We start from the raw sequence: 55,668 nt of genomic DNA, 5'->3' as shown, positions 1-55,668 counted from the left end.
CGGCCGAGACCGTTCTGCCGACGGAGAGTGCCGGCGCCCGCGTGACGGCCGCTCCGGTCGCGCCGAAGCGTGCCTACACCTCCGGCGGCACCGTCGAGCCCGTTCCCGCCGAAGCGAGCCGGACACTCAACGTCTGGGGCGCCCGATTCGACGCCCCCGCGCGCTGACCGACCCGACGCCCGGCTCGGCCACCCCTCATCAACATTGATTCAGTCGATATCGGCTATTGAAAGCATCTGTTTGAATGATGGTGCAGTGCGAATACATTGCGATCACCGAACGGCTCACGCGCCCCCGGAACACCAAGGACCTTCATCATGACCCTCCGTACCCTCATCCTCGCGACGCTCACGACGGCCAGCCTGGCCAACACCGCCCTGGCGGACGATCGCACCTTCCTCACTCCGCCGCTGTATCGGGAGCAGGCCCGCGTCACGGCCGCCGTGCGTCCCGCTTCCGAACTGACGACGACGCCCTCCCTGACCCCGCGCGCCCCCGCCACCCGGCGGAGCGTCGCCGAGACCGCCGACGCCTCCGTCCGCTGAGACGGGCCGCCCCGTGCATCACGGCAGGCGTCCTCCGACCCGCGCTCCAATGGGAGGTCTCCCATTGGAGCGTTCTCGTCTCGAAAGGACCATCCGAATCATTCGAACCGCCGAGCGTTGAGTGGAACCGGTGCGCTCGCCGCTGGCGCCGCTCTCGTCGACGGGCATGCCGGGCAGCCACAGCCCGCGGGCGATCCCGGATAGGGGTCCGCGCCTGCTCTATGGCCTGAGGACGGCCGTTCGATCCGAAACCACCCTATCGAAAAGACACTTCGGTTGCGCCGCGCGACGCTTGCGGGTATAGGCCGCGCCAGCGCCCGCCAGACACCCTTGGAGGCACGGGCGCTTCGGGGATCGGGGCATGGCCGTCCGTTTCGGGCGGCCTTTCGCGTTTCCCCGGGATTTTCATTTTCAAAAGGATCACGCCATGAGCGCAGTCAAGACGCTTGAGGCCGTGGCACGCGACCGGGTCGGCAAGGGGGCCGCCCGGGCCGTTCGTCGCCAGGGTCAAGTTCCCGCCGTCATCTACGGAGGCGGTCAGGCCCCGCAATCCATCGCCATCGACCTCGTCCGCGTCCGCACGCTGATCTACGCCGGTGGCTTCAAGACCACCCTGTTCGAGATCAATGCCGGCGGCAAGAAGACCCGCGCGATCCCGCGCGACTTCCACCTCGATCCGGTGTCGGGCGTGCCGATCCACGTCGATTTCCTGCGCGTCGTCGCCGGCCAGTCGATCACGGTCGAGGTTCCGGTGCACTTCCTGCACGAGGACGCGGCGCCCGGCATCAAGCAGAAGGGCGGCACGCTCAACGTCGTGCTCCACACCCTCGCCCTCGAGGTCGCGCCCGACGCGATCCCGGATGCCATCGAGGTCGACCTCACGGGTCGCGAGATCGGCGATGCCATCCACATCACCAACGTGAAGCTGCCCTCCGGCGCCACCTTCACGGGTGAGCCCGACGCCACCATCGCCAACATCGTGCCGCCGACCGTTCTCGGCGCCGAGGTCGAGGCCGAGGAGGCCGCGATCGCCGAGGCGCAGTCCGCCGAGGCCGCCGAGGAGAAGGCCGAGGAAGAGGCGTCCGAGGAAGCCGCCGAGGACGAGAAGAAGGAGGATTGAGACCGGGGCGCAAGCCCTGTCTCATCCCATCCCTGCGGGTGCCCCGGCCATCAGGCTGGGGCATCTCCGTTTCCGGGGCCGCGCTCCGCGGTCCCTCGAAAACACCTGTCTGGATCGATTCGCGCCATGCGCCTGATCGTCGGCCTCGGCAATCCCGGCTCCCGCTACGCCAAGAACCGCCACAACATCGGCTTCCTCGCCGTGGACGAGATCGCGCGCGTGCACCGCGCCGGGCCGTGGCGCCGCAAGTTCCAGGGTGAGATCGCCGAGGTCGCCCTCGGCACCGAGCGGGCGATCCTGCTCAAGCCGCAAACCTTCATGAACGAATCCGGGCGCGCGGTGCAGGAAGCGCAGCGCTTCTACAAGATCGCCCTCGCCGACGTGATCGTGCTGCACGACGAACTCGACCTCGCTCCGGCGAAGTTGCGGGTGAAGACGGGCGGCGGCAATGCCGGCCATAACGGGCTGCGCTCGATCACGGCGCAATGCGGCAACGATTATCGCCGGGTCCGCCTCGGCATCGGCCATCCCGGGGACAAGGCCCTGGTGCACGCTTACGTGCTGAATGATTTCGGCAAGGGCGAGGAGGCCTGGGTCGACGACCTCTGCCGGGCGATCGCCGACCACGCGCCCCTGCTGGCGGGCGGCGAGGATGCGAGCTTCCAGAACAAGGTCCACCTCGCCCTGGCGGGGCGCGGCTGGGACGACGTCAAGCAGGTCAACGCGCGCGATTGACCGCGGCGGCCACATCGGATTTCACGCGGGCAGGCTTCCATCAGACCCGCGAACGGACAGGTGACCCATGGGCTTCAAATGCGGCATCGTCGGCCTGCCGAACGTCGGCAAGTCGACCCTCTTCAACGCGCTGACGCAGACGGCGGCCGCACAGGCGGCGAATTACCCGTTCTGCACCATCGAGCCGAATGTCGGTGAGGTGGCGGTGCCGGACCCGCGCCTCGACGATCTCGCGAAGATCGCCGCGTCGAAGGAGATCATCCCGACCCGGCTCACCTTCGTGGACATCGCCGGCCTCGTGCGCGGCGCCTCGAAGGGGGAGGGCCTGGGCAACCAGTTCCTCGCCAACATCCGCGAGGTCGACGCCATCGCGCACGTGGTCCGCTGCTTCACCGACGGTGACGTGACCCACGTCGAGGGCAAGGTCGATCCGGCGGCCGACATCGAGACCATCGAGACCGAGTTGATGCTCGCGGACCTCGACAGCCTCGAGAAGCGCGTCATCGCCCTGGAGAAGAAGGCCAAGGGTGCCGACAAGGAAGCCAAGGAAACCCTCGACCTCGTCCAGCGCGCCCTGCCGCTGCTGCGCGAGGGCAAGCCCGCCCGCCTCGTGCAGCGCAAGCCCGAGGAGGAGCGCCTGTTCCAGAGCCTCGGCCTGATGACGGCGAAACCGGTCCTCTACGTCTGCAACGTCGACGAGGGCGATGCCGACAAGGGCAACGCCTATTCGGAGGCGGTGATGGCCCGCGCCAAGGCGGAGGGTGCCAAGGCCGTGGTGGTCTCCGCCAAGATCGAGAGCGAGATCGCCGTGATGCCCCTGGCCGACCAGGGCGACTTCCTGGAGGCCGTCGGCCTCGCCGAGCCCGGCCTGAACCGCGTCATCCGGGCCGGCTACGAACTCCTCGGCCTCATCACCTACTTCACGGTCGGCCCGAAGGAAGCGCGCGCCTGGACCATCGAGAAGGGCACCCGGGCCCCGGCCGCCGCCGGCGTGATCCACACGGATTTCGAGAAGGGCTTCATCCGCGCCGAGACCATCGCCTTCAACGACTACACGAGCCTGAAGGGCGAGGCCGGCGCCAAGGAAGCCGGCAAGTTCCGTCTCGAGGGCAAGGAGTACGTGGTGCAGGACGGCGACGTGCTGCATTTCCGCTTCGCCAACTGATCCGACGCAAGCGGAGGCGGCCTCGCTCCCGCATCGCCGGGCCGTCCCGCGGCCCGTTGATCCCCAGCGCCTGAAAGGACCCGCATGACCGGCATCGCCTTCGAGGACTTCACGCCCGGTACGGTGATCGAGGGTGGTCCGGTGACGGTGACGGAAGCCGAGATCATCGCCTTCGCCCGGGAATTCGACCCGCAGCCGTTCCACCTCGATCGGGAGGCCGCCAAGGCAACCTTCGTCGGCCGGCTGATCGGCTCCGGCTGGCAGACCGCCGGGTTCGGGATGCGGCTGCTGCAGGAGCACGTCTTCCGCGGCGCGACCTCGATGGGCTCGCCCGGGATCAACGAGCTGCGCTGGCTCAGGCCGGTGCTGCCGGGCGATCGCCTCGGCATCTCGGTCCGGGTCGAGACCTGCCGGGTCTCGAACACCAAGCCTGACCGCGGCTTCGTCGGCTTCGCCATGACCGTCCTCAACGGCGACGGCGAGCGCGTGATGACGCAGATCTTCACGGTGATGTTCCCCCGCCGCGGCGCGGCGCCGCTGCCGCCGCGGGCGGTGTCCCGGCAGGAGGTCGTGCCGCCCGAGGAGTCCGACGACGTCGAGTTGCTCCCCTTCCTCGAAGCGGCTTCCATCGGCGCCGTGCGGGACCTCGGCGCGCACCATTTCACGCCGGACGCCGTGACGGCCTTCGCGCGGGCCTACGATCCGCAGGCCTTCCACCTCGATCCCGAGGCCGCCCGCCACACCCATTTCGGCGCGCTCTGTGCCTCCGGCTGGCACACGGCCGCCGCCTGGATGAAGCGGCTCCACATCACCCGCGGCCGCGACGTCGCCCATACGGCGATGTCCGGTCCCGTCCCGCAACTCGGCCCCTCGCCGGGCTTTCGCGACCTGCGCTGGCTCGCGCCGGTCTATGCCGGCGACACCATCCGCTACGGCTGCGCCCTGATCGACAAGCGCGAGACCGCGTCGCGCCCCGGCTGGGGCCTCGCGACCCACCAGAACACCGGCGTGAACCAGCGCGGCGAAAAGGTCTTCGCCTTCACCGGCTCGGTGTTCTGGCAGTGGGCTCCCGAGGCCTGAGGCGTCAGGCGGCCCTGCGCCGCTCCGGATAGAGGCTCAGCAGCCCCTCGGCATCGGCCGGGGCGACGCCGCGCTCGGTGATGATGCCGGTGACGAGCCGGGCCGGCGTCACGTCGAAGGCCGGGTTCGCCACGGGGCTTCCCGGCGAAACCACCTCGACCGTGGCGAAGCCGCCGTCGGCCAGGCGTCCGGTGAGATGGGTGACCTCGCGGCCGTCGCGTTCCTCGATCGGAATCTCGCGTACGCCGTCGTGCAGCGTCCAATCGATCGTCGAGAAGGGCAGGGCGGCGTAGAACGGCACCCGGTTGTCGCTGGCGGCCAGCGCCTTCAGGTAGGTGCCGATCTTGTTGCAGACGTCGCCCGAGGCCGTGGTGCGGTCCGAGCCGACGATGCAGACGTCGATGGCGCCGTGCTGCATGAGGTGCCCGCCGGCATTGTCGGCGATGACGGTGTGCGGGATGCCGTGGGCATTGAGCTCGAAGGCCGTCAGGGCCGCCCCCTGGTTGCGCGGGCGCGTCTCGTCCACGAAGACGTGGACCGGCACTCCGGCCTCGTGCGCCACGTAGATCGGAGCGAGGGCCGTGCCCCAATCCACGGTGGCGAGCCAGCCGGCGTTGCAGTGGGTCAGCACGTTGATCGCCCGGCCCTTCTGGCGATGAAGCTCGCCGAGGATCTGCGCGCCATGGACGCCGATGGCGTGGCAGTTCTCCACGTCCTCCTCCGCGATGCGCCCGGCTTCCGCGTAGGCGAAGGCGGGCCGCTCGGATTCCGGCACCGTGCGGAGCTTGGCGGCGACGCGGTCGAGGGCCCAGCGCAGGTTGATCGCGGTCGGGCGCGTGGCGGCCAGCGTCGCGACGGCCCGGTCGACCCCGGCCTCGGAGGCATCCGCGCGCAGGCCGAGGGCGAGCCCGTAGGCGGCGGTGACGCCGATGAGCGGGGCGCCGCGCACCACCATGGTGCGGATCGCCACGGCGGCCTCGTCCAGGGTCGAGAGCGTCTTCAGCTCGAAGGCGAAGGGCAAGCGGGTCTGGTCGATCACCGCCACGGTGGCGCCGTCCTCGGCGGGGAAGATGGTTCGGTAGGGCTTGCCGTCGATCTTCATGGGGCGGATCCGGATGCTGGCGGGGCCGAGGCCCGAGGCCTCTTCGTCGGACCGCGTTTACGTCAGAATGCGCTTCGGAGGCCAGCTTGCAGCCCGGCGTTTCCGGAATCCGGCCCGCTCAGAATCGCAGGGGCCGCACGCGCTTCACCTGCGGGATCGCGGCGATCCGGGCCAGGACCGCGTCGCTCACCGGCGCGTCGACGGCGCAGAAGCAGATCGCGTTGCCGCCCTTGGCGTCGCGCCCGAGGCTGAAGGTCGCCACGTTGACGCCGGCCTCGCCCAGGACGCTGCCGAAGCGCCCGATGAAGCCCGGCTGGTCGCGGTTGCGCACGTAGAGCATGTGCTCGGCGAAGGCGGCGTCGATCGGGATCGAGCGGATCTCGATCATGCGCGGCTTGCCGTCGTGGAAGACCGTGCCGGCCGCATCGCGCGGCATGTCCTCCGCCTCGACGGTGATGCGGATCACCGATCCGAAATCGGGTGCCGCGCCGGCGCGGGTGACCTCCTCGACCATGATGCCGCGCTCGCGCGCCACCGCCGGAGCGGAGACCATGTTGATGCCCGACAGGACGGGGCGAAGCACCCCGGTGACGGCGGCCGCGGTGAGGGCGCGGATGTTCATCTCCGCCACCACGCCCTCGTAGGTCACCCGGATTCTGCGGATCGGTGCGTCGGTGAGCTGGCCCAGGAACGAGCCGAGATTCTCGGCCAGTTCCACGAAAGGCCTCAGGCGCGGCGCCTCGTCGGCCGAGATCGACGGCATGTTGACCGCGTTGGCGACGGCGCCGCTGAGCAGGTAATCGGCCATCTGGTCGGCGATCTGCAGGGCCACGTTCTCCTGCGCCTCGTTCGTCGAGGCGCCGAGATGCGGGGTGCAGACCACGTTCGGATGCCCGAAGAGCGGGTTCTCGTAGGCCGGCTCGGTCGCGAAGACGTCGAAGGCGGCGCCGCCGACCCGACCGGATTCGAGGGCGGCACGCAGCGCGACCTCGTCGACGAGGCCGCCGCGGGCGCAGTTGACGATGCGGACGCCCGGCTTCACCCGAGCCAGGGCATCGGCCGAGAGGATATTGCGGGTCCGCTCGGTCAGGGGGACGTGCAGGCTGATCAGGTCGGCCCGGGCCAGGAGCGCGTCGAGGTCGAGCTTCTCGACGCCGATCTCGGCGGCGCGCTCCGGCGTCAGGTAGGGATCGTAGGCGATCACCTTGAGCTTCAGGCCGATGGCGCGGTCGGCGACGACGGCGCCGATGTTGCCACAGCCGACGATGCCCAGAACCTTGCCCGTCAGCTCGGTGCCCATGAACCGGGCCTTCTCCCAGCGGCCGGCCTGGGTCGAGGCATCGGCCTGCGGGATCTGCCGGGCGAGGGCGAACATCATCGCGATGGCGTGCTCGGCGGCGGTGATCGCGTTGCTGAAGGGCGTGTTCATCACGATGACGCCGCGGGCGGTGGCCGCCGCCACGTCGACGTTGTCGACGCCGATGCCGGCGCGCCCGACGACCTTCAGCCGCTGGGCGCGGGCCAGCAGCTTGGCGGTGACCTTGGTGGTGGAGCGGATCGCGAGGCCGTCATAGGCCCCGATCAGCGCCGCGCAGGCGTCGCGGTCCCGGCCGAGGTCGGGGCGGAAATCGACGTCGAGGCCGCGGTCGCGCAGGCGCTGCACGGCCGATTCGGAGAGGGGGTCGGAGATGAGCACCTTGGGCGCTGGCATGTCGGCGTCCGGCTCCGTCGCGCGTGGCGAACGACGCTCGGGTTTCAGGCCGCCCGAGCGAGCTTCGCCTTCTCGGCCGCGAAGGCCCAGTCGAGCCAGGGGGTCAGGGCCTCAAGGTCGGAGGCCTCGACGGTCCCGCCGCACCAGATCCGGATACCGGCCGGGGCGTCCCGGTAGGCACCGATGTCGTAGGCGACGCCCTCGCGGTCCAGGGTGTCGGCGATGCCCTTCGCCACGGCGCTCACCACGGCGTCACCCAGCGCGAGGATGTCCGGATCGGTGACGACGAGGCAGACACCGGTGTTGCTGTAGGTGCCGGCATCGGCGGCCAGGTGGCCGATCCAGGGGGTGCGCGCCACCCAGTCGTGGATGATCCGGGCATTGGCGTCGGCCCGGGCGTGGAGCGCCGGGAGGCCGCCGATGCGCTCGGCCCATTTCAGGGTGTCGAGGTAATCCTCGACCGCGAGCATCGAGGGCGTGTTGATGGTGTCGCCCTTGAAGATGCCCTCGATCAGCTTGCCGTCCTTGGCGAGCCGGAAGACCTTCGGCACCGGCCAGGCCGGGACGTTGGATTCGATGCGGGCGACGGCGCGGGGGGAGAGCACGATCATGCCGTGCGCGGCCTCGCCGCCCATGACCTTTTGCCAGGAGAAGGTGACGACATCGAGCTTGGACCAGTCCAGCGGCATCGCGAAGGCGGCCGAGGTGGCGTCGCAGATGGTGATGCCCTCGCGGTCGGCGGCGATCCAGTCGCCGTTCGGCACGCGCACGCCGGCGGCGGTGCCGTTCCAGGTGAAGATGACGTCGTTGTGCCGGGTATCGACGGCCGAGAGGTCGGGCAGGATGCCGTACGCGCCGACATGCACGCGCGGCGCGATCTTGAGTTCCTTCAGGGCGTCGGTGACCCATTCGAGGCCAAAGGCCTCCCAGGCGACGACCTCGACCGTCCTCGGCCCCAGCATCGACCACATCGCCATCTCGACGGCGCCGGTGTCGGAGGCCGGCACGATGCCGATCCGGTAATCGGCCGGCACCTGCAGCACCGTGCGGGTGAGGTCGATCGCTTCCTTGAGCTTGGCCTTGCCGACGGCGGAGCGGTGCGAGCGTCCGAGCGGCGCGCCGGCCAGGGCCTCCAGGCTCCAGCCCGGGCGCTTGGCGCAGGGGCCGGACGAGAAATTCGGCACGCGGGGGCGCGTGGCGGGTCGGTTGGTCACGTGCGTCATCCTTCCAGATGAGAGCTCCTCGTTGGGGAGGAGTGGCCCGGAGACGCCAATGGACCCGCGCCGTTCCGGACGCAAGCGCCCGGCATCGCGGCGGGGATCAATCCGCACCCGCACGGGCGGTCGAACCTCCGTGGGCGGACGGGCCGATCCGCGCCCGGCGGCACGAGACCATGCGCGTTCGGGCCGGATCGCCGACTCGCTCGGCGAAAACTACGACATCCGGAAAGTTGATCGGGCACGCAGCGGCCGAACAGCCCCATCCGGCTTGATCGAGGTCGGTGCCCATGTACATCTGCGCGTTCAGGGACTTGAACCAATTGACCGGGTGTCGACGACCGTGATCTTCGCCCAGCGTCAGACGACCCGAGACGTCGAACCCGGTCGTAGCTTCGATTACTGGCGCAGCACGGCGCTGGCACGGGTCGATGCCTCCAACACGGAAGATGTCCGGAGCTTCGCGGCCGAGAGACTGCTCGCCGTCTCGTCCCACGGCACGCTGATGCACACCCGGAGCAGCGGCGTGCTGGTCGAGCGGAACGACCGGCATGTCCGGTCGGACAACGTCGACGACGTCTGCGTCAGCCTGCTGATGGCCGGCCGGGCGCATCACGAGCAGGGCGCCTTCGGTGGCGTTCTCAAGGCCGGAGACATGGGTTTCACGGCCCTCGACCGTCCCTTCGTGTCGGGTCTTCCGGGCGCCTACGAGGAGATCCGCCTGCACTTTCCGCGCACGGTCTTCACCTCCCACATCGGAAGCGTCGGGAGCATCGCCGGCCGGACGATCCGGGGCGGCGGTCCCCTGTCCGACCTGCTCGCCGGCTACCTGACGTCGTTCGCCGGTTCGATCGAGCGCATGTCCGAGGCCGAGACGGCCCATGGTTTCGGCGCCGTGCTGCATCTCCTCAGGGGGGTCGTGGATCCCGAGACCGGATTGCCGGACGACGCAGCCTCGACCGTCGGCCTTCGCTCCCTGGCCGGCGCGTATATCGAACGCCGGCTCCACGATCCGGGCCTGACGCCGGACGAGGTCCGGGTGACGCTGAAGGTCTCCCGGACCCGCCTGTACGAGGCGTTCCTCGTCGATGGCGGCATCGCGGCGGCGATCCGGGACGCGCGGCTCGATCGGGCTCGGCGCCGCCTGTCCGCTCCGGGCGGCCACGGCAGGACCATCACGGACATCATGCTGTCCTGCGGCTATCGCGATCCTTCGCTCTTCAGCCGCGCCTTCAAGAGCCGGTTCGGCCTGCCGCCGCGGGACTACCGCGAGACGGCGCGTCTCTGAACGGCCCGCTTCGAGCCATCCGGGTCCGTTCCGAGCGCGAGATCCCTGCCCGCGCGAACCGGTTCAGCCCTCGGGCGGGCGCAGCAGGTCGGGCCGGCGCTCCCGGGTGAGGCGCAGAGCCTCCGCCCGGCGCCATCGTGCGATGGCGCCGTGGTTGCCGCCGGTGAGCACGTCGGGGATCGCGCGGCCTTCCCAGTCCCGGGGCCGGGTGTAGTGCGGGTATTCGAGCTGGCCAGTCTCGAAGCTCTCCTCCTCGCCGGAGGCGACCTTGCCCATGACGCCGGGCAGGAGGCGCACGCAGGCGTCGAGCACCACCAGCGCGGCGACCTCGCCCCCGGAGAGGATGTAATCGCCGATCGACACCTCCTCGAGGCCGCGCCCGGCGATCACCCGCTCGTCGACGCCCTCGAAGCGGCCGCAGACGATGAGCGCGCCGGGTCCCTCGCTCAGGGCCCGCACGCGGCCCTGCGTCAGGGGGCGGCCGCGCGGGCTCATGAGGAGCCGGGGCCGGGGATCGTCCGGCGCGGCGGCCGCGTCGATGGCGGCGGCGAGGACGTCGCAGCGCAGCACCATGCCGGCGCCGCCGCCGGCGGGGGTGTCGTCCACCGCGCGGTGGCGTCCGAGACCATGTTCGCGGATATCGCGGGCCTCCAGATTCCAGGTGCCCCGCGCCAGCGCCTCTCCGGACAGGGACACCCCGAGGGGTCCCGGGAACATCGCGGGGTAGAGGGTGAGGACGGTGGCGTTCCAGGGGCTGAGGGTCATGGCGCTTGATGGCGCGGGGAGGCGCGCGCGGTCAACGTGGCACCGAAGCGGCGGCGACGGGTTGTCCTGGCATGGCCGCTTCCCGCTTCCTCCGTAACCGTGCCGTCGTTCCGCTCCTGCGGACCGTCACCCTCTCTCTCGCGCTGACGGGTTTCGCGCTGGTCCAGCCGGTCCGCGCGGCCGAACCCCTGGCCCCGGCGGGCACGCCCGCCTCCGCCTTTCCCAGGCCCGACCGGCCGGTGGCGGAGATCGTCGCGCCCCTCTGGGCCTCGGAGAAGCAGCGTGATTCGGTCGACGAGGTCGGGCAGGTGGTTCGCCTGATGGGCATCGCGGCCGGCCAGAGCGTCGCCGATATCGGGGCCGGCAGCGGCTACTACACGGTTCGGCTGGCCGAGCGCGTCGGCCCGCAGGGCCACGTCTACGCCGAGGACGTGACGCCCCGCTACCTGGCGGGGCTGGAAGCGCGCATCGCCAAGAGCGCCCTCACCAACGTCACGGTGGTGCGGGGCGAGCCGCACGACCCGCGCCTGCCGGCCGCCTCGCTCGACGCGGCCGTGCTGGTCCACATGTACCACGAGATCGCCCAGCCCTTCGGACTGCTCCACAACCTGGCGCCGATGATGAAGCCGGGGGGCAAGGTGGGCATCGTCGACGCGGACGACGTGCCCTCGCGCCACGGAACGCCGCCCGCGCTCCTCGCCTGCGAGCTCTCCGCTGCCGGATATCGGCAGACCGGCGTCACGGTGCTCGACGGCGGCGTCGGCTACCTCGCGATCTTCGAAGCGCCCGTGGCGGCGGACCGGCCGGACCCGCGCACGATCCGTCCCTGCCGGGACGACGCCACCCGGCGCGCGAAGGACGGACCGGGCAGCCCGCCGCGATGACGGGCGCGGCTCACTCCTCCGCCTCGATCCCGCGCAGCGGCGCCGTGAGTTCGCAGACGACACCCACGGGCGCGTAGGTCGTGCGGACGCTGCCCCCGACGGCACCCGCGAGGCCGCGCTCGATCAGCCGGCTCCCGAACCCGCGGCGCGTGGGAGGGACGACCGCGGGTCCTCCGCGTTCCCGCCAGGACAGGGTCAGCATCGACTCGGGGCCGTCGGCCTCCACGGTCCAGGTGACCGCGACGGTCCCCTCCGGGCAGGAGAGGGCGCCGTACTTGGCCGCATTCGTCGCGAGTTCGTGGACCATCAGGGCGAGGGACAGGGCGGCCTTCGAGCCGACCTGGACGAAGGGTCCGGCGAGCCGCAGGCGTCCCGACCCGGCATCGTCGTGGATCTCGAGCGCCCCGCGGATCACCGCCTCGATGCTCGCGCTCTCGCGCGTCCCGTTGAGGAGCAGGTCGTGGGCCTTGCTCATCGCGAACAGCCGGTCGGCCAGGACGTCCCGGGCCGTGTCCAGGTCGGGAGCGTTGCGGAGCGTCTGGGTGGCGATGGCCTGGACCATGGCCAGCATGTTCTTCATGCGATGGCTGAGTTCGCGGTTCAGGACCGCCTGCTGTTCCTCGGCCCGCAGGCGCGCGATGCCGACCTGGACGCGATCCGCGACGTTGCGGACGAAGGCGACCTCCTCGGGGTGCCAGGCGCGCGGTGCCGTGCTGTGGACGAAGAACAGCCCGACGCTTCGGCCGCGCTCGCGCACCGGCACGTTGAGCAGGGCGCCGACATCGATCCGGGCGAGGCGGGCGGCCGTCTCCGCGGTCCGTGGATCGTCCGCCACGGCGTCGACGACGAGGGTTTCCCCGCGCGCGAGGCCGGGACCGAGGGTGTCCTGATTCACGAAGGGGTGCCGCCCGACCAGGCTGGCCGTGCCGGCGGTCGTCCAGTCGCGGTGGACGGTGATGTGCTCGCCGGCCGCATCGAGTTCGCCGTAGCCGGTCCGATCGGCGTCGAGGGTCCGGCCGACGATCTCGGCCGCCCGCTGGGTCATGGCGGGAACGGAGGCCTCGTTGCGCAGGAAGTCCCCGAGCTCGATCAGCGCGGCGCGCAGGAGCGAGGCCGCCCGGGCGTAGATCTCCTCGGCCTTGACCAGGGCGATCTGCCGGCTCTCATGGATGAGGGTCGTCACCTGGCGCGCGAGGCGCCGCAGGCCGTCGGCCTGATCGTCCGTCAGCCCGTCCGGGCGCGGCTGATGATCGAGTACGCACAGGCTGCCGAGCACCTGGCCGCTCTGCATCCGCAGGGGCGCGCCGGCATAGAAGCGGATGTGCGGTTCACCGGTGACGAGCGGATTCCGCCCGGTGCGCGGATCGTCCGCCAGGTCCGGAATCACCAGGAGGTCGGCCTCGCTCAGGGCATAGACGCAGACCGAGGCGTTGAGATCGGTCTCGCAGGGCGGGAACCCGGCGCGGGCCTTGAACCACTGGCGGTTCTCGTCCACGAGGCTGATCAGGGCGACCGGGGACCCGCACAGAAGACGACACAGTTGCACGACGTCGTCGAAGGCCTGTTCAGGCGCGGTATCGAGGATGTCGAGGGCCCTGAGCTCAGCAAGACGCGCGGGATCGGCTGTATCTGGCCTGATACCCTGCTCGAGGTGGTAGCTCATGGGGGAACTTTCCCGGCGGCCAGTCGTTGTAATGGCTATTTCTGTTCATGTCACTTAGTTCGAACGGGTCTACCTGCACGCGTGGAGCACGCCGCGCTGCCCCACGGACCGCGTCCCCACCCTCCCGAACCGCTGACCCTCAGGAGCGCGGGCGCATGACGATGCGGAGCCGGCGTCGGGTTCCGTGGCGCCGCGACCGCACCTGCGACCTCGGATCATGCAACCTCCGATTAGGACTTGCCGTGGCATGTGGGGCAAAGCTCACGAACGGAGGTGGGATGGTCGTCGATGCAGATGCTGGTTGATCTCGTGCACCGGCTGCGCTCGTCGCAGACCTGGATCGGGCTGGGCATCCTGGCACCACTCGGGTTGCTCGCGATCTCGGGGCTGATGCTGCTCGACCTGCGCGCGGATGCCTGGGAGAAGGCGACCCAAACCTCGCGCAATCTGCTCCAGGTGATCGAGCGCGACATCGCCCGCAACATCGAGATCATCGACCTGTCGCTGCGTGGGGTCGCCGACAACCTGACGGCACCGGGATTCGCGGAGGCCAGCCCCGCGCTGCAGCAACTCATCCTCTTCGACCGGGCCGTGATGGCGCGGGACATGGGCGTCATCCTCGTGGTGGACGAGACCGGCAGGACCGTCTTCGACGCCAAGGGGATCCCGGCCCGTCCCCTGAACAACGCGGACCGGAGCTACTTCCGGGTCCACCGCGATCGGTCCGATGTCGGGCTCTTCATCAGCGAGCCCGTGGTGTCGCGCCTCCTCGGCGTGCCGGTCATCGTCCTCAGCCGCCGGATCAACGGGCCCGACGGCCGCTTCGGCGGCGTCGTCCAAGCGTCCCTGAAGCTCACCTATTTCAGCCGGCTCTTCGCCAACATCGCCCTCGGGACCAAGGGGGCGATCAACCTCTACCTCGCGGACGGATGGCGCCTGATGCGCCACCCCGCCATCGATGAGGAGATCGGCGTCGGCGTCGCGGCCGCGCCGACCTTCCAGCGCTTCGTGCGGGAGGGCGCCGGCACCTTCGTCGGCGCCTCGGTCCGCGGCGACGAGAACCGGCACCACACCTTCACGCGGATCGGCGACCTGCCGCTGATCCTGGACGTCGCCCTGGCCGCCGAGGAGATCGAGGCGGAATGGCGCGCCAAGGCGCTGGTGATCGGCAGCGCCGTGCTCAGCCTGTGCGGCCTGTGCGCCGGCCTCTCGCTGCTGTTCGGGCGCGAGCTCCGGCACCGGAGCCGGATCGAGGCGGAACTGGCGCGCCTGTCGCTGACCGATGCGCTGACGGGCCTGCCGAACCGGCGCCGCTTCGAGGAGGCCCTGGCGGAGCGCGAAAGGTCCGGCCTGCCGCCCGACCAGCCCTTGTCGCTGCTCGTGATCGATGCGGACCACTTCAAGGCGGTGAACGACCGCCACGGCCATGCCGTCGGCGACGAGGTCCTGAAGGGGCTGGCGCATTGCCTGATGGCGAGCGCGCGACGCCCGGGCGACCTCGTGTGCCGCGTCGGCGGAGAGGAATTCGTGCTGCTGCTCGCCGCCGACCTGGCGGCCGCCCGTCGCGTCGCCGACCGGATCCATGCCGAGGTCCGGCGCTTCGGCCTTCCCGGTGCCGGCATCCCCGCCGGCTCGCTGACGGTGAGCATCGGGCTGGCGAGCACGTCCTCGGGCCGCGACGGACCGCGGGCGGTCATGGACCTCTACCGCGACGCCGATGCGGCGCTCTACGCGGCGAAGGCGGACGGCCGAAACCGGACGCATATCGGCCGGACGTCGCGTGAATCGTCGGCCGCCGGGGATCGGGCGCCGGCCTGGGGCGCGGCATCCGGGACCGGTTCCGCTTGAGCGCGGGCCGCGGTCCGGCTTTCAGGCGGGCTCGTCGGGCGGGCGCGGCTGGGCCGGCGCGAACAGGTCGTCCGGGGGATCGACCACGACGCGGCCGCCGGCGACGTCGAGCTCCGGAACGAAGGCCTTGGTGAAGGGCAGGAGGGCGGTGGCGCCGCCGAGGGCCGGCTTGATCTCCAGGAGATCGCCGCCGCCGTAATTCGGCACGTCCGCGACGGTGCCGAGGACCGCGCCTTGCGTGTCGACCACCGCGAGACCGACGAGGTCGGCGGTGAAGAATTCGTCCTCGTCCGCCACGGTGCCGAGGCGCTCGCGCGGGAGGAACAGGGCGAGGCGGTTCAGCCCCTCCGCGCCGGTGCGGTCGGTCACGCCCTTCACCCGAACGACCAGGAGGTCGGGGGAGGCGCCGCCGGCCTGGCGGATGTCGGTGAGCTCGATGCGGCGCCCGTCGGCGCCGATCAGCGGCCCGTAGGAGGCGATCGCCTGCGGGTCGCCGGTGTAGGACTTCAGCCGGACCTCGCCGTTGAGCCCGTGCGCCCGCCCGAATTCGCCCATCTGGACGAGGCTCGGGTCGGTGGGCGGCAGGGGCGCATCGGCGTCGGGCTTCGGCCGGCGGGCCGAGGTGGCCGCATCGCTGCCGATGCGGCCGGGCCGCGCACGGCGGCCACCGTCACCGTGGGTTGATGTGCCTCCGGGACGGCGGGCCATGCGCGGACGCGCCTCAGGCCGCGGCGTCTTCGGCCGGGGCGGCGGCCTTCTCGGCGCGCTTGGCGGCGCGCTCCTTGGCCTTCTCGCCCGGCTCGGCCTTCTGCGGGTTGTTGCGCGCGGGGCGCTTGGCGAGGCCGGCGGCGTCGAGGAAGCGCAGGACGCGGTCGGTGGGCTGGGCGCCCTTGGCGAGCCAGGCCTGGATCTTGTCGGCCTCGAGCACGATGCGGGCCGGATCGTCCTTGGCCTTCATCGGGTCGTAGACGCCGACCTTGTCGATGAAGCGGCCATCGCGGGGGGCGCGGGCGTCGGCGACGACGATGCGGTAGTACGGGCGCTTCTTGGCGCCGCCACGGGTGAGGCGGATCTTGAGGGACATGGTTCTACTCCAAGTGTCAGTGTGTCGTGTGAGGGCGAGGAGCGCGTAGCGAATGGCGAGTCCGTGGGCGCGAACCCGACTCGCTATGCGCTACGCCCCCCGTCGCTACTTCTTCTTCCCGAAGGGAAATCCGCCGAGACCCGGCAGGCCGCCGGGGCCCTTGGGACCCCCGAGCCCGGGCAGGCCCGGCATCTTGCCCCCGAGGCCCGGGGGCATCGGGGGGAGCTTGCCGCCGAGTTGCTTCTGCATGTCGGCGATCATTTCCGGCGTCGGCTCCGGCATGCCGGGGGGCAGGCCGGGCATGCCGCCCATTCCACCGCCGCCGCCCATGCCGCCCGCACCCATGCCGAACATCGAGCCGAGGGCCTGGCCGATGCCGCGCTTGCCCGAGCCCATCGCCTTCATCATGTCGGCCATGGTCCGGTGCATCTTGAGGAGCTTGTTCAGCTCCTCCACCTTCGTCCCCGAGCCCGCAGCGATGCGCTTCTTGCGGGAATTCTTGAGGATGTCGGGATTCTTCCGCTCCTGCGCGGTCATCGACGAGATGATCGCCCGCTGGCGGGCGAACATCTTCTCGTCGAGGTTGGCGTTCTCGACCTGCTTCTTGATCTGGCCCATGCCCGGGAGCATGCCCATCAGGCCGCCGATCCCGCCCATCTTCTCCATCTGGGCGAGCTGCATCGACAGGTCGTCGAGGTCGAACTTGCCCTTGCGCATCTTCTCCGCGGTGCGGAGCGCCTGCTCGTGGTCGATGGTCTCGGCGGCCTTCTCGACGAGGGAGACGATGTCGCCCATGCCGAGGATGCGGTTGGCGACGCGGGAGGGGTGGAACTCCTCCAGGGCGTCGACCTTCTCGCCGGTGCCGACGAGCTTGATCGGCTTGCCGGTGACGGCGCGCATCGACAGGGCCGCGCCGCCGCGCGAATCGCCGTCCATGCGGGTCAGCACGATGCCGGTGACGCCGAGGCGCTCGTCGAAGGCGCGGGCGGTGTTCACCGCATCCTGGCCGGTAAGGGCGTCGGCGACGAGGAGCACCTCGTGCGGGTTGGTGGCCGCCTTGACCTCGGCCGCCTCCGCCATCAGCGCCTCGTCGAGGGTGATGCGGCCGGCGGTGTCGAGCATGACCACGTCGAAGCCGCCGAGGCGCGCGGCATCCATTGCGCGGCGGGCGATCTGCACCGCCGACTGGCCGGCGACGATCGGCAGGCTCTCGACCTCGACCTGCTTGGCCAGGATCGCGAGCTGCTCCATCGCCGCCGGGCGGCGGGTGTCGAGGGAGGCCAGCAGCACCCGGCGCTTGTCGCGGGCCACCAGCCGGCGGGCGATCTTGGCGGTGGTGGTGGTCTTGCCCGAGCCCTGGAGGCCGACCATCAGGATGGCGACGGGGGCGGGGGCGTTCAGGTCGATGATGCTCGCGTCCGAGCCGAGCATCGCCACGAGCTCGTCGTTGACGATCTTGACGACCATCTGGCCGGGGGTGACCGACTTCAGGACGACGGCGCCGACCGCCTTCTCGCGCACCTTCTCGGTGAAGCCGCGCACCACCTCGAGGGCGACGTCGGCCTCGAGAAGCGCGCGCCGGACCTCGCGCAGGGCGGCGGTGACGTCGGCCTCGGTGAGCGCGCCGCGCCGCGTGAGGCCGGAGAGAATCCCGGAGAGGCGATCGGACAGGCCTTCGAACATGCGTCAGGCTCCCTGGACCGGCATCGTCGTCGGACCGGTCACTGGTTCACGCCCGCGCTCTCGGCCCGGCGCGCCTGGAGCGCATCCTCGAAGCCGCGGATCGCCTTGGCGAACTTGTCCCGGCACTCCGGATTGCAGAAGCCGACCACCGCGCCGCTGTAGAGGGTGAGCGAGTCGGCCGCGATCGGCTTGCCCGACCAGGGGCAGGTGTCGTTCACCGCATCCTCGATGCGCAGGGTCGTGTTCGCGGCAGCGTTGGGCATCGGGACTCGACGACGACGGGGTGAGCGGGGCCGACGCCCTGTCCCCAACGCGAAGCTCGCCCGAGGGCGCATCGCGCTGTCGGGCGTTGACCTCCGGCCTCGCGGGGCCGGTCGGCGTTCGTGATGACGATCAGACCGTCGAATGAATAGGGAGGCGGTTAATCCGACAGGGCCGGCAAGTCAAGTTTTCCCCATCCACCAGAGATTGGCGCCCGGCACCCTCTTGACCGAGATGCAGGAATAGTTTCCTGTTCGTTGTCCGCGCGGGTGATCAGGCACGACTCCTCTGCGTTCGCCGTGCCCGATGTCTTCGTCGGCCGACCTGCCCGCACAACGATCCGAAGTTACAGGGTTCGAGGCGCCATGGGTGAGTCGCAGGACACCAGGACGCAACTGATCGCGAACGAGCGCGCAAAGCTGACGGCGACCTATGTGAACGGCGTCGCCATCGCGGTGCTCGCGGTCGGAGGCCTGGCGCCTCTGTTTTCCCAGCGCAGCGCAGCGGCGGCCCAACCGGACAGGCCATGGCTGACTCCGGTGCTCTCCCTGCTTTGCATCTGCGTCAGCGGAGTCCTACATTGGGCTGCAAGAGGCTTTCTGCGGGAACTCCGGTAATGGATGTCCACACCCTGACCCTGCTGCTGTTCCCCCTCGGCGCCCTCGCGCTGGGCCTGGGCACGCTCTGGTTCGCCCGCCGCGCGCATTGAGCCGCGTCGCACCGAGCGATCTTCTTAAAGTTTCGCTCCCGGAAGACCCGGCAGAGCCGTAAGTGCCGAATCCGAGAACGCCAGCGCCTTGAACAGGCTGCCCATGCCGCGCCGGGACGGGTCAGTGAGACGCGTCGCCGCCGCGGTGATCGCCTCCCGCTGAGCTGGCGAAGCGTTCAATCCCAACCGCTCGGCGCGCTCGCGCAAGCCCAGCGCCAGGAGGAAGTCGCGCTGGTCGACGGGGCCGTGCAGGGCCGCGCCTTCGCCGGTCGCGGCGCGGCCGAGGGCCGTGAAGTCCACGTGCGTGGTGAGGTCGGCCTCGCCGGGTGCGGCGAGCGGCGGGACGAAGGCGTGGCCGCGCAAAGCCTGGAGCGAGTCGCCGAAGCCCGGCCGGACATGGCCGTAATCGATGGCCAGCACCGCGCCCCTCCCGGCGACGACGCGGCGGGCGAGGCCGCGCACGGTGTCGAGGGCGGCGCCCGGCAGGGTCATCAGGACGCCGATCGGGCCGCTCGCGGCGATGCGGGTATCGGGCTCGGCCGCGAGGCCGAAGGCGAGGGCGCCGCCGTCCTGCGAGAGGCCGACGAGGCGTTCGAACCAGCCGCGCGATGCGCGCTGGAACTGGCGGACGGGGAGGGCGTCGAAGAATTCGTTGGCGACGACGAGGGTCGGGCCGTGCGGCAGGGTCTCGATGGAATCGTGCCAGGTCGGCGCGGCGCCCGAGAGGCGGGCCGCCTGCTCGGCCCGGAGTACCGGGCTCGTCTCGACGAGGTGCAGGGCTGGGCGCAGGTCCGGCGCGGCGCGGACCAGCGCCCGCAGCGCATCCTGCATCAGGGTGCCGCGGCCGGGTCCGAGTTCCACCAGGGCGAGGTCGGCGGGCGCACCCATGGAAGCCCAGGTCGCCGCGATCCAGATCCCGATGAGCTCGCCGAACATCTGGCTGATCTCGGGGGCGGTGACGAAGTCGCCGGCCGGCCCGAGTGGATCGCGCGTTCGGTAGTAGCCGTGCACCGGATGGCCGAGGCAGAGGCCCATGTAGCGGTCGAGCCCGATCGGACCCGAGGCCAGGATCTCGTCGCGGATCTCGGCGAAGAGCGGGCTCGTCACGCCGCGTCGACCTTGGCGGGCGACACGGCACCGGCCTCCTTCGCCGGGACGCGCGGGCGCGTGGCGCCGCGCAGGGCCAGGACGATGGCGGCCAGGCCGACCAGCGCCATCGGCACGCACAGCACCATCCCCATGGTGATGCCGCCGGTGGACCAGGTCTCGGTGCCGAACAGGTAGCCGAGCTGCCGGTCCGGTTCGCGGAAGAACTCGCAGAAGGTCCGCGCGATGGCGTAGCTCAGGACGAAGATTCCGCCCATCAGGCCGGGCCTGCGGAAGCCGTTGGCGCGCACCGCGATCATCATCACGACGAACAGGAGCGCGCCCTCGGTGGCCGCCTCGTAGAGCTGGCTCGGATGCCGGGGCAGGGGGCCGCCGGTGGGGAAGACGACGGCATAGGGGAAGTCCGGGGCGATGCGGCCCCAGAGTTCGCCGTTCACGAAATTCGCGATGCGTCCGAAGAACAGCCCGATCGGCACCACCACGCCGGCGAGGTCGAGGAGGGTGAGGGCCTGGAGCTTGCGGGCGCGGGCGAACAGCACCATCGCCAGCACGGCGCCGAGGAAGCCGCCATGGAAGGACATGCCGCCGTTACGGATGGCCAGGATCTCGATGGGGTCGGCCAGGTAGAGGGGCAGGTTGTAGAACAGGACGTAGCCGATGCGCCCGCCGAGGACGACGCCCAGGGCCACCCAGACGATGAGGTCGTCGATGTCGTTCAGGCTCGGGCGCCGCACCACGCCCCAGTAGCGGTCCGCCGCCACCAGCCGGCGCGCGTAGTACCAGCCGCCGAGCAGGCCGACGATGTAGGCCAGGGCGTACCACTTGATGGTGATCGGCCCGATCGCCACCGCCACCGGATCGATGGCGGGGAAGGGCAGGGCGAGGAGCGGCGGCATCGGCGAGGGGTCCCGGTTGAGCCGGGGCATTGGGCCCGAGCCCGCCGGGGGGTCAACCCCGGTCGGGACATGGCCGGCGGGCGCCGACGGCCCAGGCGGGGGTCACGGCCCGCCCGCGCTCAGGCTGCCCGGACGGTGGCGAGGAAGCCGGCGACTTCCGTGCGCAGCCGCTCGGACTGGCGGGACAGGTCGGCGGAGGCACGCTGGACCTGCTCGGCCGTCGCGCCGGCCTCGGCCGCCGAGCGGGCGACCGCCTCGATGTCCTGGCTCATGGCGCCGGTGCCCGAGGAGGCCTGGCCCATGTTGCGGACGATCTCCTGGGTCGTCACGCCCTGCTCCTCGACCGCGGCAGCGATGCTGCTGGTGACGACGCTCATGCCCTCGATTCGCGTCACGATGCTGCGGATCGCGCCGGTGGCGCCCGTGGTGGCCGAGCGGATGGCGTCGACCTGCCCGGCGATCTCCGTGGTGGCACGGCTGGTCTGCTCCGCGAGGTTCTTCACCTCGGCGGCGACCACGGCGAATCCGCGGCCGGCCTCGCCGGCCCGCGCCGCCTCGATGGTGGCATTCAGCGCCAGGAGATTGGTCTGGCTGGCGATCTGCGAGACGAGGCCGACGACATCGCCGATCCGGGTCGCGGCATCGGACAGGGTCTGCATGGTGGCCGCCGTGCGGCCCGCTTCATCGACGGCCTGGGCGGACATGGTGGAGGCCTGTTCGACCTGGCGGCCGATCTCCCCGACCGTGGCGCCGAGCTCCTCGGCCGCCACCGCCACGGCGTTGACGTTGCCGGCGGTCTCCTGCGCGGTCGCGGCCACCGAGGTGGAGCGCCGCGCCGTGCCGGCCACCGCCTCGGTCATGCCGGTCGCGGCCCCCTGCAGGTCGCTGGAGGCCTGCGAGACGGTGCCGACGATGCCGCCGACCGAGCGCTCGAAGCGGTCGGCGAGGTCGCGCAGCAGGGTCCGGCGCTCAGTCTCCTCGCGCAGGCGCGCCGCCTCGGTGGTCTTGAGCTGCTGCGCTGCCTCCTCCAGCGAGATGTCGCGGATGGTGACGACGGCCCGGGCGATGTCGCCGATCTCGTCCGCCCGGCGGCTGCCCGGCACCTCGGCCAGGGACTCGCGGCGGGCCAGCGCCTGCAGGGCGCGGGTCAGGGCGCCCAGGGGGCCGACGATGGTGCGGGCGAAGAGAAGGCCGAGGATCGCCGTGACGGCCAGGACGGCGAGCGCCGTCACCGCCAGGGCGCGGGTCAGGGTGCCCACGGCCGCGAGGGTCTCGTCCTCGGCCTGCTCGGCGATGATCGTCCACGGCGCGCCGAGAACCGACACGCGGGCGGTGGCGGCCATCCGGTGGCCGCTGCCGCTCGCATAGGTGAAGGGGCGATCGCCCGCGAGATCGCCCTTGTCGAGGCCGAGCGCGGTGGCGGGCTTGCCGGCGCCGACGGAGCGGGACAGGGGCGGGTTGCTGCGCAGGGCGCCGTCCGCACCGACGGCCATGACCTGGCCGGTCTCGCCGAGGCCGCCGCGGTCCGAGAGGGTCCGGTCGAACAGGGTGGGCGTCAGGCGCAGCAGAACGAAGCCGATGCGCGACGCGTCCTGGCCGGTGCCCATCGCGACGTTGGCGCGGCGGGCGATGGCCCGGCCGATGAAGGCCGAAGGAACCGCCTCCGCCGGATAGGCGGCGTAGTCCTCGTAGAGCGTCGCATCGGGGTCGGCGGTCTTCAGGCGCGCGACGAGGCGGGCAAGGCCCGTCGAGGCAAGCTCGGGCTCGGCCAGCGCGCGGCCGAAATCGGCACCCTTGGTCGTGGTGTAGACGATGCGCCCGTCCTCCGAGACGAAGACGAGGTCGGCGTAGCCCGGTCGCTCTAGGAGTTTGCGGGCAACCTCCTGCACCTTGGCGTGCCGACGGCCGTACATCGACCCGGCCGCTTCGGCTCCCAGGCGCGCCTCGAGGGTGGCGCCGCCGGTATAGGTCCGGACGAGGCTGGCGAAGTCGGATTTGGCCGGGTCCAGGGCCTCGACGAGGTCGCCGAAATTGCTGCCGACCTGTGGGTTGCCCGCCACCGTGACGAGGTCGCCGCCGACGCGCTCGGCGACCAGCTCGATGCCGGCCTTGCGGGCAGAGGCCGCGAATTGCAGCCGCTCCTGGGCCGCGTCGACGAGGCCGGACCGGGCGCTGTACCAGCTCAGGCCACCCATTACGGTGGCGCTGACGAGCGCCAGCCCGACGGTGATCGCCGGGAGGCGGAAGTTGAGGCTGGTAAGACGCGGCATTCGAGGCGACCGGTGAGGAATTCGGACGCTGCTTCTAAGCCCAAATGTTGAAGTAAAACTTTCGCGGTTGAGCCCCAGAAAAGTATTCAAAATAACACCACCAGTCATGGTGATGTGAATACCCTGAGTTGTCGTGAATGCCTCGGCGCGTGCACCGAGGGCCGGTCGCTCGGACGCGCCATCGGTGCGCCCGACGGTCTCGACTGTCCGGTCTCAGGCCGCCACGTCGGCGCTGCCGCGCCCGTCGTCGAGGAACATCCGGTAGGCCGGATTGTCGGTCTCGTCGACGCAGGGGTAGTGCAGCGCCTCGATGGCCGCGTCGAAGCGGGCGCGCTCGGCCGGCGGCACGTCGATGCCGGCGAGCACCCGGCCGTAATCGGCGCCGTGGTTCCGGTAGTGGAACAGGGTGATGTCGAAGCCGTCGCCGAGGGCGTCGAGGAACTTCATCAGGGCGCCGGGCCGCTCCGGAAACTGGAAGCGGTAGAGGCGCTCGTCGGCGAGGCCGGTGGCGCGCCCGCCGACCATGTAGCGGATGTGGACCTTGGCCATCTCGTTGTCGCTCATGTCGACGGCGCGGTAGCCGGCGGCCTTCAGCGAGTCGATGAGGGCGTGCTTCTCGCGGAGGCCGCCCGCGAGATTGATGCCGACGAAGATCTGCGCGTCGGCACCGGCCGCGTAGCGGTAGTTGAACTCGGTGATCGCCCGGGGGCCCAGGGTCTGGATGAAGGCGCGGTAGGCGCCCGGCCGCTCGGGGATGGTGACGCCGAGCAGGACCTCGCGCTGCTCGCCGATCTCGGCGCGCTCGGCGATGTGGCGCAGGCGGTCGAAGTTCAGGTTCGCCCCGCTGGAGATCGCCACCAGCGTGCCGGTCCCGCCCTCCTGGCGCGCGGCGTAGGCCTTGGCGCCGGCCAGCGCCAGGGCGCCCGAGGGCTCCGAGATGGCGCGGGTGTCGTCGAAGATGTCCTTCACGGCCGCGCACATGGCATCGGTGTCGACGGTGATGACCTCGTCGAGGAACTCGCGGCAGAGCCGGAAGGTCTCCGCACCCGCCTCTCGCACCGCGACGCCGTCGGCGAACAGGCCGACGGTGGGCAGCACCACGCGCTCGCCGGCCGCGAGCGCCGCGGCCATGCAGGCGGCGTCGTCGGGCTCGACACCGATGACCCTGGTCTCGGGACGCAGGTACTTGACGAAGGTGGCGATGCCGGCCGCCAGGCCGCCGCCGCCCACGGGCACGAAGATCGCCTCGATCGGCCCGGAATGCTGGGTCATGATCTCCATCCCGATGGTGCCCTGGCCGGCGATCACGTCCGGATCGTCGAAGGGATGCAGGAAGGTCAGGCCGTCGCGCGCCTCCAGCTCCCGGGCATGGCCCAGGGCCTCGTCGAAGGCGTCGCCGAACAGGATGACCTCGGCGCCCCGGGCCCGGCAGGCATCGACCTTGATCGCCGGGGTGGTGCGCGGCATCACGATCACCGCGCGCACGTTCAGGCGGGCGGCGGCGAGGGCCACGCCCTGGGCGTGGTTGCCGGCCGAGGCGCAGACGACGCCCTTGGCGAGCAGCGCGGGGTCGAGCCCCGACATCTTGTTGTAGGCGCCGCGCAGCTTGAACGAGAACACTGGCTGCAGATCCTCGCGCTTCAGGAGCACCGGGCGGGCCAGGCGCGCCGACATGCGCGGCATCGGATCGAGCGGGCTCTCGATGGCGACGTCGTAGACGCGGGCGGTGAGGATCTTGCGGATGTAGTCGGTCAAGGAGACACGAGCTCCGGGGTGGCGCGGTGCGTGGGATGTCGCCCGCACATAGACCTTCGGAGCCGCAGAAGCGAGCGAGGTGGATGCAGGCCTGCGCCTCGGCGCCGCGTCGAGGCGCAGGCCTCGACACGGGCCGGCGCGGACGGGCCGGATCAGCCCTGGCGGCGCTCGAAGCGGAACGGCCGGTGTGCGTCCGCCAGGACCCGCATGTCCACGCTCCAGAGACCGTCCGCGTCGCCCTCCAGGGTGAAGTGGAGCGCGTAGCAGAGCGGATCCGAGCCGGCGTGGTCGCGGAACTCGATCGCGTCGAGCCACCAGGGCTCATCGGCACGGCCGCAGGCCCTGGCCCGGTCCACGAACAGATCGAGATAGGACGCGGCCTTGTCGCGCAGGGGGCCGAGCGACGCAGCCACGACCGCGGCGACCGCGGCCTGCGCAGGGCTCGGCGCCCCGTTCTCGTCGCTCAGATGGAGACGGACAGGGCCGATCTGCCGGACCCAGCCGGCCGGTCCCGCCCGGCTGTAGTCCGTCGCCATCGTGCCGGCCCACCTACTTGTCGAACAGGGCCTGGAGCGCCGCCCGGTCCTTGGTCGTCGGCAACGCGATCAGGGTGAGGATGCGCGCCTTGTCCGGTGTCAGGTCGTCGGCGAAGACCGCCCCGGCCTTCAGCAGCGTGTTGCCCCCGCCCTTGAAGCCGTAAACCGGCAGGGCGCGGCCGTTATAGACCTTGGTGGCCACGACCACGGGCACGCCCCTGGCGATGACGTCCTTGATCGCGTCGTGCATCTCGGCGTTCATGTTGCCCCAGCCATAGGCCTCGACGACGATGGCCTCGGCGCCCGTCTCGGCGGCATGGCGAACCTGGCTGCCGTCGGCACCCGCATACATCGCGACGAGATCGACCCGGGGCATCCGGTTGGGCAGGGGCAGCGTCTGGCGGCGCAGCGACTTGCGGCTGAAGATCACGCGGTCCTCGTCGACGTAACCGAGGAAGCCGGCATCGCCCGAGTTGAAGGTCTCGACGTTGCTCGTGTGCGTCTTGCGGACCTCGCGGGCGGCATTGACGTGGTGGTTGAGCGTTACCGTCACGCCCATGCCGGCCGCGCCGTCGGCGAGGATCTGCCGGGCCGCGTTGAGGAGGTTGCGCGACCCGTCCGAATCCCAGTCGGAGGCGTTGCGCTGGGCGCCCACCAGCACGATGGGCTTGTCGCTCTTCACGGTCAGGTCGAGGAAGTAGGCGGTCTGGTCCAGCGTGTCGGTGCCGTGCAGGACGATGGCGCCGCGGACCGACGGGTCGGCCAGGATCTCGTCGACCTTGCGGGACAGGGCGGGCCAGCGGTCCGGTCCCATGTAGTCGCTCGGGACGTTGCTGAACTCCGTCACGGCGATCGTGGCGATGTCCTTCAGCTTCGGGACCGCGGCGACGAGATCCTCGCCCGAGAGGGCGGGCACCGGCGCGTGGGTGGTGGGGTCGAGCTTCATCGCGATCGTGCCGCCGGTCGCGATCACGGCGATCTTCGGCAGATCGGCCGCACCGGCTGGATGCATGAGGAGAAGTAGACCGCTCAGGCCGAGCAGTGTTTGTCTCAGGATTGTGGCGACTGCCATGAACGCACCTCGGCTGACTCAGGTCGTTCCGACAGGGACCGACCGTAGGTTCAGCGTTGGAGGACCGTATCGGGCGTGTCCAGACCGCGCCGGCCCTTGGTTCTTTACGAAACCGGCGGATCTTCTCCGAAAACGTCTTTCGACTGTACGTCAGGGAAGGCTGGAGAGCCGCTCGAACAGCGCTGCCCCCCAGACCAGGGCCGCGATTCCCTGCGCGGAGAAGGTCCCGGCCGAGGCGAGGTCCTTGACGATACCGATCTTGGGGTGCTGGCCCGGATGGAGATGGTCGCAGAGCTTCTCCACCGCCGTGTTGAGGAACTCGGCGGCGAGCATCAGGAGCAGGCTCGCCACCAGGGCCACCCGCACCCAGAGGCCGGAGCCGAGCACCAGCGCCAGGGGCAGGCCGAGGAGGAGGAGCATGAGCTCGAGGCGCACCGCCCGCTCGGTCCGGGCGCCGTGCACGAGGCCGCGCCAGGAATTCAGGAAGGCGAGGTAGAGGGCGTGCATCTCAGGGCGCCGCCGGCGCGCCGCGGGTGATCCACTTCGCCACGATCGGACCCGTCACCAGCACCACGAACAGACGCAGCGTCTGCACCGCGAGGACGAAGGAGACGTCGACCTTGGAGCCGACAGCGATGATCGCCACCGAATCGAGGCCGCCCGGGCTGGTGGCGAGGTACGCGGTGAGGAAGTCGATGGGCAGCAGGAAGGTCAGGCCGTAGGCCCAGCCGCCGCAGAGCGCGATGACCCCGAGGGTCGCGATGACGATGCCGGGCAGCGCACCGAATGTCTCACGCAGGGTCTCGCGGCGAAAGCGCAGGCCGACATACCAGCCGATGGTGGCGTAGGCGAGGTCGAGGAGCGGCATCGGCAGGGCCATCGAGACGAGGCCGGAGGCGTGCAGGGCCGCACCCAGAAGCATCGGCCCGGTGAGGGCGAAGGCGGGAAGGCGCAGGAGCTTGGCCAGGGCCGCCCCGCAGGCGGCGACGGCCAGCGTCGCCAGGATCGCGAGAGGCGCCAAGGTCATGGGGTCGGGTGCCGGGACGACGTCCGCGACGTTCGTCAGAAGCCGCGCCATGACGGAGGCCGAGAGCACCACGGCCACCACCCGGACGTACTGCATGAAGGCGACCAGGCGCGGGTCGGCACCGTATTCCTCCGACATCGCCACCATGGCGGCGGCGCCGCCGGGCGACGAGCCCCAGGCGGCGGTGGAGCCCGGCAGGACGCGCAGGCGGGTCAGGGCCCAGCCGACCGCCCCGCCGACCAGGACGGTGACGAGAACCACGGCGAGGATCAGGAAGCCGTCATCCACGACCGTGGCGACGATATCGCCCGTGACGGTGTGGGCCACGAGACAGCCGATCATCGCCTGGGCGGCCTGGAAGCCGAACCGGGGCACCGAGAGGTCGGCGCCGCCGACCCCGAAGGCGATGGCCGCCACCATCGGCCCGAGCAGGAGGGCCGCCGGGAAATGCGCATGGTCGAGGGCGTAGGCCAGGAGGCCGGAGGCCGCGAGAAGAGCCGCCCAACGGCCGATGAAGCGCAGTGAGAGCACGGTGATGCCGGGGATTGGATGCCGGGAGTCGGATGCCGGGTGAGGGGCGGGCGGGAACGCCCGTCGCGCCGGGCGCTACACCGGATCGGCGACGCTGTCACGGCGGGCGGCGCGCGGACGTGGCATGCCGTCGTCGCGGCAGGCGGTGGTGCCCGCCGGCGCGTGGGCGCGGAAGAACGCCGCCAGATGCGCGAGGCCGTCGGCGCGCGGGTCGCTGGTGCGCCAGGCGAGGGCGACGGTGCGGCCGGGCCCGTCCACGTCGAAGCTGCGCGTCACCGTCAGGCCGCTCGGATCGGGTCCGGAGGGCACCGCCAGGGTGGGGAGCAGGGTGTAGCCGGCGCCCGCCGCCACCATCGAGCGCAGGGTTTCCAGGCTGGTGGCGTGGCGCCCTGCGGCCGAGCCGGCGCCGCAGGCGGCCACGGTCTGGTCGCGCAGGCAGTTGCCCTCGTCGAGGAGGAGGAGGTCCGGCCCGGCGATGTCGGTCGCCCGAAGCGCCCCGCCCCGGGCCAGCGGATGCTCGGCCGGGCAGGTGAGCTGGAACGGCTCGACGAACAGGGGCGACACGGTGAGTCCCGAGGCCGGCACCGGCAGGGAGACGAGGGCGGCGTCGATGCGGCCGTTGCGCAGGCCCTCCAGGATCTCGGCGGTGCGCGCCTCGCTCAAGGCCAGGGCGAGGAGCGGAAACTCCTGCCGCAGCGTGCGCAGGATCAGCGGAAAGAGGTAGGGCCCGAGCGTCTGGATCGCCGCCAGGACGAGGCGGCCGGTGAGCGGCGCACCGCGGCCCTCGCTCGCCAGCACCAGGAGGCGCTGGGCCTCGGCCATCACGACGCGGGCCTGCCGCACGATGGATTGCCCCGCCGGGGTCAGCATCACCCGGCGGTGGCCGCGCTCGAACAGGGCGAGCCCGAGGAGGTCCTCCAGCTTGCGGACCTGGACGCTGAGCGTCGGCTGGCTGACGTTGCAGCGCTCGGCGGCCCGGCCGAAATGCATCTCCTCCGCGACGGCGACGACGTATTCGAGGTCCCGCAGGGAAAGCCCGGACATATTCATAGGCGATGCCTATCACCATGTTCGCCACGATGCATTAGCCAAATCGGTCCGGGCGGGTCATAAGGCTGTCTCAGAACCATTCCAGGTTTTCAGGCCACGGTCTGGATGCGGCCATCGCCGCGTCGACCGTTTTCCGAGCGAGAGAGCACCGCATGAGCGATCAGCGCCCGATTCTGACCACCCGCCAGGGCCACCCGGTTCGCGACAACCAGAGCACCCGCACGGTTGGCGAGCGCGGCCCTGCGACCCTCGAGAACTATCAGTTCATCGAGAAGATCACGCATTTCGATCGTGAGCGGATCCCGGAGCGGGTGGTGCATGCCCGCGGCGCCGGCGCGCACGGCTATTTCGAGGCCTATGGCAAGATCGGCAACGAGCCGGCCTCCAAGTACACCCGCGCCCGCGTCCTTAACGAGACTGGCGTCAAGACGCCGATGTTCGTGCGCTTCTCCACCGTGGCCGGCGCCAAGGAGAGCCCGGAGACCGAGCGCGACCCGCGCGGCTTCGCGGTGAAGTTCAAGACCGTCGACGGAAACTGGGACCTCGTGGGCAACAACCTCAAGGTCTTCTTCATCCGCGACGCGATCAAGTTCCCCGACATGATCCACGCGTTCAAGCCGGACCCAGTGACGAACCGCCAGGAAGCGTGGCGCTTCTTCGACTTCGTGGCGCAGCACCCCGAATCGATCCACATGGTCACGCACCTGAAGTCGCCGTGGGGCATTCCGGCCAACTATCGCGAGATGGAAGGCTCGGGCGTGAACACCTACAAGCTGGTCAACGACGAGGGCGAGGCCGTGCTCTGCAAGTTCCACTGGGAGCCCAAGCAGGGCGTGCGCAACCTGACCTCGGCGCAGGCGTCCGAGATCCAGGCCAAGGACGTGGGCCACGCCACGCGCGACCTCTACGACAACATCAAGGCCGGCAACTTCCCCGAGTGGGAATTCTGCGTGCAGATCATGCCCGACGGCCCGAACGACCACCTGTCGTTCGACCCGCTCGACGACACGAAGCTCTGGCCCGTCGACCAGTTCCCTCTGCTGCCGGTCGGCCGCATGGTGCTCGACCGCGTGCCGGACAACTTCTTCGCCGAGGTCGAGCAGTCCGCCTTCGGGACGGGCGTCCTCGTCGACGGGATCGACTTCTCGGACGACAAGATGCTCCAGGGCCGCACGCTGTCCTACTCGGACACGCAGCGCTACCGGGTCGGCGCCAACTACCTGCAGTTGCCGATCAATGCGCCGCAGCCGGGCGTGAAGGTCTATTCCAACCAGCGCGACGGGCAAATGACCTACGGCGTCGATGGCACCGGCCCAAACAAGCACATCAACTACGAGCCCTCGACCCTCGCCGAGGGCCTGCGCGAGGCGCCGAAGCCGGCCAAGGACTATCACCAGCCGGTGAGCGGCAATCTCGGCCGCTATCAGACCTCGCGCACCGAGGACGACTACACCCAGGCCGGCGTGCGCTACCGGTCCTTCCAGGATTGGGAGCGCGACGACCTGATCGCCAACCTCGTCGGCGACATGAAGCAGTGCCCGGAGCCGATCCAGCTGCGGATGGTCTGGCACTTCCTCCACGCCGATGAGGATTACGGCCGCCGTGTCGCCGAGGGTGCGGGCATCGATCTGGAGAAGGCGCGCGCTCTGCCGCCCCTGCCGGGCCGCGCCGCGCCGGGCAAGCGCCTCCAGGCCGAGACCTACACCGACGGCAGCCAGGCCCACAGCATCGCCGCCGAGTAAGCCCCCGGGCCAGGTGTAAGCCTTCGGGTAAGCTTGACGAATTTCCGCGATGGTATCGCCCCGCAGGGTCACCCGACCCTGCGGGGTTTTTCGTTGCCCGGAGAAAGCTGCGCCGCCGCATCAGGATCGCGCGCCGGCTGTCCCGGCCACGGTTCGATCAAGATATTCGGTCGACCAGAACCGATGGCACCGGAACCGACGAAGACGTCTCGACGGGCCGAGAAATCCAAACACTCGGTCGCGTCGCCGTTCAGGGCAGGAAACCGTCGCCGCGCGCCGGCGTTCACCCGCGGAAATCCTCCTCAAGATTTTCGACCGGTTCGGTGCTGAACTGAATTCTGGAAATATTGGTGCGAATACAGCGTCGCATGACATAGCTCAGCTGCATCGACGGCTGCGATTAAATCAATCGTATGTTTACATCTCTGGGGGCCTAATCCGACAGTAGTAGGCTCCGGCACTCCGGTCGACCGTTCTTCCTTCCAGCAGCAGCAACAATGAACCGAGTGACGACCATCACGAACGTGATCGAACGTGATCGGCTGGCCGAGGTCCTTCGGGGCCTGCCGATCACGATGGTCTCGAACCTCTTCGTCGCGACGTCCCTTGCCGTGAGCATGTGGGACAGTCTTCCACATGCCGTGCTCGCCGCATTCATCGGATGCAACACCCTGGTCAACGCCTCGCGCGTCGCCCTGGCATGGGTGTGGCAACGGCGCGGCCTCCTCGACGAGAACCCTCGGCGGCTCCTGATGTGGTGCTGGGTCGGCGCCCTGCTCTCGGGGCTCTGCTGGGCCGGGATCCTCTTCGCGTGCGCCCGGTACGGTCAGGCTTACTCCGTCGCCGTCGGGCTCACCTTCTGCGGCATCAACGCGGGTGCGACCGTGCAGAGCAAGGCCAGCCGGGCCCAGGTCCTCGCCTTCATCCTGCCCAACAGCATCCTCCTGGTGATCCTCTTCGCCCTCGCGGGCTCGCTGGCCGCCAACACCATCGCGATCAACCTGGCGCTCCTGACCGCGCTCATGATCCGCAGCGCGAGCGACCAGGAGCGGCACTTCCGGCTCTCGAGCCGCCTCAGGCACGAGGCCGAAGCCCTGACGGCATCCTTGAAGGCGGCCAACGTCGCTGCGGTGCAGGCGGTCGAACGCCATGAACACGCCGCCACCCACGATCACCTCACGGGTTTGATGAACCGCGCTGGGTATCAGGCCGCCTTCGAGGACCGGCTCGCGGCTGCGGCGCGGGAAAGCGGTACCCTCGCGCTCGTGCTGATCGACCTCGACCGCTTCAAGTCCATCAACGACCGGTACGGACATGCCGTCGGCGATGCGGTGCTCGTGGCGACGGCGGACCGGTTGAGCCGGTATGCCGGCCCGGATGCCGTCATTGCCCGCCTCGGCGGCGACGAGTTCGCCGCCCTCGTGCCCGTCGCGGACCGCGACGCCGCCGCGAACCTGGCCCAAGGCATCGTCGAGGGTCTGGCGACGCTGAGCATCCCGTCGGGACAGATGATCCAGGCGGGCGCCAGCGTCGGGCTCGCGCAATATCCGCGCGACGGGGAAACGGCCAGAGACCTCCAGACCTTCGCCGACCTCGCCCTCTACGCAGCCAAGGAGGGCGGGCGTCGGTCCTGGCGTGAGTTCGACGAGGTGATGCGCGACGAGACCCGGATGAAGCGGGCGATCGAGGCCGACCTCGCGCAGGCGCTGGCCGAGGATGCCGTCGAAGTCTGGTTCCAGCCCCAGGTCGATTGTTGGACCGGCGCGGTCGTCGGCGTCGAGGCGCTGCTGCGCTGGCAGCATCCGCGCTTCGGCTGGATCAGCCCGCCCCGGGTGGTCAGCGCGGCCCAGACCACGCGGCAATGCGAGGCCCTGACCCGGGCGATCCTCCGGAAGGCCTGCCGCATGATCGCCCTGCTCGACAGGAGCGGGCACGGCGACACCGTGGTGTCGATCAACGTCTCGCCCGAGGAATTCGGGACCTACCCGGTCGCCGAACTCATCGCCACCGAACTGGCCGCCAGGGATCTCGACCCGTCGCGCCTCGCCATCGAGATCACCGAGGAGGCCGTATACTCGACGGAGCGCGGCGGGTCGGACATCGCCGCGCTGACCCGCCTCGGCGTCCGCGTCATCGTCGATGATTTCGGCGTCGCCTACTCGTCGATCGGCTCTCTCCGCGACCTGCCGCTCGCGGGCCTGAAGATCGACCGCAGCTTCATCCACGGCGTGGCCGACAACACGCGCGACCGCCTGTTGACCGAGGCCGTGCTAGCCTTCGCCAATACCCTCGGCGCGCATGTCGTCGCCGAGGGGGTCGAGACGCGCGAGCACGTCGAGGTCCTGCGCGCCCTCGGCTGCCAGGTGCTGCAGGGCTACTACTTCGCCAAGGCGATGCCCGAGGCGGAGGCTCTGCTCTGGATCGGCCGGAACGCCGGCGTCGCCGCGATGAAGCGGATCGCGCCTCCTCCGATGCTGCGGCACGCCTGACGCAGGCGAGGGCCGGAATCGCGGAAGGCCCGCTCGGTGTCCCGAGCGGGCCTTCGCCTTGTCCGGGCCGGATCGCTCCGGCCGGACACGCCTTGCGGCGACGGACTTATTCGGCGGCGGTCTTCGCGGCGCTCTTGGCGGCCTTCTCGGCCTTGCGGGCATCCTTGTTCGCCTTCGAGGCATCGGCCTTGGCGGCCTTCTCGGCCGGGCGGTCGGCGCGCTCGACGATACGGGCGGACTTACCGCGACGGTCGCGCAGGTAGTACAGCTTGGCGCGACGCACCTTGCCGCGACGGACCACGGCGATCGAATCGATCAGCGGCGAGTAGAGCGGGAACACGCGCTCGACGCCCTCGCCGTAGGAGATCTTGCGGACGGTGAAGCTCTCGTTGAGGCCGCCACCGGAGCGGGCGATGCAGACGCCCTCGTAGGCCTGCACGCGGGTGCGCTCGCCTTCCTTCACCTTGACGTTCACGGTGACCGTGTCGCCGGGCTGGAAATCGGGGATGGTCTTGCCGAGCGAAGCGATCTGCTCCTGCTCGAGCTGCTGGATGATGTTCATGGTTCACGTCCTGCCGGTGCGCGCCCGTGATCCCCGGATGGGACCGCGTGCGTCAGGATTTCGGCATCCTGTTTTGAATTGAGGCGGGCCTTACACGAGGCGGGGGCGCTTGTCCAATAGCCGGCGGCAGACATCGCGGGCAGGCCTGCGCAGCCGGCGCGGTTGAGAAAATCCCGCGCGCGGTCCACATGGAGGGGGTCGGCGGAGCCTTCCGCCGCCATTCCCGGCCGGCCTTGAACCGGCGCAGCGGACGAGGATCTTTCGCAGCCATGTTCATCCAGACCGAAGCCACCCCGAACCCCGCCACCCTGAAGTTCCTGCCCGGCCGCGTCGTCCTGACCGAGGGCACCTTCGAGGCGCGCGATTCCGAGGCCGCCGCCCGCTCGCCGCTGGCGAGCCGGCTGTTCGACGTGCCCGGCGTGAGCGGGGTCTATCTCGGCCACGACTTCATCTCGGTCACCAAGGCCGAGGACGACAACCTCTGGCCCCAGGTCAAGCCGGCGGTGCTCGGCGCGATCATGGAGCATTTCCAGTCCGGCGCCCCGACCCTGGCCGAGGGCCATGTCGCCGGCAGCGAGGACGCCGAGGAGTTCTTCGACCCGGCCGACATCGAGACCGTCGAGACCATCAAGGACCTGCTCGAGACCCGCGTGCGCCCGGCGGTGGCCGGCGACGGCGGCGACATCACCTTCCGGGGCTACAAGGAGGGCGTGGTCTACCTTGAGATGAAGGGCGCCTGCTCGGGCTGCCCGTCCTCCACCGCCACCCTGCGCAACGGCGTGCAGAACCTCTTCCGGCACTTCCTGCCGGAGATCCGCGAAGTCCAGGCGATCTAGGGCCGCTCGAATTCCGACGCGCCGACGCAAAGCCGCAACAGGTTCGCCCGAATTTGCCCATGATGGCCGCTCCGCCCTGACGGAGCGGCCGTTTTTGTCTTAAAGTCGTGTCCCCGGACGCCTCCGCGCGGTCCGGGCCTGTGGCACGATCGGGAGTGACGTTGCGTATCCTCGCCATCGACACGGCGCTCGACGCCTGTTCCGTCTGCATCGCCTCGGATTCGACCGACGATCTCCTCGCACACGAGTCGATGGTCCTCGGGCGCGGCCATGCGGAAGCGCTTCTGCCGATGGTCGAGCGGGTGGTCGCACGGGTGGAGGGCGGCTTCGAGGCCCTGGACCGCGTCGCCGTCACGGTCGGGCCCGGCAGCTATACCGGGCTGCGCGTCGGTCTCTCCGCGGCGCGCGCCATCGGGCTCGCCACCGGCATCCCGGTGGTCGGCGTCACCACCCTCTCGGCCCTGCTCGCGCCGCTGCTCGCCCTGAACGGCGAGGGCCTCATCGTGGCCGCCATCGATGCCCGGCACGGCTCGGTCTACCTCCAGGCGATGAGCATGACCGACGGCATCGTCGTGCCACCGAGCCACGTGCCGGTGGAGGAGGCGGCGGCCATGCTCGACGGAGTGGTCACCCTCGTCGGCTCCGGCGCACCCCTGGTCGCCCAGGCCGCGAAGGCGCGGGGCCTCGACGTCGCGGTCGCCGGGACCGGCGCGGCGGAGATCGCTTGGGTCGCCTCGCTGGGCATGCTCGCCGACCCCGACCAGGCGCTCGCCCGTCCGCTCTACCTGCGCGGCCCCGACGCCCAGCCGCAAGATCACACGAGACTCGCCCGCCGATGACCCGTTCGCTGACACCGTTCTGGCCCTTCGAGGTCTGGTCCGCCTGGTGGGAAGCCTGGGGCACGGCGCCCTACGTCACCCTGCTGCGGGATTCCGGGCAGGCGCGGGCCCTGGCCCGCATCCACGCCACCGCCTTCGCCCGCCCCTGGGACGCGCACGAGTTCGAGCGCATGCTGTGCGAGCGCTCCACCGAGGCGCACGCCCTGTGGAAGGGCGGCGCGATCCAGGGCTTCGTCCTGTCGCGCCGGGCGGCGGACGAGGCCGAAATTCTCACCGTCGTGCTGGCGCCGGGCGCGCGGGGCGGCGGCCTCTCGCACAAGCTCATCGCCGCCCATCTCGATCACCTCGTCCAGGCCGGGGTGCGGACGGTCCATCTCGAGGTCGACGAGGGCAACGCCCCGGCACTCAAGCTCTATGCCCGGCACGGATTCCGGCAGGTCGGGGAGCGGACGGGCTACTACACCCGCGCCGACGGCGCCCGCGCGACCGCGCTCACCATGACGGCGGTGCTGGCGTGACGCCACCCGGCGGGCGCTGACCGGCCGATGTCACGCCTCGGCGCGCTCTGCCGCCTGGCGCTCTGCGCGCTGGCCTTCCTCGTCATCGTCGGGCCGCACTTTCTCAGCCTCCGCTTCGGGCGCGGCCGCATCGCCGCCTGGATGCCGGTGCTGTTCCACCGGGTGTTCGTCGCCCTGTTCGGCCTGCGGGTGACGCAGAGCGGCACGCCGCCGGAGGGGGGCGAACCGGCGCTCGTGCTGTCCAACCACGTCTCCTGGCTCGACATCATCGTCCTCGGCTCCCTGCGGCCCCTCTCTTTCGTGGCGAAGTCCGAGATCGCCGGCTGGCCGGTGGTCGGCACCCTGGCGCGGCTGCAGCGCACGGTGTTCATCGACCGGGCGCGCCGGGCCGACACCGCCAACGTCAATGCCACGGTGGCGCAGCGCCTGGCCCGGGGCGACCTCATCGTGCTCTTCGCCGAGGGGACCACCGGTGACGGCACGCGGCTGCTGCCGTTCCGCTCCTCGCTGGTCGGGGCGGCCCGCGCGGCGGTCGCCGGGGAGGGGCCGACCCGCATCCGGCTCCAGCCGCTGGCGATCACCTATCCGCGCCGCAACGGCCTGCCGCTGGTGCGCGCCGAGCGCCCGGAGGTGGCGTGGTACGGCGACATGGACCTGGCGCCCCACCTCGCCGCCTTCTTCGACGGCGGACCCATCGACGTCCACGTGGTCTGGGGGACGCCGATCGCCGTCGAGGCCGGCACCGACCGCAAGCGCGCCACCGCCCTGGCCGAGGCCTCGGTGCGGACCGCCCTCCAGCGCGGCGTGACGGGCCGGCCGCCGCTGGGGCCGGTCTGGTCTGGGCGTCGGCTTCAGCCTCGCTCGGATGACGGATCTTCCCCGAATCGAGGGGTCGCGACGCCGCTGACGAACCGTGCTATGCGCGGGGCGGAGATGGTGTCACCGGAATCGGACTGTTGAAGAAAGCTTACGTCAAATCCTACGGCTGCCAGATGAACGCCTACGACGCCGCGCGGATGGCGGACGTGCTCGGCGCCGAGGGCTACGCGGCGACCGATGCCGTGGAGGAGGCGGACGTCGTCATCCTCAACACCTGCCACATCCGCGAGAAGGCCGCCGACAAGGTCTATTCCGAGCTCGGCCGCCTGCGCGTGCTCAAGGGCGAGCGGGCCGAGGCCGGCCGCGAGACCCGGATCGTGGTCGCCGGCTGCATCGCCCAGGCCGAGGGCGCCGAGATCCTGGCCCGTGCGCCCACCGTCGACGTGGTGGTCGGCCCCCAGAACTATCACCGCCTGCCGGACCTGCTGGCGCGCTCGGCCACGAAGCGCGTGGTCGACACCGAGTTTCCGGTCGAGGACAAGTTCGACCATCTCCCGGCCCGCCGGACCCACGGGGTCACCGCCTTCCTGACGGTGCAGGAGGGCTGCGACAAGTTCTGCGCCTTCTGCGTCGTGCCCTATACCCGCGGCGCCGAGGTCTCGCGCCCGGTGGACGCGATCCTGGCCGAGGCCGAGAAGCTGGTGCGCGGCGGCGTCCGCGAGATCACCCTGATCGGCCAGAACGTGAATGCCTATCACGGGGCCGGACCCGATGGCGGCAGCGCGACCCTGCCGGCGCTGATGCGTGCCCTTGAGCGCATCCCCGGCCTGCTGCGCCTGCGCTACACCACCAGCCATCCCAACGACATGGACGACGACCTCATCGCCGCCCACGGTACGTTGCCGGCGCTGATGCCCTACCTGCACCTGCCGGTGCAGTCGGGCTCCGACCGGGTGCTCAGGGCGATGAACCGGAAGCACACGGGCGACGCCTATCGCCGCCTGATCGAGCGGGTGCGTGCCGCCCGGACCGACATCGCCCTGTCCTCCGACTTCATCGTCGGCTTCCCCGGCGAGACCGATGCGGAGTTCGAGGACACGATGCGGCTGGTGCGCGAGGTCGGCTTCGCCAGCGCCTTCTCGTTCAAGTACAGCCCGCGCCCCGGGACCCCGGCGGCCGAGAGCGCCGACGCGGTGCCGGAGGCCGTGAAATCCGCCCGCTTGGCGGCTCTCCAGACCCTCCTCGACGCGCAGCGTCACGCCTTCAACGCCGCCGCTGTCGGCCATGTCGTCGAGGTGCTGGTGGAGAAGGCCGGCCGGCATCCCGGACAGGTCGCCGGGAAGACGCCCCATCTGCTGCCGGTCCAGTTCGACGCTCCGGCCTCGACCATCGGTACCGTGGTTCCGGTGCGGGTCGTCCGGGCCGGTTCGAACAGCCTGTTCGGCGAGGCCGTCGGCGGCGCGGCGGCCGCTTGAGGGCGCGGACCGGCCCCGTCGGTCGATACGCCGCGCCGGCCGGACCCTGTCCGGCGCGACCGAGGTGCCCATCTCGGGATCGTCTGCGACGCGGTCCGGACCGGAGCGATCGGCGGCGAATCCCTGTATCGAACGAAGGACAACGGCGTGCCAGGATCTGATGGGGCGGGGGGACGCGGTGGCGCGCTGCGCGGGCGCGGCCCGGCGGCGCGGATCGGGGGACTGGTCGAGACCGAGGAAGTCTCCCTGACCTTCGACGACAATCGCCTCGCGAGCCTCGTCTTCGGCCAGTACGACCAGAACGTCGCCCATATCGAGCGGCGCCTCGCCGTGACCGCCACCGCGCTCGGCAACCACCTCGTGGTCAAGGGCAGCGTCGAGGCGGCCGAGAAGGCCCGCAAGGTGTTCGAGCGGCTCTACGCCCGGGTCAAGGCGAGCGGGTTGCCCCTGACCCTCGGCGACGTCGACGGGGCGATCCACGAGACGACGCAGCAGGGCAATCTCTTCCCGGCCGCGGAGGTCAGCGCCGAGCCCGACCGGCCGGTGTTCGACCAGCTCGCCACCCGCAAGCGCGGTGCGGTGCGCGCCCGCAACGCGGCGCAGGACGCCTACATCAGAGCCTTGCGGAGCCAGGAACTCGTCTTCGCTGAGGGGCCGGCCGGCACCGGCAAGACCTGGCTGGCCGTCGGCTACGCCGTCTCCCTGCTGGAGCAGGGCCATGTCGAGCGCCTGATCCTGTCGCGCCCCGCCGTCGAGGCCGGCGAGCGCCTCGGCTTCCTGCCCGGCGACATGCGCGACAAGGTCGATCCCTACCTGCGGCCGATCTACGACGCCCTCTACGACTTCATGGAGGCGCGCCACGTCGACCGGGGCCTGCAGACGGGCGTGATCGAGATCGCGCCCCTGGCCTTCATGCGCGGGCGCACCCTCACCAACGCCGTGGTGCTCCTCGACGAGGCGCAGAACACCACCTCGATGCAGATGAAGATGTTCCTCACCCGTCTCGGCGAGAATTCCCGCATGATCATCACCGGCGATCCGAGCCAGATCGATCTGCCGCCGGGCCAGAAATCCGGCCTCGTCGAGGCGGTGCGCGTCCTCGACGGCGTCGAGGGCATCGGCCGCATCACCTTCCGCGACGTCGACGTGGTGCGCCACGACCTCGTCCGCCGCATCGTCACCGCCTACGAGGCCGCGTCCCACGGGGAGGGCGATGCCGACCGCAACGCGGTCTCGCGCCGGAGGCCGCTGTCGTGAGCGCGGTCGCCACCTTCGAGGCGGAGATCGACGTGGCGATCGAGGACCCACGCTGGGACCAGGTCGCGCCGGACCTCGAGGCCTTCGTGATTCGCGCCGTGGAGGCCGGCCTCGCCGTGGCCCCCGAGCCTCCGGATGGAGCCGTCGAGATCAGCATCCTGCTCGCGACCGACGCGGTGGTGCAGGAGCTGAACCGGACCTGGCGCGGCAAGGACAAGCCCACCAACGTGCTGTCCTTCCCCGCGCCGGCGCAACCCGCCCATGCGGGCATGCCGGTGCCTCTCGGCGACGTGGTTCTTGCGTATGACACGATGCTGCGCGAAAGTGCGGAGCAGTCGAAGCCGCTCAGCGACCATCTGGCCCACCTCCTCGTCCATGGCACCCTCCACCTGCTCGGTCAGGACCACGAGACCGGCGAGGCGGATGCCGACGCGATGGAAGCCCTCGAGGTGGCGGCTCTCCGCACCCTCGGCGTTCCCGATCCTTACGCGGCAGAACCCTCGGCCGAGTGAGCGCCACCGTGGGCGGCCATCCTGCCCGACCTCCCAGATCAGAGAGACATGACAAACGATCGAAGTCGCGGCGCGGCCCAGGCCGCGCCCAGTTCCGGCGACGGTGAGAGCCAGGCCCGCGAGCCCTGGTACGACCGCCTCCTGCACGTCTTCCACCTGCGTCCCCGCGATTCGCTGCGCGACGACATCGAGGACGCGCTGGCCGAGCCCGACACCGGCGAGAACGCGTTCTCGCCCCTCGAACGTGCCATGCTCAAGAACGTCCTCGGCCTGCACAAGGTGCGGGTCGACGACGTGATGATCCCCCGGGCGGACATCGTCGCGGTGTCGATGGAGACCAGCCTCGGCGACCTGCTGAAGCTGTTCCGCACGGCCGGGCACTCGCGCCTGCCGGTCTATGGCGAGACCCTCGACGACCCGCGCGGCATGGTCCACATCCGCGACTTCGTCGACCACATCGCCGCCCGGGCCGAGGCCGGTAGCCGCCGTACCCCCCCCGCGACGCCCACGACCGAGGGCGAGGCCGCTCCGGTGCTGCCGCCCCGGGCGCGACGGGGTACGCGGGCTCTGCGCACCCTCAACCTCGCCAATGTCGACCTCTCGGCCACCCTGGCGGCCACCCGCATCCAGCGCCCCGTGCTGTTCGTGCCGCCCTCGATGCCGGCCATCGACCTTCTCGTTCGGATGCAGGCGACGCGGACCCACATGGCCCTCGTCATCGACGAGTACGGCGGCACCGACGGCCTCATCTCCATCGAGGATCTGATCGAGATGGTGGTGGGCGACATCGAGGACGAGCACGACGTCGCCGAGGGGCACCTCGTCCAGCGGGTCGACGGCGAGGGCGACGTCTTTGTCGCCGATGCCCGCGCGGGCCTCGCCGAGGTCTCGGCGGCCAGCGGGGTCGACCTCGTGGCGGCGGTCGGCGAGATGGCCGAGGAAATCGACACCATCGGCGGCCTCATCGTCACTCTCGCGGGGCGGGTGCCCTCGCGCGGAGAACTCATCAGCGGACCCGGCGACCTCGAATTCGAGGTGCTCGACGCCGATCCGCGCCGGGTGAAGCGCCTGCGCCTGCAGCGCGGCGACGCGCGCATCACCGCCGTGGTGCCGCTGGCCCTGCCGCCCCCGAAGCCCGCGCCCGAATCGCCCATCCCGTGACGGAGCCGGCATGACCTCGATCCCCGCGGACCGCGCCGGGCGCGGTCCGGCGACGGGACCGCTCACCGTCCTGGCCCAGTGGGTCATGCTGACCGCCGGCTGGCGCCGCCTCGCCGTCGCGGCGGCCTCCGGCGCGATCGGCGCCCTCGCCATGCCGCCCTTCGGGCTCTTCCCCGCTCTCGTCGTGTCCCTGAGCGTCGCCGTTTGGCTGGTGGACGGAGCCGCCACCGGGCGCCGGGCCACCCGCGGCGCGGTGCTCGCCAGCGCGCTGATCGGCTGGGCCTGGGGATTCGGCTATCTCACCGCGGGCCTGTGGTGGCTCGGCTCGGCGTTCCTCGTGGAAGCCGAGGAGTTCCTCTGGGCGCTGCCCCTCGGCGTCGTCGGCCTGCCGGCGGTGCTCGCCCTGTTCTACGCCTTCGGCTTCGCCGTCGCCCGCCTGCTCTGGTCGCGGGGAGCGTCGCGCATCGTCAGCCTGGCCCTCGGCCTCTCCGCCTGCGAGTGGATGCGCGGGCACCTCTTCACCGGATTTCCCTGGAATACCCTGGGCATGGCGCTGGGCCAGAACCTCTGGCTGATGCAGGGCGCGTCCGTGGTCGGCCTCTACGGCCTGACGTTCCTGGCGATCCTCGTCGCGGCGGCCCCCGCGACCCTGGCGGTCGCCGATACCTGGCGCGGACGCTTCGCCCCCCTTGCCCTCGCCGGCCTCGCCCTCGCGGGGCTCGCCGGATTCGGCGCTCTGCGGGTCCCGGCCGCGGCCGATCCCGTCGTCTCGGGCGTACGCCTGCGCCTCGTCCAGCCGAACCTCAACCAGGACGCCAAGTTCCGGCCGGAGAACCGGCAGGACATCCTCGACCGCTACCTCGAACTCAGCGACCGCGCCGCCGCTCCCGACCGCACCGGCATCGCCGACGTCACCCACGTGATCTGGCCGGAATCCGCCTTCCCGTTCCTGATCCAGCGCGACCCGGAGGCCCTGGCCCGGATCGCCGCCGCCTTTCCGCCCGGCAAGCAACTCATCACCGGCGCGGCCCGGGCCGAGGTGCCGGTGGGCGACGAGCGGCCGCGCTTCTTCAACAGCATCCTGACGATCTCGGCCGGACCGAAGCTCGGCGACATCTACGACAAGGTCCATCTCGTGCCCTTCGGCGAGTACCTGCCGGGCCCCCTCGACGCGACCCTGCGAGCCCTGCGCATCCGCCAGTTCGTCTCGATTCCGGGCGGCTTCACGGCGGGCGACCGCGCGACCCAGCGGATCATGACCGTGCCGGGCCTGCCGCCGGTGGCGGCGACGATCTGCTACGAGGCGATCTTCCCGGGCGCGATCGTGCCCGGCGCGACGCCGAACGGCCCGCCACCGGTCCCGGGGCTGATTCTCAACCTCACCAACGACGCCTGGTTCGGCGATACGCCGGGGCCGCGACAGCACCTCGCCCAGGCGCGCCTGCGCGCCGTGGAGGAGGGGCTCCCCCTGGTGCGCGACGCCAATACGGGCATCTCGGCCGTGATCGACGCCCATGGCCGGATCACCGCCAGCCTGCCGCTGGGCGTCGAGGGCGTCCTCGATGCCGCCCTGCCGGCACGCCTCGCCGGGCGGACGGTCTATGCCAGCCTGGGCGACCTGCCCTTCGCCCTGATCTGGGTCGGCGCCTTCCTCACCACCCTGATGGCACGGCGGCGCAGCGCGTGAAGAGCACCCCGCCGGCCACGGTCCGGCCGATCCTCCTCGGCCTCAGCATCATGCTGGTCGCTTTCAACATGCGCCCGGCCCTGACCACGGTCGGCCCGCTGCTGGAGCGCATCCGCGGGGAGACGGCGCTGACCGCCGCCGGGGCGGCACTGCTCACCACCCTGCCGGTGCTCTGCATCGGCCTCGCCTGTACCCTCGGACCCTGGGTGATGCGCCGCCTCGGCGCCGATCGCGGCGTTCTCGTCGCCGTGGCGGTCGTCGCCCTCGGCTCCGGCCTGAGGGGCCTCGGCGGCCTGGAGCCGCTCTTCGTCGGCGCCTGCCTGGCCGCCCTCGGGATCGGGCTCTCGGGCGTGCTGCTGCCGGGCCTGGTCAAGCGCGACTTTCCCGGCCAGACCGGCTTCGTGACCGGCCTGTACACCATGGTGCTCTGCCTCGGCGCCGCGGCCGGAGCGGGCCTGTCGGTGCCGCTCGCCGACGGTCTCGGCGGCTGGCCCGCGGCGCTCGCCCTCTGGGCCGTGCCCGCCCTCCTGGCGACCCTCGCCTGGGCTCCCTTCGCGCGGGCGCCCGATGCCGGCCAGGGGGCGGCGGGGCGCATCTCCCTTTGGCGCGACCGGCTGGCCTGGCAGGTCACCGGCTTCATGGGCCTGCAATCGTCGTTGGCCTACATCATGTTCGGCTGGCTGCCCCTGGTGCTGCACGACCGGGGGCTCAGCGCCGTCGAGGCCGGGTTCGTGTCGTCGCTGATGAGCATCGGGCAGGCCCCGGCGGCGCTGCTGGTGCCGTCCTTCGCGGCCCGGGTCCGCGACCAGCGCGGCTTCGCGGCAGGCCTGCTCGGCCTCTGCACCCTGGCGCTGGTGGCCCTGGTCTACGGTCCGCTCGCCTGGGCGCTCCCGGTCGGCATGCTGCTGGGCGCCGGCCTCGGCGGCCTGTTCGGCCTCGGCCTGACCATCATCGTCCTGCGGGCCCGCGACCCCGCCGCCGCCGGCAGCCTCGCGGCGATGTCCCAGAGCGTCGGCTATACGGTGGCTTCCCTCGGCCCGCTGAGCTTCGGACTGGCGCACGACCTGACCGGCACCTGGGCCGCCTCGACGGCCCTGTTCTGCGCCATCGCGGCCTGCGCGTTCCTGTGCAGCCTGGGCGCCGGGCGTGACCGCTACGTCGGCAAGGCCTGAGCGCGCCGGGGCCTGCCGGCCCTGATCCGACCGAAGGAGCGAAGAACGCCCCGACGGCCCACGCTTCGCCTTGGGTCCAACGGATCCCGGACCCGGCACGAAATCCGTTGGACGAAGGGCAGGGCGGTGCCGACCCGAGGCCGGCGGGCGCCCTCAGAACACCTTCTCGGTGGGCTCGCCGCGCGGAGTCGCCCCGGCGATGCCGGCCTTGGCGTCGGCCTGCTCGGCGGCGCGCTTGTCGAGGGCGCGCTCCACCACCTTGGCGATGCCGACCATGATGGTGTCGAGGACGTAGTCCTTGGGCGTGTAGACCGCCGTGACGCCCATGTTCTTGAGCACCAGTTCGTCGTCCGGCGAGATGATGCCCCCGACCACGAGCGGAATGTGGTCGAGGCCGGCCTCGCGCATCTTCGCCCGGACGTCGCGTACCAGCGGCACGTGGCTGCCGGAGAGGATCGACAGGCCGACCACGTGGGCGCCGGTGGCCTTGGCCTTGGCGACGATCTCGGCCGGGGTCTGGCGGATGCCGTCGTAGGTCACGTCGAAGCCGACGTCGCGGGCGCGCAGGGCGATCTGCTCGGCGCCGTTGGAATGCCCGTCGAGGCCGGGCTTGCCGACCACCAGCTTCGGGGTCTCGCCCAGCCGCTCGCCGAGATCGGCGATGAGGAGCTTGGCATCCTGCGCCGCGCCCGAGGAGACGGTCTCCAGGGTGACGCCGGTGGGGGCGCGGTACTCGCCGAAGACCTGGCGCAGGCGTCCGCCCCACTCGCCGGTCGTCACGCCGGCCTTCGCCGCCGCGATGGAGACCGGCATGATGTTGGCGCCGGAGCGCGCCGCGGCCTCGAGCTCGTCCAGGGCCTTCTCCACGGCTTGGCCGTCCCGCTTGGAGCGCCACTCGCGGATGCGCTGCTCGGCTTCCATCTCCACCGTCTCGGAGACGGTGAAGATCGCGCCCTCGCCGGCGGTGAGCGGGGAGGGCTCGCCGGCCTGGAACTTGTTGACGCCGACCACGACCTGGTCGCCGGCCTCGATGGCCGAGATGCGCTTGGCGTTGGATTCCACGAGCGCACGCTTGAGGGCCCCGGTCTCCACCGCCGCCACGGCGCCGCCGATGCCCCCGATCTCCTCCAGGGCCTGGCGGGTCTCGGCCTTCAACGCCTCGACCTTGGCGTCGATGACCTTCGAGCCGTCGAAGATGTCGTCGTATTCGAGGAGATCCGTCTCGAAGGCGAGGATCTGCTGCATGCGCATCGACCATTGCTGGTCCCATGGCCGCGGCAGGCCGAGCGCCTCGTTCCAGGCCGGCAACTGCACCGCACGGGCGCGGGCACGCTTCGACAGGGTCACGGCCAGCATCTCGATGAGGATGCGGTGGACGTTGTTCTCGGGTTGCTGCTCCGTCAGTCCGAGGCTGTTCACCTGGACGCCGTAGCGGAAGATGCGCTTCTTCGGGTCGGTGATGCCGTAGCGCTCCTGGGCGATCTCGTCCCAGAGCTCCGAGAACGCCCGCATCTTGCAGATCTCGGTGACGAACCGCATCCCGGCATTCACGAAGAACGAGATCCGGCTGAACACGTCGGCGAAGCTCGCTTCGTCGAAGTCCGGATCGTCGCGCACGGTGTCCAGCACCGCGATGGCGATGGCCAGCGCGTAGGACAGCTCCTGCACCGGCGTCGCCCCGGCCTCCTGCAGGTGGTAGGAGCAGACGTTCATCGGGTTCCACTTCGGCACTTCCTTGGTCGTGAACAGGATCACGTCCTTGGTCAGGCGAAGGGAGGGCGCGGGCGGGAACACGTAGGTGCCGCGCGAGAGGTATTCCTTGATGATGTCGTTCTGGGTGGTGCCCTGCAGGCCCGCGAAGGGCGCACCCTGCTCCTCTGCCACCGCGAGATAGAGCGACAGCAGCCACGGCGCCGTGGCGTTGATCGTCATCGAGGTGTTCATCTGCTGGAGCGGGATCTGGTCGAACAGGGTCCGCATGTCGCCCAGATGCGCGATCGAGACGCCGACCTTGCCGACCTCGCCGCGGGCGAGTTCGTGGTCGGGATCGTAGCCGGTCTGGGTCGGCAGGTCGAAGGCCACCGAGAGACCGGTCTGCCCCTTGGCCAGGTTGCCGCGGTAGAGAGCGTTCGACTCCTTGGCATTGGAGTGGCCCGCATAGGTGCGGATGATCCACGGCTTGTCGCGCTTCGTCGTCTCCGCGACCGCTGCCTGTCCGCTCATCCCGGAACTCCCCCTCAAGACTGAATTTGATGTGATCTCAAATTGCATTTGACTGCGGTCGACCACTTGCCGCGCACCCTAGCGAAGCGCATTCGCCGCGTCATCAGCACGAAGGAACATCCTGCGCGCGGCCGCCCCGATGGTCTTCGCGGGACCGAAGGAGCTCACGGAAACGTGCCGTCCGGCCCTTGAGCGGCCCGGCGCCCGGATGTTTCACGGCCGGCCGAAGGGCGGCACATCGCCGATCTGGGCCGGAACCGTGCATCGGGCGCCGTCCGCGCCCCGGCGAGTGCGCGATGCCGGCCGCTTGCGGACAAGATCGTCCCCGGCGAGGGCCTTCCATCCCACCATCCCGGATCGGGTGCTTGGACATTGGTACAAGGCGGATGCCGATCTGCGCGGCGGCGTGACCGACGGTCCCCTATCGGCAGGGGCCGTTCCGCAGCCGGCCGAATTCGTCGGCTCAGGCTTCTAAAGGCCCGCAGCACCACGATAATATTGAATACACAAGAGCGCCGATCCAGCCGGTGCCTTCTTCTTGTGGGCCGTAACCTTTCTTGCGAGCAGACAAAAAGATTCTTGGCCGTTCGGGGTCTTGGAGGGCTCCCGGTTCGCCGATATAGCGGGCAGCACAAGAAGTAACGGGGAGAGCCGAGATGGCCGCGACAGCTGCGTCGAGCACGACTGAAATCAAGGACCTGTACGAGATGGGCGAGGTCCCGCCCCTCGGTCACGTGCCGGCGACGATGTATGCCTGGGCGATCCGGCGCGAGCGGCACGGACCGCCGGAGCAGTCGCACCAGCTCGAGGTTCTGCCCGTCTGGGAGATCGGCGACGACGAGGTGCTGGTCTACGTCATGGCCGCCGGCGTGAACTACAACGGCGTCTGGGCCGGTCTCGGCGAGCCGATCTCGCCCTTCGACGTGCACAAGGGCGAGTACCACATCGCGGGCTCGGACGCCTCCGGCATCGTCTGGAAGGTCGGCGCCAAGGTGAAGCGCTGGAAGGTCGGCGACGAGGTCATCGTCCACTGCAACCGCGATGACGGCGACGACGAGGAGTGCAACGGCGGCGACCCGATGTTCTCGCCCTCGCAGCGGATCTGGGGCTACGAGACCGGCGACGGCTCCTTCGCCCAGTTCTGCCGGGTGCAGTCGCGCCAGCTCATGGTCCGCCCGAAGCACCTGACCTGGGAGGAGGCGGCCTGCTACACGCTGACCCTCGCCACCGCCTACCGCATGCTGTTCGGCCACGCGCCGCACACCGTCCGGCCGGGCCAGAACGTCCTCGTCTGGGGCGCGTCGGGCGGCCTCGGCGTGTTCGCGGTGCAGCTCTGCGCGGCCTCGGGCGCCAACGCCATCGCGGTGATCTCCGACGACACCAAGCGCGACTACGTCATGAGTCTGGGCGCCAAGGGCGTGATCAACCGCAAGGAGTTCGACTGCTGGGGCCAGCTTCCGAAGGTCAACAGCCCCGAGTACAACACCTGGCTCAAGGAAGCCCGCAAGTTCGGCAAGGCGATCTGGGACATCACCGGCAAGGGCAACGACGTCGACATCGTGTTCGAGCACCCGGGCGAGTCGACCTTCCCGGTCTCGACGCTGGTGGCCAAGCGCGGTGGCATGATCGTGTTCTGCGCCGGCACCACCGGCTTCAACATCACCTTCGACGCCCGCTACGTCTGGATGCGCCAGAAGCGCATCCAGGGCTCGCACTTCGCCCACCTGAAGCAGGCGTCGGCCGCCAACCAGTTCGTCCTCGACCAGCGCATCGATCCGTGCATGAGCGAGGTCTTCCCCTGGGACAAGATTCCCCAGGCCCACACCAAGATGTGGAAGAACCAGCACGCCCCCGGCAACATGGCCTGCCTCGTCAACGCTCCGCGCGCCGGCCTGCGCACGGTCGAGGACGTGATCGAGGCCGGTAAGCTCTAAACCTCCCGAGCTTTCGTCGGCGACACGATCACCTGCCCTTCTCGGAGGGCAGGTGCTTCGCGTATTCCTCGCGTTCCTCCTTCTGCTTGATCAGGTCCGCGTAGGCTTGGCGCATCTCGGGCGACACCGTCACCGAGCGGGCCTTCTCCTTCTTGCGCTTGGGCGCTTTCTTGAACTGGTTCGTGGTCTCGGCCATTCCTGCCCCCATCCGTCCGTTCGCGTGAGCATAGGCGCGATGCGCGACGATCGCGAGACGCGAGAGGCCGGCTTCCGGCGCGTTGCGCGGGCTGATAGACCGATGCCCAAGCAAACGGCCTCACCTCCGATCGGGGCGGCCGACCCGCACGGCGTTCACGGACCACGGCGATCATCATGGACAAGTTCACCACCCTGGAGGGCGTCGCGGCGCCCATGCGGATCATCAACGTCGACACCGACCGGATCATCCCGAAGCAATATCTCAAGACCATCAAGCGCACCGGCCTCGGCAAGGGCCTGTTCTCCGAGATGCGCTACCACGACGACGGCTCCGAGAACCCGGACTTCGTCCTCAACAAGCCGGCCTACCGCAACGCCAAGATTCTCGTCGTCGGCGACAATTTCGGCTGCGGCTCGTCGCGCGAGCACGCGCCCTGGGCGCTGACCGATTTCGGCATCCGCTGCGTCATCTCGACGAGCTTCGCCGACATCTTCTTCAACAACTGCGCCAAGAACGGCATCCTGGCGATCACGGTCTCGCCCGAGGACCTCGAGAAGCTGTTCGAGGATGCCGAACGCGGCTCGAACGCGACCCTCTCGGTGGACCTCGAGGCCCAGACCATCAAGGGGCCGGATGGCGGCACCCTGCACTTCGACATCGATCCCGGCCGCAAGGAGAGCCTCCTCAACGGCCTCGACGAGATCGGCCTGACCCTGAAGCGCGCGCCGGCCATCGACGCATACGAGCAGAAGCTCGCGGCGCGCGGCTTCGCCTGAGAACCGCCGGGGCCGCAGGAATCGTACCCACCGTCTCGGGACGCGGAAACGTTCCTCTCCCGCAGGGGAGAGGGCGATGCGCGGGCGGCGGCGCGATGTATCGGACGACACCCCACGCAACGAATCCGTACCGGCCTCAACCGTTCGTTAACCCTGGTATCGCCTGAATTCGCGCTCACATTCCCAGCGAACGCATTGGCGGAGATCACCATGGCATTCGGCCGATCGGGTCAAACGGCGACCCTCTCCCTCGGAGCGGCCGCGGTCCTCCTCGCGATCACTGCCCCGGCCCGCGCCGACTTCCAGGATTGCCTGGCCAGCCTGCAATCCCAGGCCGCTGCGCAGGGCATCTCGGCCCAGACCTTCCGGGCCGCCACGGCCGGCATCGCCTACGACGAGAAGGTGCTCGAGCTCAGCCAGGCCCAGCCCGAGTTCAAGACGCCGATCTGGGACTACATGGCCGCCCTCGTGGACGAGGAGCGCGTCGACGACGGCAAGGCCGCCATGCGCCAGCACGCGCAGGCGCTCGCCAATGCCGAGGCCCGTTACGGCGTCGACCGGCACACCATCGCGGCGGTCTGGGGCGTGGAATCGAACTTCGGCAAGAATCTCGGCAAGATGCCGCTGGTGCAGTCCTTCGCCACGCTGATCTGCGCCAATCATCGCCGGAAGGACTTCTTCAAGGGCGAGCTGATGGCCACCCTGAAGATCATCGAGCGCGGCGACATCGATCCCTCGCGCCTCAACGGCTCCTGGGCCGGCGCCTTCGGGCAGACCCAGTTCATGCCCACCACCTACCAGCGCCTGGCCGTCGACGGCGACGGCGACGGGCGCCGCGACCTCGTCGATTCGGTCCCGGACGCCGTGGCTTCCACGGCGAACTTCCTGCGGGTGGCCAAGTGGAACAACGGCCAGCCCTGGGGCTACGAGGTGAAGGTGCCGCGCGGCTTCAATACCGGCGCGGCGGGTCGCAAGAACAAGAAGGCGATCGCCCACTGGGCCTCCCTCGGAGTGACCCGGATCGACGGCCGCCCGCTCTCGGGCGAGGGCCCGGCGGGCATCCTGCTGCCGGCCGGCGTCGACGGGCCGGCCTTCCTGGTGACGAAGAACTTCGATGCGCTCTACTCCTACAACGCCGCCGAATCCTACGGTCTGGCCATCGCGGTGTTGTCCGACCGGCTCCGCGGGCGCGGCGGCATCCAGGCCGACTGGCCGACCGACGATCCGCCGCTGTCGCGGGCCGAGCGCCGCGACCTGCAGGCCCGCCTGACCAAGCGCGGCTTCGATGTCGGCGAGCCCGACGGCAAGGTCGGTTCCAAGACCCGCGACGCCATCAAGGAAGTCGAGCGCAGTCTCGGCATGCCGGCTACCGGGCGACCCGGGGCCAAGGTCCTGGAAGCGCTCCGGCGCGGATGAGCGCACGGCGCCTGATCGGCTCCGGCTCGCCCTTCGAGGCGGCCTACGGCTATTCCCGTGCAGTGGTGCAGGGCGGATTCGTCTTCGTGGCCGGCACCACCGGCTACGACTACGCCACGATGACGATGCCGGATTCGCCGGCCGAGCAGGCCGAGGCGTGCTGGCGCACCATCGCCGCCACGCTGGTGGAGGCGGGGGCGTCCGTGGCGGACATCGTGCGGGCGACCACCTACGTCACCGACCGCGCCGACGCCGAAGCGGTGCTGGGCGTCTGCGGCCGGGTCCTCGCCGAGATCCGGCCCGCCGCCACGCTCGTCATCGTCGCCGGGCTGCTGCGCCCGGAGATGAAGGTCGAGATCGAGGTCACGGCGCTGCGGCCATAGGGAGGGCTCGACCATTGGGCGGACCGCTGATCGCACTCACCGGTGCCACGGGCTTCATCGGGCGGCACCTGTTGCAGAGCCTGTCGCGGCGCGGCTTCCGGGTGCGCGTCCTGCTTCGGCGGCCGATCGAGGTTCCGGACGGTGCGAGCAGCGCCGTCGTCGGGGACCTGACCCGGCCGATGAACATGGCGGCTGCACTGGCCGGGGTCGATGCGGTCGTGCATTCCGCAGGCCTGTCACCGACGATGTCCGGTAGGCCGGAGGACGATTTCCGGTCGTCGAACACCGAGGCGACCCTGCGCCTCGCCGAGGCCGCGATCCGCGCTCGCGTGCAGCGCTTCGTCTTCCTGTCCTCGATCCGAGCCCAGACCGGGATCTCGGCACCCGGCATCGTCACCGAGGCGGATACGCCGGCACCGACCGAGGCCTATGGCCGCTCGAAGCTCGCCGCCGAGACGGCCCTGGCCGGGACCGGCCTCGACTGGGTCGCCCTTCGGCCTGTGCTGGTCTACGGAGCCGGCGTGAAGGGCAACGTCGCGACGCTCCTGCAACTCGTCCGATCGGCCGCACCGCTGCCCTTCGCGAGCCTCGACGCCCGACGCTCCCTGGTCTCGGTGGAGTCGCTGGCGGAGGCTGTCGCCGTGGCGCTGGAGGCGCCCGGATCGCTTCGTCGTCCGATGATCGTGGCCGAACCCGATGCGCTGACGCTGGGCGAGATGGTCGCCGCGCTGCGGTCAGGCCTCGGGCGCCGGGCCGGCCTGCTGCCCGCACCCGTCGCCCTCCTTGGCCTCGCCTGCCGGCTCGCGGGGCAGGAGGCGGCCTATGCCCGTCTCTCCACAAGCCTCGTCGCCCGCGCCGACGCACTGCCGGCCCTTGGATGGGCACCGGGCGGCACGGCCCGGGACGGGCTGGAACGCTTCGCCCGGGCCCAGGCATGACGAAGGCCCGGCGCTGAACGCTGGGCCTTCGTCACCTCGGAGCCGCGACGGGCGCCCGGACGTCAGCGCCGCACGTCGATCACGTCGCCGGAGCGGCTGTCGAGGACGACCGTGATGTCGTCGCCGCGCCGGTCCGAGCCGCGAACGATCATGCGCGGGCCACGCCGGTCGACGCCGTCGACATCGACGAGACCTTCGCGGCGGGCGATGCGGGCCGCCTCGCCCCGGCTCAGCTCGCTGCGCGGCGGGCCGCGGTCGTCGTAGCCGCGCCGGTAGCCGGGATCGACCTGGACGCCGCCGGGTCCGATCGAGATCCCCTGCGCGAAGGCCGGCGCCGTGGCGAGGCCGAGGGCTATGATGCCGCCGGCCAGGATGTTCGTACGCACGAAAGTGCGGGTGCGAATTGGCATGGTGTCTTCCCCCCTCCTGTCGGGTTCGCAGTCGGCGGCCGACCGCCGCCGCATCGAATCCCTGGATTCGGGCCTCAATCGACAGGGGTCCGCATTTGTTCCTCTACGGCGTCAATGCACCGCGCGGATCGCTGCCGCGACCGCGTCGTCCGTCTGGTCGATGTCGGGCGCGTCGATGTGGCGGAAGCGCGCCTGGATCAGGCCGAAGGCGCCGAAGGCGAAGTGACCCGCCGCCACGATGGCGAGAAGTACCCAGCCATAGGGCTGCGCGCGCAGGGCCGCGAAGGCACCGGCGAGGCCCTTCACCTCGGAGGAGGCCTGATACCAAGCCGCCGCGACGAAGAAGCCTCCGATGATCAGGAAGGCGATGCCTCGGGCGGCGTAGCCGAACTGGCCGACGGGCTTGGCCCAGCGGCAATGCGCGGCATCGAGCTTCAGGCGGTCGGTGACATCACCCCTGAACGCCTTGACCAGGAATGCGCCGCCGCCGCCCATCACGCCGAGGCCGATCAGGCCGACAAGCCAAAGGCCGAAGGGTTTGGCCAGAAGCCAGGCCGTCCAGTCCTGGGCCGCATCGCCGCCCTTGCGCCCGAGCCCGAGGGCGAGGCTGGCGGCGGTGATGGCGAGGCCCGTATAGATCATGGCGCTGAGAAGATGGGCGAGACGGACGACCGTGCCCTTCAGCGACGTGCCGCGCCGGTCGGCGTCCGTGACGCTCTCGATGAAACGCCAGACGGCGAAGCCCAGGAGGCCGAGCGCGATCAGGCCGACGAGGACAACGCCGAACGGCCCGGCCAGGACCCAGCGGAGCGCGCTCTCGCTGTCGCCGGCACGACCACCTCGCCCGATGGCCGCCAACACCGCGAGTCCGCCGACGATGCAGTAGACGATTCCGCGGGCGCCGTAGCCCAAGCGGGCCACGCGCTCGATCGTGTTGTGTCCGAGGTTGAGCAAGGCGTTTCCCGAGGTCCCGCGTCGTTATCCGTCCGTGGAACGCGCAGCCTTGCCGGATAGTGCCACGTAGAATCCCAGACCATCGCCGGCCGGCAGTGTCTGGAGACGGTCGACCAGGCCCTTGCGCTTGGCATCGAGGAGCAGGCGCCCGATCGGCTGGAACAGGGTCTCGCCGCCGCCCTCCGGCGGTGGGGCCAGGCGGATCGCCACCGTCTTGCCCTTCCCGAAACGGCTGCGTTCCAGCATGTCCGCCAGGGAGGCCTCCGCCGTCGGGCGATTGGTCTCGCGCAGGTCGAGGACCGATTCCGCATCGGTGACCCCGAGCGAACCGCGCAGCTTGTTGGCGTAGAAATCTTCGAAGTGAGGCACCGGGCGGCTCAGTCCTGGCTGGAGACGAAGGTGGGAACGCGAGGCGGCAGCACGACGCCATCGTAGACGTCAGTGATCCCCACAGACAACGCCGGTTCCGCGTGATCGCGCGGATCTCGCCCTTTTGCGGCCGGACACCTCGCTTCGTCCGCGTCGCGCGGCCGGATCGCGATGCGCGCTGCATCCTGGCAGATCAGCATGATCGTCCGCAGGCGGCAATGGCCACGGGGCACCTTCGCTCGGGCGGCGCCGCGCGGACGGCGGGGCGCAGACCCCGACCCGGGACGGTTTCCGACCGGAAGCGATGCGCATCGGCTCACCGGCACCGGCCGGCTGCCCGTCGGCGAGACGAGCGGGGCGAGCCGGCCCGGTCTCGCTGAGCGAATGACTCCGCCGCGGACGCCGACTGCAGAGGGCCAGCTTCGCGTCCGAACCGATCGGTGCTCGCGAATGGGGTCGGCGGCGAAAGCAAGTCCGGCGTGCCATCGGAACTGCACCGGTTCACCGCAAAAACCAGCCGGATCGCCTCCTTTGGTACGTGCGCGATCCGCCGCACCGCAATTCGACACCTATCCTTTGGCCATCTCGACTCTGCGTTGCAGGACGCCCGATGATTGTTTTCTTGGATCGACCGCGGAGTGGATCGCGATGAGTGGATGCCGCTTCGGTGCCATGCCGCATGGAAGCCAACAGACATGCCAGTGATCTCAATCTGCATCCCCACCTACAATCGGGCGGGCATGCTGGCGGAACTTCTAGACAGCATCATCGCGCAGGGAATGGAGGATCAGATCGAAGTCGTCGTGAGCGACGACGCCTCACCTGACGACACCGTCGCGACGGCCGAACGTTATCGCGGCCGGATCAAGAATTTTGTCCTGATCGCCCAGCCGACCAATCTGGGACTGGACGCCAATTTCCTGGCCGTCGTCGCGGCCGCGACGAGCGACTACGTCTGGCTGATGGGCGATGACGACAGGCTCGAACCGGGCGGCCTTGCGCGGGTGCTCGGTGCGATCCGGCGCTGGCCCGGCGTGTCCGGCCTGACCTTGGGGGTGATCGACTACGACGTGACTCTGCGGCACCCGACCGGCGTCCGCCATACACCGCCCACTCAGTTGATCTCGGATGCTGCGACGCTGTTCGCCACGATCGGCGACCTTCTCGGATTCATGTCCGCACTCGTGATCGATCGCACGAAATGGAACGCGGTCGCTTCCGATCCCCGTATCGCGGACTTCAAGAACTACTACGTTCAGGTCTACATCATCGGCCGCGTCTTCGAACGCTTCGGGCGATGGGGGGTGGTGCAGGAACCCTGTGTCGGCTTCCGTTCGGACAACGATCAGTTCAAGACCAAGTTCGGCTGGCTGGATCGGCTGAAGATCGATGTCGCGGGCTACGACCAGCTCGCCTTCGCGCTGTTCGCCCACCAGCCCGAGGCACGTACGGCCTTCCGCTGTCGGATCTTCGACTCGCACGTGATGGCGCGGGTGAACAACGCCAAGATGAGTTCCGTCCGGGCAGCGGCGTCGATCAGCGCGATCCGGTACCTGTACCGGCCTTATCGCACCATGCCGCGCTACTGGACTCGCGCCGTGCCGACGCTCCTGGCACCGCGATGGTCGATCCGCATCGCGCGGGTTGCCTACCAGCGCCTGTCACGAAATTCGGGGGCCGCGCGCGCCCGAAGACTCGCGAAGGCGTAGCCGCGGCGCGTACGGGACCCGCCGCGAAGGACCACCGGCGCCCACCCCGGGGCGCCGATGATTTCCCGCGCGCTGGACCTGACCGGGCCGGCCCGGCTCAGCCGTGCACGAGCACGTTGCGGAACTGCCAGGGATCGCTGGTGTCGATGTCCTCGGGGAACAGGCCCGGGCGGCCTGTCAGCGG

Annotated in this window: 53 protein-coding genes (1 of these 53 only partly in view); 27 read left to right on the top strand and 26 right to left on the bottom strand. The window is 70.4% G+C overall.

What is annotated here, in order from left to right:
* The 6 genes from AC0IWM_RS21665 to AC0IWM_RS21640 all read left to right on the top strand — a co-directional run.
* Positions 1-167: the 3' portion of a hypothetical protein gene (locus tag AC0IWM_RS21665; RefSeq protein WP_471758429.1), read on the top strand. It extends 130 nt beyond the left edge of the window; the window shows 167 of its 297 coding nt (coding positions 131-297); its start codon lies off the left edge, out of view; it ends in the stop codon at positions 165-167.
* A gap of 150 nt (positions 168-317) precedes the next feature.
* Positions 318-545, top strand: coding sequence for a hypothetical protein (locus AC0IWM_RS21660; RefSeq protein WP_471758427.1), 228 nt, complete (start codon positions 318-320; stop codon positions 543-545).
* Between the two features lie 427 nt (positions 546-972).
* A complete protein-coding gene (locus tag AC0IWM_RS21655) occupies positions 973-1,665 on the top strand; it encodes a 50S ribosomal protein L25/general stress protein Ctc (protein ID WP_471758425.1) in 693 nt (230 codons plus the stop codon).
* 126 nt (positions 1,666-1,791) lie between these two features.
* Positions 1,792-2,400, top strand: a complete 609-nt coding sequence (pth, locus tag AC0IWM_RS21650) for an aminoacyl-tRNA hydrolase (protein ID WP_056475474.1) — start codon at positions 1,792-1,794, stop codon at positions 2,398-2,400.
* A gap of 67 nt (positions 2,401-2,467) precedes the next feature.
* Positions 2,468-3,565 (top strand): redox-regulated ATPase YchF, encoded by a 1,098-nt coding sequence (gene ychF / locus AC0IWM_RS21645; protein WP_056475471.1) that lies wholly within the window; start codon positions 2,468-2,470, stop codon positions 3,563-3,565.
* A gap of 84 nt (positions 3,566-3,649) precedes the next feature.
* Entirely contained in the window at positions 3,650-4,645 is a 996-nt protein-coding gene (locus AC0IWM_RS21640) for a MaoC family dehydratase (RefSeq protein WP_471758423.1), read from the top strand.
* A gap of 4 nt (positions 4,646-4,649) precedes the next feature.
* On the opposite strand, the gene mtnA is transcribed toward AC0IWM_RS21640, so the two are convergent.
* The 3 genes from mtnA to AC0IWM_RS21625 form a co-directional block, all read right to left on the bottom strand.
* Positions 4,650-5,747, bottom strand: a complete 1,098-nt coding sequence (mtnA, locus tag AC0IWM_RS21635) for an S-methyl-5-thioribose-1-phosphate isomerase (protein ID WP_471758421.1) — start codon at positions 5,745-5,747, stop codon at positions 4,650-4,652.
* Between the two features lie 118 nt (positions 5,748-5,865).
* Complete coding sequence (gene serA, locus AC0IWM_RS21630) at positions 5,866-7,458, bottom strand: phosphoglycerate dehydrogenase (RefSeq protein WP_471758419.1); 1,593 nt, start codon at positions 7,456-7,458, stop codon at positions 5,866-5,868.
* Between the two features lie 44 nt (positions 7,459-7,502).
* Positions 7,503-8,681, bottom strand: coding sequence for a phosphoserine transaminase (locus tag AC0IWM_RS21625; protein WP_471758417.1), 1,179 nt, complete (start codon positions 8,679-8,681; stop codon positions 7,503-7,505).
* 325 nt (positions 8,682-9,006) lie between these two features.
* Between AC0IWM_RS21625 and AC0IWM_RS21620 the strand changes: the two genes are divergently transcribed.
* Positions 9,007-9,963: a helix-turn-helix domain-containing protein gene (locus tag AC0IWM_RS21620; RefSeq protein ID WP_471758415.1), complete on the top strand. Its 957-nt coding sequence runs from the start codon at positions 9,007-9,009 to the stop codon at positions 9,961-9,963.
* 63 nt (positions 9,964-10,026) lie between these two features.
* Here AC0IWM_RS21620 and trmD read toward each other — a convergent pair whose 3' ends face one another.
* Complete coding sequence (gene trmD, locus AC0IWM_RS21615) at positions 10,027-10,728, bottom strand: tRNA (guanosine(37)-N1)-methyltransferase TrmD (RefSeq protein WP_471758413.1); 702 nt, start codon at positions 10,726-10,728, stop codon at positions 10,027-10,029.
* 71 nt (positions 10,729-10,799) lie between these two features.
* Here trmD and AC0IWM_RS21610 point away from each other — a divergent pair, with 71 nt between their 5' ends.
* Positions 10,800-11,612 (top strand): class I SAM-dependent methyltransferase, encoded by an 813-nt coding sequence (locus tag AC0IWM_RS21610; protein WP_471758411.1) that lies wholly within the window; start codon positions 10,800-10,802, stop codon positions 11,610-11,612.
* Positions 11,613-11,622: 10 nt separating this feature from the next.
* On the opposite strand, the gene AC0IWM_RS21605 is transcribed toward AC0IWM_RS21610, so the two are convergent.
* Positions 11,623-13,275, bottom strand: a complete 1,653-nt coding sequence (locus AC0IWM_RS21605) for a sensor histidine kinase (protein ID WP_471758409.1) — start codon at positions 13,273-13,275, stop codon at positions 11,623-11,625.
* A 288-nt stretch (positions 13,276-13,563) separates the two neighbouring features.
* Here AC0IWM_RS21605 and AC0IWM_RS21600 point away from each other — a divergent pair, with 288 nt between their 5' ends.
* On the top strand, positions 13,564-15,123 hold the full coding sequence (locus tag AC0IWM_RS21600) for a sensor domain-containing diguanylate cyclase (RefSeq protein ID WP_471758407.1): 1,560 nt from the start codon (positions 13,564-13,566) through the stop codon (positions 15,121-15,123).
* A gap of 21 nt (positions 15,124-15,144) precedes the next feature.
* Here AC0IWM_RS21600 and rimM read toward each other — a convergent pair whose 3' ends face one another.
* The 13 genes from rimM to AC0IWM_RS21535 form a co-directional block, all read right to left on the bottom strand.
* Entirely contained in the window at positions 15,145-15,831 is a 687-nt protein-coding gene (gene rimM, locus AC0IWM_RS21595; RefSeq protein ID WP_471758405.1) for a ribosome maturation factor RimM, read from the bottom strand.
* A 13-nt stretch (positions 15,832-15,844) separates the two neighbouring features.
* A complete protein-coding gene (gene rpsP / locus AC0IWM_RS21590) occupies positions 15,845-16,207 on the bottom strand; it encodes a 30S ribosomal protein S16 (protein WP_055957770.1) in 363 nt (120 codons plus the stop codon).
* A gap of 105 nt (positions 16,208-16,312) precedes the next feature.
* Positions 16,313-17,890 (bottom strand): signal recognition particle protein, encoded by a 1,578-nt coding sequence (ffh, locus tag AC0IWM_RS21585; protein ID WP_471758403.1) that lies wholly within the window; start codon positions 17,888-17,890, stop codon positions 16,313-16,315.
* Between the two features lie 38 nt (positions 17,891-17,928).
* Positions 17,929-18,153: a glutathione S-transferase gene (locus AC0IWM_RS21580; RefSeq protein ID WP_471758401.1), complete on the bottom strand. Its 225-nt coding sequence runs from the start codon at positions 18,151-18,153 to the stop codon at positions 17,929-17,931.
* Between the two features lie 731 nt (positions 18,154-18,884).
* Positions 18,885-19,967, bottom strand: coding sequence for a class I SAM-dependent methyltransferase (locus AC0IWM_RS21575; protein WP_471758399.1), 1,083 nt, complete (start codon positions 19,965-19,967; stop codon positions 18,885-18,887).
* Complete coding sequence (lgt, locus tag AC0IWM_RS21570; protein WP_471758397.1) at positions 19,964-20,863, bottom strand: prolipoprotein diacylglyceryl transferase; 900 nt, start codon at positions 20,861-20,863, stop codon at positions 19,964-19,966. The genes AC0IWM_RS21575 and lgt overlap by 4 nt, the downstream gene beginning before the upstream one ends.
* Positions 20,864-20,982: 119 nt before the next feature.
* The gene (locus AC0IWM_RS21565; RefSeq protein ID WP_471758395.1) at positions 20,983-23,133 is read right to left on the bottom strand and encodes a methyl-accepting chemotaxis protein; all 2,151 of its coding nucleotides are present in this window, start codon (positions 23,131-23,133) and stop codon (positions 20,983-20,985) included.
* Between the two features lie 213 nt (positions 23,134-23,346).
* Complete coding sequence (ilvA, locus tag AC0IWM_RS21560) at positions 23,347-24,888, bottom strand: threonine ammonia-lyase, biosynthetic (protein ID WP_471758393.1); 1,542 nt, start codon at positions 24,886-24,888, stop codon at positions 23,347-23,349.
* Between the two features lie 152 nt (positions 24,889-25,040).
* Positions 25,041-25,424, bottom strand: coding sequence for a hypothetical protein (locus tag AC0IWM_RS21555; protein ID WP_471758391.1), 384 nt, complete (start codon positions 25,422-25,424; stop codon positions 25,041-25,043).
* Between the two features lie 13 nt (positions 25,425-25,437).
* Positions 25,438-26,496: an asparaginase gene (locus tag AC0IWM_RS21550; RefSeq protein WP_471758389.1), complete on the bottom strand. Its 1,059-nt coding sequence runs from the start codon at positions 26,494-26,496 to the stop codon at positions 25,438-25,440.
* Positions 26,497-26,646: 150 nt separating this feature from the next.
* The gene (locus tag AC0IWM_RS21545; protein ID WP_471758387.1) at positions 26,647-27,003 is read right to left on the bottom strand and encodes a diacylglycerol kinase; all 357 of its coding nucleotides are present in this window, start codon (positions 27,001-27,003) and stop codon (positions 26,647-26,649) included.
* 1 nt (position 27,004) lies between these two features.
* Positions 27,005-28,054: an AbrB family transcriptional regulator gene (locus tag AC0IWM_RS21540; protein ID WP_471758385.1), complete on the bottom strand. Its 1,050-nt coding sequence runs from the start codon at positions 28,052-28,054 to the stop codon at positions 27,005-27,007.
* A gap of 75 nt (positions 28,055-28,129) precedes the next feature.
* Positions 28,130-29,104, bottom strand: a complete 975-nt coding sequence (locus tag AC0IWM_RS21535) for a LysR substrate-binding domain-containing protein (RefSeq protein ID WP_056475405.1) — start codon at positions 29,102-29,104, stop codon at positions 28,130-28,132.
* A 152-nt stretch (positions 29,105-29,256) separates the two neighbouring features.
* Between AC0IWM_RS21535 and AC0IWM_RS21530 the strand changes: the two genes are divergently transcribed.
* Entirely contained in the window at positions 29,257-30,846 is a 1,590-nt protein-coding gene (locus AC0IWM_RS21530) for a catalase (protein WP_471758383.1), read from the top strand.
* A gap of 68 nt (positions 30,847-30,914) precedes the next feature.
* Here the strand turns inward: AC0IWM_RS21530 and AC0IWM_RS21525 are convergent, their stop codons facing one another.
* Positions 30,915-31,133, bottom strand: coding sequence for a hypothetical protein (locus tag AC0IWM_RS21525; RefSeq protein ID WP_471758381.1), 219 nt, complete (start codon positions 31,131-31,133; stop codon positions 30,915-30,917).
* 219 nt (positions 31,134-31,352) lie between these two features.
* Here AC0IWM_RS21525 and AC0IWM_RS21520 point away from each other — a divergent pair, with 219 nt between their 5' ends.
* The gene (locus AC0IWM_RS21520; RefSeq protein WP_471758379.1) at positions 31,353-33,335 is read left to right on the top strand and encodes a putative bifunctional diguanylate cyclase/phosphodiesterase; all 1,983 of its coding nucleotides are present in this window, start codon (positions 31,353-31,355) and stop codon (positions 33,333-33,335) included.
* A 106-nt stretch (positions 33,336-33,441) separates the two neighbouring features.
* Here the strand turns inward: AC0IWM_RS21520 and rplS are convergent, their stop codons facing one another.
* On the bottom strand, positions 33,442-33,897 hold the full coding sequence (rplS, locus tag AC0IWM_RS21515; protein ID WP_055957797.1) for a 50S ribosomal protein L19: 456 nt from the start codon (positions 33,895-33,897) through the stop codon (positions 33,442-33,444).
* A gap of 269 nt (positions 33,898-34,166) precedes the next feature.
* Between rplS and AC0IWM_RS21510 the strand changes: the two genes are divergently transcribed.
* The 10 genes from AC0IWM_RS21510 (at position 34,167) to AC0IWM_RS21465 (ending at position 44,173) form a co-directional block, all read left to right on the top strand.
* Positions 34,167-34,733: a NifU family protein gene (locus tag AC0IWM_RS21510; RefSeq protein ID WP_471758377.1), complete on the top strand. Its 567-nt coding sequence runs from the start codon at positions 34,167-34,169 to the stop codon at positions 34,731-34,733.
* Between the two features lie 161 nt (positions 34,734-34,894).
* Positions 34,895-35,572, top strand: coding sequence for a tRNA (adenosine(37)-N6)-threonylcarbamoyltransferase complex dimerization subunit type 1 TsaB (gene tsaB, locus AC0IWM_RS21505; protein ID WP_471758443.1), 678 nt, complete (start codon positions 34,895-34,897; stop codon positions 35,570-35,572).
* Complete coding sequence (locus AC0IWM_RS21500) at positions 35,569-36,090, top strand: GNAT family N-acetyltransferase (protein ID WP_471758375.1); 522 nt, start codon at positions 35,569-35,571, stop codon at positions 36,088-36,090. The genes tsaB and AC0IWM_RS21500 overlap by 4 nt, the downstream gene beginning before the upstream one ends.
* A gap of 27 nt (positions 36,091-36,117) precedes the next feature.
* Positions 36,118-37,050, top strand: coding sequence for a lysophospholipid acyltransferase family protein (locus tag AC0IWM_RS21495; RefSeq protein ID WP_471758373.1), 933 nt, complete (start codon positions 36,118-36,120; stop codon positions 37,048-37,050).
* Positions 37,047-38,384, top strand: a complete 1,338-nt coding sequence (gene miaB / locus AC0IWM_RS21490) for a tRNA (N6-isopentenyl adenosine(37)-C2)-methylthiotransferase MiaB (protein ID WP_471758371.1) — start codon at positions 37,047-37,049, stop codon at positions 38,382-38,384. Before AC0IWM_RS21495 ends, miaB begins: the two co-directional genes overlap by 4 nt.
* A 147-nt stretch (positions 38,385-38,531) precedes the next feature.
* Positions 38,532-39,641 (top strand): PhoH family protein, encoded by a 1,110-nt coding sequence (locus AC0IWM_RS21485; RefSeq protein WP_471758369.1) that lies wholly within the window; start codon positions 38,532-38,534, stop codon positions 39,639-39,641.
* Positions 39,638-40,153 carry an rRNA maturation RNase YbeY gene (ybeY, locus tag AC0IWM_RS21480; RefSeq protein WP_471758367.1) on the top strand — a complete coding sequence of 172 codons (516 nt, stop codon included), beginning with the start codon at positions 39,638-39,640 and terminating at the stop codon, positions 40,151-40,153. The genes AC0IWM_RS21485 and ybeY overlap by 4 nt, the downstream gene beginning before the upstream one ends.
* A 48-nt stretch (positions 40,154-40,201) precedes the next feature.
* Positions 40,202-41,314, top strand: coding sequence for a hemolysin family protein (locus AC0IWM_RS21475; RefSeq protein ID WP_471758365.1), 1,113 nt, complete (start codon positions 40,202-40,204; stop codon positions 41,312-41,314).
* A gap of 10 nt (positions 41,315-41,324) precedes the next feature.
* Complete coding sequence (gene lnt / locus AC0IWM_RS21470) at positions 41,325-43,001, top strand: apolipoprotein N-acyltransferase (RefSeq protein WP_471758363.1); 1,677 nt, start codon at positions 41,325-41,327, stop codon at positions 42,999-43,001.
* On the top strand, positions 42,998-44,173 hold the full coding sequence (locus AC0IWM_RS21465; protein ID WP_471758361.1) for an MFS transporter: 1,176 nt from the start codon (positions 42,998-43,000) through the stop codon (positions 44,171-44,173). The genes lnt and AC0IWM_RS21465 overlap by 4 nt, the downstream gene beginning before the upstream one ends.
* Positions 44,174-44,326: 153 nt before the next feature.
* Here the strand turns inward: AC0IWM_RS21465 and AC0IWM_RS21460 are convergent, their stop codons facing one another.
* Positions 44,327-46,396, bottom strand: a complete 2,070-nt coding sequence (locus tag AC0IWM_RS21460; protein ID WP_471758359.1) for a protein meaA — start codon at positions 46,394-46,396, stop codon at positions 44,327-44,329.
* A 656-nt stretch (positions 46,397-47,052) separates the two neighbouring features.
* Here AC0IWM_RS21460 and ccrA point away from each other — a divergent pair.
* On the top strand, positions 47,053-48,330 hold the full coding sequence (ccrA, locus tag AC0IWM_RS21455) for a crotonyl-CoA carboxylase/reductase (RefSeq protein WP_056475365.1): 1,278 nt from the start codon (positions 47,053-47,055) through the stop codon (positions 48,328-48,330).
* 28 nt (positions 48,331-48,358) lie between these two features.
* Here the strand turns inward: ccrA and AC0IWM_RS21450 are convergent, their stop codons facing one another.
* Positions 48,359-48,526: a hypothetical protein gene (locus AC0IWM_RS21450; RefSeq protein WP_181017318.1), complete on the bottom strand. Its 168-nt coding sequence runs from the start codon at positions 48,524-48,526 to the stop codon at positions 48,359-48,361.
* A 176-nt stretch (positions 48,527-48,702) separates the two neighbouring features.
* Between AC0IWM_RS21450 and leuD the strand changes: the two genes are divergently transcribed.
* The 4 genes from leuD (at position 48,703) to AC0IWM_RS21430 (ending at position 52,042) form a co-directional block, all read left to right on the top strand.
* A complete protein-coding gene (gene leuD, locus AC0IWM_RS21445; protein ID WP_471758357.1) occupies positions 48,703-49,305 on the top strand; it encodes a 3-isopropylmalate dehydratase small subunit in 603 nt (200 codons plus the stop codon).
* Positions 49,306-49,515: 210 nt separating this feature from the next.
* Entirely contained in the window at positions 49,516-50,721 is a 1,206-nt protein-coding gene (locus tag AC0IWM_RS21440; RefSeq protein ID WP_471758355.1) for a lytic murein transglycosylase, read from the top strand.
* Complete coding sequence (locus AC0IWM_RS21435) at positions 50,718-51,104, top strand: RidA family protein (protein ID WP_471758353.1); 387 nt, start codon at positions 50,718-50,720, stop codon at positions 51,102-51,104. The genes AC0IWM_RS21440 and AC0IWM_RS21435 overlap by 4 nt, the downstream gene beginning before the upstream one ends.
* Positions 51,105-51,118: 14 nt before the next feature.
* Positions 51,119-52,042, top strand: a complete 924-nt coding sequence (locus AC0IWM_RS21430; protein WP_471758351.1) for an NAD-dependent epimerase/dehydratase family protein — start codon at positions 51,119-51,121, stop codon at positions 52,040-52,042.
* Positions 52,043-52,104: 62 nt separating this feature from the next.
* On the opposite strand, the gene AC0IWM_RS21425 is transcribed toward AC0IWM_RS21430, so the two are convergent.
* The 4 genes from AC0IWM_RS21425 to AC0IWM_RS21410 all read right to left on the bottom strand — a co-directional run bounded on the left by AC0IWM_RS21425 (position 52,105) and on the right by AC0IWM_RS21410 (position 53,975).
* The gene (locus tag AC0IWM_RS21425; RefSeq protein WP_471758349.1) at positions 52,105-52,452 is read right to left on the bottom strand and encodes a PepSY domain-containing protein; all 348 of its coding nucleotides are present in this window, start codon (positions 52,450-52,452) and stop codon (positions 52,105-52,107) included.
* Between the two features lie 111 nt (positions 52,453-52,563).
* Entirely contained in the window at positions 52,564-53,406 is an 843-nt protein-coding gene (locus AC0IWM_RS21420) for a DUF1206 domain-containing protein (protein WP_471758347.1), read from the bottom strand.
* A gap of 24 nt (positions 53,407-53,430) precedes the next feature.
* On the bottom strand, positions 53,431-53,775 hold the full coding sequence (locus tag AC0IWM_RS21415) for a hypothetical protein (protein WP_056475350.1): 345 nt from the start codon (positions 53,773-53,775) through the stop codon (positions 53,431-53,433).
* A gap of 8 nt (positions 53,776-53,783) precedes the next feature.
* Positions 53,784-53,975 (bottom strand): hypothetical protein, encoded by a 192-nt coding sequence (locus AC0IWM_RS21410; RefSeq protein WP_471758345.1) that lies wholly within the window; start codon positions 53,973-53,975, stop codon positions 53,784-53,786.
* Positions 53,976-54,470: 495 nt separating this feature from the next.
* On the opposite strand from AC0IWM_RS21410, the gene AC0IWM_RS21405 reads away from it, so the two are divergent.
* The gene (locus AC0IWM_RS21405) at positions 54,471-55,484 is read left to right on the top strand and encodes a glycosyltransferase family 2 protein (RefSeq protein WP_471758343.1); all 1,014 of its coding nucleotides are present in this window, start codon (positions 54,471-54,473) and stop codon (positions 55,482-55,484) included.
* The last annotated feature ends 184 nt before the right edge of the window (positions 55,485-55,668 follow it).

The sequence above is a fragment of the Methylobacterium sp. AC433 genome (assembly GCF_979253015.1).
Note: the sequence above shows the minus strand (reverse complement) of the source record. Positions and strands in the feature narration are given on the sequence as shown.

What these genes read in the sequence shown, in the direction of transcription:
- ychF (WP_056475471.1), top strand. Translation starts at nt 2,468, where the DNA reads ATGGGCTTCAAATGCGGCATCGTCGGCCTGCCGAACGTCGGCAAGTCG.
- lnt (WP_471758363.1), top strand. Translation starts at nt 41,325, where the DNA reads ATGACCTCGATCCCCGCGGACCGCGCCGGGCGCGGTCCGGCGACGGGA.
- AC0IWM_RS21510 (WP_471758377.1), top strand. Translation starts at nt 34,167, where the DNA reads ATGTTCATCCAGACCGAAGCCACCCCGAACCCCGCCACCCTGAAGTTC.
- ccrA (WP_056475365.1), top strand. Translation starts at nt 47,053, where the DNA reads ATGGCCGCGACAGCTGCGTCGAGCACGACTGAAATCAAGGACCTGTAC.
- AC0IWM_RS21425 (WP_471758349.1), bottom strand. Translation starts at nt 52,452, where the DNA reads ATGCCAATTCGCACCCGCACTTTCGTGCGTACGAACATCCTGGCCGGC.
- mtnA (WP_471758421.1), bottom strand. Translation starts at nt 5,747, where the DNA reads ATGAAGATCGACGGCAAGCCCTACCGAACCATCTTCCCCGCCGAGGAC.
- AC0IWM_RS21545 (WP_471758387.1), bottom strand. Translation starts at nt 27,003, where the DNA reads ATGCACGCCCTCTACCTCGCCTTCCTGAATTCCTGGCGCGGCCTCGTG.
- AC0IWM_RS21410 (WP_471758345.1), bottom strand. Translation starts at nt 53,975, where the DNA reads ATGCTGATCTGCCAGGATGCAGCGCGCATCGCGATCCGGCCGCGCGAC.
- AC0IWM_RS21435 (WP_471758353.1), top strand. Translation starts at nt 50,718, where the DNA reads ATGAGCGCACGGCGCCTGATCGGCTCCGGCTCGCCCTTCGAGGCGGCC.
- AC0IWM_RS21605 (WP_471758409.1), bottom strand. Translation starts at nt 13,275, where the DNA reads ATGAGCTACCACCTCGAGCAGGGTATCAGGCCAGATACAGCCGATCCC.
- AC0IWM_RS21530 (WP_471758383.1), top strand. Translation starts at nt 29,257, where the DNA reads ATGAGCGATCAGCGCCCGATTCTGACCACCCGCCAGGGCCACCCGGTT.
- AC0IWM_RS21535 (WP_056475405.1), bottom strand. Translation starts at nt 29,104, where the DNA reads ATGAATATGTCCGGGCTTTCCCTGCGGGACCTCGAATACGTCGTCGCC.
- AC0IWM_RS21500 (WP_471758375.1), top strand. Translation starts at nt 35,569, where the DNA reads ATGACCCGTTCGCTGACACCGTTCTGGCCCTTCGAGGTCTGGTCCGCC.
- AC0IWM_RS21550 (WP_471758389.1), bottom strand. Translation starts at nt 26,496, where the DNA reads ATGGCAGTCGCCACAATCCTGAGACAAACACTGCTCGGCCTGAGCGGT.
- AC0IWM_RS21600 (WP_471758407.1), top strand. Translation starts at nt 13,564, where the DNA reads ATGCAGATGCTGGTTGATCTCGTGCACCGGCTGCGCTCGTCGCAGACC.
- AC0IWM_RS21495 (WP_471758373.1), top strand. Translation starts at nt 36,118, where the DNA reads ATGTCACGCCTCGGCGCGCTCTGCCGCCTGGCGCTCTGCGCGCTGGCC.
- AC0IWM_RS21460 (WP_471758359.1), bottom strand. Translation starts at nt 46,396, where the DNA reads ATGAGCGGACAGGCAGCGGTCGCGGAGACGACGAAGCGCGACAAGCCG.
- trmD (WP_471758413.1), bottom strand. Translation starts at nt 10,728, where the DNA reads ATGACCCTCAGCCCCTGGAACGCCACCGTCCTCACCCTCTACCCCGCG.
- lgt (WP_471758397.1), bottom strand. Translation starts at nt 20,863, where the DNA reads ATGCCGCCGCTCCTCGCCCTGCCCTTCCCCGCCATCGATCCGGTGGCG.
- AC0IWM_RS21625 (WP_471758417.1), bottom strand. Translation starts at nt 8,681, where the DNA reads ATGACGCACGTGACCAACCGACCCGCCACGCGCCCCCGCGTGCCGAAT.
- AC0IWM_RS21655 (WP_471758425.1), top strand. Translation starts at nt 973, where the DNA reads ATGAGCGCAGTCAAGACGCTTGAGGCCGTGGCACGCGACCGGGTCGGC.
- AC0IWM_RS21450 (WP_181017318.1), bottom strand. Translation starts at nt 48,526, where the DNA reads ATGGCCGAGACCACGAACCAGTTCAAGAAAGCGCCCAAGCGCAAGAAG.
- AC0IWM_RS21580 (WP_471758401.1), bottom strand. Translation starts at nt 18,153, where the DNA reads ATGCCCAACGCTGCCGCGAACACGACCCTGCGCATCGAGGATGCGGTG.
- AC0IWM_RS21565 (WP_471758395.1), bottom strand. Translation starts at nt 23,133, where the DNA reads ATGCCGCGTCTTACCAGCCTCAACTTCCGCCTCCCGGCGATCACCGTC.
- leuD (WP_471758357.1), top strand. Translation starts at nt 48,703, where the DNA reads ATGGACAAGTTCACCACCCTGGAGGGCGTCGCGGCGCCCATGCGGATC.
- AC0IWM_RS21610 (WP_471758411.1), top strand. Translation starts at nt 10,800, where the DNA reads ATGGCCGCTTCCCGCTTCCTCCGTAACCGTGCCGTCGTTCCGCTCCTG.
- pth (WP_056475474.1), top strand. Translation starts at nt 1,792, where the DNA reads ATGCGCCTGATCGTCGGCCTCGGCAATCCCGGCTCCCGCTACGCCAAG.
- AC0IWM_RS21475 (WP_471758365.1), top strand. Translation starts at nt 40,202, where the DNA reads ATGACAAACGATCGAAGTCGCGGCGCGGCCCAGGCCGCGCCCAGTTCC.
- serA (WP_471758419.1), bottom strand. Translation starts at nt 7,458, where the DNA reads ATGCCAGCGCCCAAGGTGCTCATCTCCGACCCCCTCTCCGAATCGGCC.
- rimM (WP_471758405.1), bottom strand. Translation starts at nt 15,831, where the DNA reads ATGGCCCGCCGTCCCGGAGGCACATCAACCCACGGTGACGGTGGCCGC.
- AC0IWM_RS21555 (WP_471758391.1), bottom strand. Translation starts at nt 25,424, where the DNA reads ATGGCGACGGACTACAGCCGGGCGGGACCGGCCGGCTGGGTCCGGCAG.
- AC0IWM_RS21640 (WP_471758423.1), top strand. Translation starts at nt 3,650, where the DNA reads ATGACCGGCATCGCCTTCGAGGACTTCACGCCCGGTACGGTGATCGAG.
- AC0IWM_RS21405 (WP_471758343.1), top strand. Translation starts at nt 54,471, where the DNA reads ATGCCAGTGATCTCAATCTGCATCCCCACCTACAATCGGGCGGGCATG.
- AC0IWM_RS21660 (WP_471758427.1), top strand. Translation starts at nt 318, where the DNA reads ATGACCCTCCGTACCCTCATCCTCGCGACGCTCACGACGGCCAGCCTG.
- rpsP (WP_055957770.1), bottom strand. Translation starts at nt 16,207, where the DNA reads ATGTCCCTCAAGATCCGCCTCACCCGTGGCGGCGCCAAGAAGCGCCCG.
- AC0IWM_RS21440 (WP_471758355.1), top strand. Translation starts at nt 49,516, where the DNA reads ATGGCATTCGGCCGATCGGGTCAAACGGCGACCCTCTCCCTCGGAGCG.
- ffh (WP_471758403.1), bottom strand. Translation starts at nt 17,890, where the DNA reads ATGTTCGAAGGCCTGTCCGATCGCCTCTCCGGGATTCTCTCCGGCCTC.
- rplS (WP_055957797.1), bottom strand. Translation starts at nt 33,897, where the DNA reads ATGAACATCATCCAGCAGCTCGAGCAGGAGCAGATCGCTTCGCTCGGC.